This window comes from Streptomyces sp. DH12 (genome assembly GCF_020873895.1).
Taxonomy (GTDB): Bacteria; Actinomycetota; Actinomycetes; order Streptomycetales; family Streptomycetaceae; genus Streptomyces.
This window is the reverse complement of sequence record NZ_JAHWGT010000024.1, coordinates 57,672-110,447: the sequence shown is the minus strand read 5'-3', so window position 1 is coordinate 110,447 and position 52,776 is coordinate 57,672. Positions and strand designations below refer to the sequence as shown.

The window sequence follows — 52,776 nt, the reverse complement described above, 5'->3', positions numbered from 1 at the left end:
CCTCGGGGTCGGCGGCCTCGGGTGCGGGAGAAGTCACCCCGGTGGCGCCGCCGACCCCTGCGGGGGCGACCCGCCACGGCCCCTCCGACCGCCGTCGGCGGGTGCGGACCTCAGTCGGCCGGGCCGGGGCGGCCAGTCCCTCCACGACCAGCAGTCCGCGTCGGCCCCGGAATGGCGGCAGCAGCTCCAACGCCTGCTGGAAGTCGGCGCCTTGCGTTACGTCTCGCTCCAGGTCATGCGACGAGCGTGGAGGCGCATCCGGGGTTGGACGGTGGGATCGAGGTGTTGAAATTCGGAGACGGGCGGGCAGTGCGGCGGTCCGAGGGAGCATTCAACGGCCGCGCAGTGACGGCCCCGAAGCACCTCAGGATCCTGGAGCTTCGCTATGGCATGATCCGGGCCCGGGCTCTCACCCCACGGGAGCCACTGGCCTTCATGGAGCAAGTGCTGGGAGAAACATGATCCGTAAGTCTGCCGAGGGCGACTCCTCGCTGGAGTGGTTCAAGAGCAGCTACAGCAGCAGTGGGAACGATGCCGACTGCGTCGAGGTCGCCATGGCGCCCGGTGCCGTCCACGTGCGCGACTCCAAGGACGTCGACGGGCCTCGGTTGGCCGTTGCCCCGGATGTCTGGAGCGGGTTCGTGGCGTACGCGTCGGAGGGCTGACCCCCTCGCCGATTCCCTGACCGAACCGGTGGCCGACCGGCATGATGAACATGGCGTTCGAGGGCGCCGGTCGGCGCGTGGCGTGGGCGGAGGGGGAGGACGATGGGGCGAGCCGGGCCAAGTGTCGTGGGGATGGGGTTGCTGTTGTCCGTGGTGGCGGGGTGCTCCGGTGGCGGTGGCGGTGGGGACAAGGGGGCGGACGTCGAGCCCTCCACCCGCATGCACGTCATGAGCCCTGCCCCCTGCGCGCTGCTTGAGCGGAAGCCGCTGGTGGACGGCATGACGTTCCGTGCCGGTACGGACTCCGTGCGGACGGAGCCGCGGGAGGACGCCTCGCAAGACGACGGGTCGGTGACCTACCGGCAGTCCTCCTGCCACGAGACGATCGGCACGCCCGCGCGGGGAGGTGGGCTCTGGCTCCTGTCCGCGCGCGCCGACGTGTACGAACGGGTCGGTCCCGCCTGCCACAGGAAGCGGGTCAAGGAGAACCTGGCGAGCGCCCAGAAGCTCGACCCCGTCGCCGTGGACGGTGCGGCGTACTGGCGGAACGTCGAGGAGAAGGGGATGCCGGGGCGTGAGTTGATCATGTGTGACGGGAACCTCCTGCTGGAGGTCACGGCCCTCGCCCCGCGCGGGAGCGAGCGCGGGAGCGTCGACGGCACCCTCGGGAAGCTCGTCGAGACGGCGGCCCGGTTGATGGAGGAGGGGCTGCGGGATCCGGCCGCCCCGTCGTCCTCGACGATGCCGTAGGGGCGACCCGGTGCCTGGGGTCCGTGGGGGGTGTGAGGCAGAATCGGGCGCATGACGAGCCCTGAGCAGCCCGGCACGCCGGGTACACCTTCGGCGCCCACCTACGCGGAGCGTGTCTTCCGGTCGCCGCTGGCCATGGTGGGCGGTGTGCTGCTGCTCGGCATCGGGCTGTGGATGGGTGGCGACGCCCTGGTGCGGGGCGAGGGGATGACGCGCTGGGTCGCGCTCGCGGCGCTGGTGGCCGGGGTGCCGGTCGTGGTGGCGTTCACCTTCCGGCCCGCCGTGTACGCGAACGACGACCGGATGCTGGTGCGCAACCCGTTCCGTACGGTCGACGTGCCCTGGGCGGCCGTCGAGGCGCTGCGGGCGACGTACTCGACGGAGGTCGTCACGCGCGACGGCGGCAAGTACCAGCTGTGGGCCGTGCCCGTCTCGATGCGGCAGCGGAAGCTGGCCGTGCGCAGCGGCGGCAAGGTGCTGGTCGGCGCCGAGAGCACCCTCAGCGAGCTGCGGCAGCTGGCCGAGCAGAACGCGGTGCGGCCCTCCGCGAAGGGCGAGCCGCGGGTGCGGTGGGCGTACGAGGTGATCGTCCCCGCCGCCGTCGGGTTCGTCGCCCTGGCCGTGCTGCTCGGGCTGCGGTAGGAGGACGGGCGGCCACGGGACCAGGACTTTGGTGCCGGCCCGTCGGGGCCGCGGTCCGATCCGCCGCCCCGGCGGTGGCGGCTAGCGTCGCTGCCATGCGTATAGGACTACTCGGTACCGGCAATGTCGCCCGCGCACTGGCCCAGGGCTGGAGCGCCGCAGGGCACGACGTCCTCCTCGGTTCCCGCCGGCCCCGGGACCGGGCCGACCTCGGTCTGCCCGTGGCGGGCCTGGACGAGACGGCCGCCCACGCGGAGGTGCTCGTCAACGCCACCCCGGGGACCGTGTCCCTGGTACTGCTCCGCTCGCTCGGGGCCGAGGCCCTGGCCGGGACCCTGCTGATCGACGTCGGGGTCGGCCTCTCCGACGACTACTCCGAGCTCTCCCACCCGAACAGCAGCCTCGCGGAGCAGATCCAGGCGGCCTTCCCCGCGACGCCCGTCGTCAAGACGCTGTGCACCATGGACTCCACCGTGATGACCGCCCCCGACGACCTCTCCGGACCCACCACGGTCTTCCTCTCCGGCGACGACGCCGAAGCCAAGCGGACCACCGGGCGGCTGCTCACGGACCTCGGCTGGCCCCCCTCGTCCCAGCTGGACATCGGCGGCATCACCACCGCGCGGGGGCAGGAGCACTTCGCGCTGCTCTTCATGGGCATCGCCGGTGGTCTGGGGACGCACGTCTTCAACGTGCACGTGGTCGCCAGGCCCGCCGGTTAGGGGCTCCGCCGCGGCGGGGCGTACGGCGGCGGCCCCGGCGCTCCCGGGGGAGCGGCGGGGCCGCCGGGGCGCGGGCCGTCAGATGCCGGCGGCGGCCGCGAGGTCCTGCTTGACCGCGTCCAGGACGCCGGTCGCCCGGGTGCGGGCCTCCGGGAGGGCCGCGGCGTCCGCCACGGGGACGACGACCTCCAGGTAGCACTTCAGCTTCGGCTCGGTGCCGCTCGGGCGGACGATGACCCGGGCCCGGTACTCGCCTTCCAGGTAGTACCGCAGCCCGTCGGTGGGCGGCAGCGCCGCCGTGCCGTGGGTGAGGTCCTCGGCGCGCGCGACGGTCAGTCCGGCCAGCGACGTCGGCGGGGCCTGGCGCAGGCGGCGCATCGCGTCGGCGATCACGGTCAGGTCCTGGACGCGGACCGACAGCTGGTCGGTGGCGTGCAGGCCGTGCGCGACGGCCAGCTCGTCCAGCAGGTCGGTGAGGGTCCGGCCGCGGTCCTTCAGCTCCGACGCCAGCTCCGTGACGGCCAGCGCCGCGGTGATGCCGTCCTTGTCGCGGACGCCCTCGGGGTCGACGCAGTAGCCGAGCGCCTCCTCGTAGCCGTACCGCAGGCCCTCCACGCGGGCGATCCACTTGAAGCCCGTCAGGGTCTCCTCGTGGCCCACGCCCGCCGCGGCGGCGATCCGGCCCAGCAGCGACGACGACACGATCGACTCCGCGAACACGCCCTTCGCGCCCTTGCCGACCAGGTGCGCCGCGAGCAGCGCGCCCACCTCGTCGCCGCGCAGCATCCGCCAGCCGCCCGCCGCGGAGGCGTCCGGTACGGCCACGGCGCAGCGGTCGGCGTCCGGGTCGTTGGCGATGACCAGGTCCGGGGCCGCCTCGCGGGCCGTGGCGAACGCCAGGTCCATGGCGCCCGGCTCCTCCGGGTTGGGGAAGGCGACCGTCGGGAACGCCGGGTCGGGCTCCGCCTGCGCCTCGACCAGCACCGGCGCGGGGAAGCCGGCGCGGGCGAACGCCGCCAGGAGGACGTCCTTGCCCACGCCGTGCATGGCCGTGTAGACCACCCGCGCCGAGCGGGAGGTGCCCGGGGTGAGGACCTTGTCGGTGCGCTCCAGGTACGCGTCCAGCACCTCGTCGCCGAGGACGTCCCAGCCGTCCTCCGCGCGCTCCACGTCGGCCAGCGAGGCCACGGCGGCGATGCGGGCCGCGATCTCGGCGTCGGCCGGGGGCACGATCTGCGAGCCGTCGCCCAGGTACACCTTGTAGCCGTTGTCGCGCGGCGGGTTGTGGCTGGCGGTCACCTCGACGCCGGCGACGGCGCCCAGGTGCCTTATGGCGTACGCGAGGACCGGCGTCGGCAGGGGGCGCGGCAGGAGCGCGGCGCGCAGCCCCGCGCCGACCATCACGGCGGCCGTGTCGCGGGCGAAGTCGGCGGACTTGTACCGGGCGTCGTAGCCGATGACGACGAGTCCGCCGGCCTGCCCATGGTCCTTCAGGTAGGCGGCCAGGCCCGCGGCGGCGCGGATGACCACCGAGCGGTTCATCCGCATGGGGCCCGCGCCCAGCTCTCCGCGCAGCCCGGCCGTACCGAACTGCAGCGTGCCGGCGAAACGGCCGGCGAGCTCGTCCAGGTCGCGGTCGGCGAGGAGCCGCGCGAGTTCGTCGCGGGTCTCGGCGTCCGGGTCCTCGGCCAGCCACGCCTCGGCCTGCGCGATGAGGTCCGGCTGGTCGGGCCGCAGGTTCTGCTGCACGGGGTCTGCCTCTCTGCTGAAGTCGTACGCGTCGCGTCGCGTCGTCGGGGGTGTGGATCCGTTACCCGGTGCCGGCCGGGCGCAGACCCCTTCCGTCGCGGCCGGGGCCGCACCTCAGGGGGTGTGCCGGGCCCCGGCCCCCGGGGGCGGGGTCAGATGCGCTCCAGGACGCGGGTGAGCAGCTCGCCCATCCGCGCGGCCGAGTCGCGGCCGGCCTGGAGGACCTCCTCGTGGTTCAGCGGCTCACCCGAAAGGCCCGCGGCCAGGTTGGTGACGAGGGAGATGCCGAGGACCTCGGCGCCCGCCTCGCGGGCCGCGATGGCCTCCAGGACGGTGGACATGCCGACCAGGTCGCCGCCGAGCACGCGGACCATGTTGATCTCGGCCGGGGTCTCGTAGTGCGGGCCGGGGAACTGGACGTAGACGCCCTCCTCCAGGGAGGGGTCCACCTCCTTGCACAGGGCGCGCAGGCGGGGCGAGTACAGGTCGGTGAGGTCGACGAAGTTCGCGCCGACGATCGGGGAGGCCGCGGTGAGGTTCAGGTGGTCGCTGATCAGCACCGGCTGGCCGGGGCGCATGCCCTCGCGCAGGCCGCCGCAGCCGTTGGTCAGGACGACGGTCTTGCAGCCGGCCGCGACGGCGGTGCGCACGCCGTGGGCGACGGAGGCGACGCCGCGGCCCTCGTAGAAGTGCGTGCGGCCCAGGAAGACCAGGGCGCGCTTGTCACCGATGCGGTACGAGCGGATCTTGCCGCCGTGGCCCTCGACGGCCGGCGGGGGGAAGCCCGGCAACTCGGTGACCGGGTACTCGGCCTCGGGGGCGCCGAGCGCGTCGGCGGCCGGGGCCCAGCCGGAGCCCATCACGAGGGCGACGTCGTGGGTCTCGGCACCCGTCAGCTCGCGCAGGCGCGCGGCGGCGGCCTCGGCGGCGGCGTGGGGGTCGTCCTGGCGGTGGTCCGGGGTAACAGATGCGTTCACGCGGACGAGGGTAACCCGTCTGGGCCTACGCGCGTAGATGACAGGGCCTACGGTGTTCGTTTCGTTGTCTTGTCGCTTCCGACGAACCGGCCGGTCGCCCGGTCAGCAGGGGCGTTTGCGCAGTTCCATGACGTAGTCGTGGGGCGCGCCCGCGGACTCGGCGGCGTCGGCGATCTCCCCCAGGTAGCGGGCGGAGGGCAGCCCGCCCTCGTACCCGTTGAGGACGTACACCCACGCGGGCTCCTCGCCGTCGAGGGTGTGCACCCGCAGGCGCATGCGCCGGTAGATGTCCAGCCCGACGCCCTCCCAGCGGTCCATCGAGTCCTCGTCCATCGGGGCGATGTCGTAGAGGGCGACGAACACCTGCGAGCGCGGCGCCTCCACGATGGTGGCGAGCGCCCCCTCCCACCCCATCTGCTCGCCGCCGAAGGTCAGCCGCCAGCCGTTCAGCCAGCCCGTGCCGCGCAGCGGGGAGTGCGGGGCGCGGCGGGTCATCAGCCGCGCGTCGAGGTTGCCGGCGTACGCGGCGTAGAGCGACATGGGATCGAGGGTACGGGAGGGGTGGGGGTGGGCGCGGTCCCGGCGTGCGCCGAAGGTGGCCCCGGGGCTGAGCGGGGCCGCCCGGTGCGGGAGAATGAAGCCGGATCGAACAGTGCGGGACAATGACGTACGTACTCCCCTTCCCATGAGGACGACCCCGACCCCCGGCCCGACCCGAGCGCGGGGTCGACGTGACGAGAGCGCGAGGCGTGACCCCAGTGACCCGGATCGTGATCATCGGTGGCGGACCCGGCGGATACGAGGCGGCCCTGGTGGGCGCCCAGCTCGGCGCGGAGGTGACCGTCGTCGACTGCGACGGCCTCGGCGGAGCGTCCGTCCTGACGGACTGCGTCCCTTCCAAGACGCTCATCGCGACGGCCGAGGTCATGACGACCTTCGACTCGTCCTACGAGGAGCTGGGGATCATCGTCGCGGACGACACCCCGCACAAGGAGATGGCGGCCCGGGTCGTCGGCGTCGACCTCGGCAAGGTCAACCGCCGGGTGAAGCGGCTCGCCCTGGCCCAGTCGCACGACATCACCGCCTCCGTCACCCGTGCGGGTGCCCGCGTGATGCGCGGCCGCGGCCGCCTGGACGGGGCGCAGGACCTCGACGGCTCGCGCCGCGTGGTCGTCACGGCCGCCGACGGCACGGAGGAGACCCTCACCGCCGACGCCGTGCTGATCGCGACCGGCGGCCACCCGCGGGAGATCCCCGACGCCCAGCCCGACGGCGAGCGCATCCTCAACTGGACGCAGGTCTACGACCTGGACGAGCTGCCCGAGGAGCTGATCGTGGTCGGCTCCGGCGTGACCGGCGCCGAGTTCGCCGGGGCGTACCAGGCGCTCGGCTCGCGCGTCACGCTCGTGTCGTCCCGCGACCGGGTGCTGCCCGGTGAGGACCCGGACGCGGCGGCGGTCCTGGAGGACGTGTTCCGGCGCCGCGGCATGAACGTCATGGCCCGCTCGCGCGCCCAGTCCGCCAAGCGGGTCGGCGACCGGGTGGAGGTCACCCTCTCCGACGGGCGGGTCATCTCCGGCACGCACTGCCTCATGGCGGTCGGCGCCATCCCGAACACGGTCGGCATGGGCCTGGAGGAGGCGGGCGTCCGGCTCCGCGAGTCGGGGCACATCTGGACCGACAAGGTGTCCCGCACGTCGGCGCCCGGCGTGTACGCGGCCGGTGACGTCACCGGCGTGTTCGCCCTCGCGTCGGTCGCCGCCCACCAGGGCCGCATCGCGATGTACCACTTCCTCGGCGAGACGGTCGCACCGCTGGACCTGAAGACCGTCTCCTCGAACGTCTTCACCGACCCCGAGATCGCCACGGTCGGCTACACCCAGGCCGACGTCGACGCGGGCAAGATCGACGCCCGGGCGGTCAAGCTGCCGCTGCTGCGCAACCCGCGCGCCAAGATGCAGGGCATCCGGGACGGCTTCGTGAAGATCTTCTGCCGCCCGGGCACCGGCATCGTCGTCGGCGGCTGCGTCGTCGCGCCGCGGGCCAGCGAGCTGATCCACCCCATCTCGATCGCGGTGGACAACAACCTGACGGTCGAGCAGATCGCGAACGCGTTCACCGTGTACCCGTCGCTGTCGGGGTCGATCGCGGAAGTGGCACGACAGTTGCAGACCCGGAAGACGACCGCGGAGGCGTGAGCCGGGGGACAACCCCCGGCAACCCCCGGCAAGTCGGGACACCGAACGGTCAGTGAGCGCACACGGACGGGACCGCCCATAGCACTCGGCGGCCCCGTCTGTTCGCAACTTCTCGGATTCGGTGCATACGGCTGCAAACTCTCGGGCGCTGGGGTTACTGTCAGTTTCGTGTTCGCTGCAGAACGTCGCCAGTTGATCCTTGAAATGGTGCGTGCCAACGGGGCGGTCTCGCTCCGGGAGCTCGCCCGCGTCGTCCAGACCTCCGAAGTGACCGTACGGCGGGACGTGCGCGCGCTCGAGGCCGAAGGACTCCTCGACCGCCGGCACGGCGGTGCGGTGCTGCCGGGCGGTTTCACGCGTGAGTCCGGCTTCCCGCAGAAATCCCACCTCGCGACCGCGGAGAAGACGGCGATCGCCGACGTCGCCGCGGGCCTCGTCCAGGAGGGCGAGGCGATCGTCGTCGGAGCCGGTACGACGACGCAGGAGCTGGCCCGCCGCCTCGCCCGCGTCCCGGGGCTGACCGTCGTGACCAACTCGCTGCTGGTCGCCCAGGCCCTGGCGCACGCCAACCGCGTCGAGGTCGTCATGACCGGCGGCACGCTGCGCGGCTCCAACTACGCCCTGGTCGGCAGCGGCGCGGAGCAGTCCCTCCAGGGGCTGCGGGTGTCGCGGGCCTTCCTGTCGGGCTCCGGGCTCACCGCCGAGCGCGGCCTGTCCACCTCCAACATGCTCTCGGCGAGCGTCGACCGGGCGCTGGTCCAGGCGGCCGCCGAGGTCGTCGTCCTCGCCGACCACACCAAGCTCGGCACGGACACGATGTTCCAGACCGTGCCGACGGACGTCATCACCCGCCTGGTCACGGACGAGCCGCCCGGCCACGACGACCGGGCCGCGATGGAGCTCCAGGCCCTCGCCGACCAGGGCGTCCAGATCACCGTCGCCGGCTCGGGACCCGCCACCGCGGGCGCCGAGGCCGCCCCGCGGGGGCGCCAGCCCCGGCGGGACGTGCCCCTCCCGGGCCAGCGCGGCAGCCGCCCCCCCGGCCCGCAGCTGCGCAGCGCCCCGCTGTCGGGCGACAGCCCCCAGGACCGCCAGCCCCGCGTCGCGGACCTGCGCCGCCGCTGACCCCGCCCGCACCGGGGCGCGCACGGGGACGGCGCAGTGCGCCGGTCGGCGAGACGGAGCCGCGGGTCAGGGGCGTCGAGCCGGGCGCGACCGGTCAGGGCTTCAGGCCGCGCAGCGTCAGGGTCAGGAGGCGGTCCGCCAGGGCCGGGTCCGCCGGGGCCTGCTCCGCCGCCAGGGCGATGGCGTTCGTCAGCTGCATCAGGTCGCCGATCGAGACGTCCCCGCGCACCGCGCCCGCCCGCTGCGCCCGTACCAGGAGGCGCTCGCCCGCCTCCCGCAGCGGCACGCTGCACTGGGACAGGGCCGAGCCGGGGTCGGAGGACACCGCCAGCAGCGCCCGCGCCAGCCCCCGGTACTCGCCCGCGTGCGTGACGATCGCGCGCAGCCACGCCACCAGCGCCGTACACGGCTCCTCGGCCTCCGCCAGCTCGCGCGAGCGGGCCAGCAGCGCCGTCACGGCGTCCTGGAACACCGCGTTCATCAGGGCGTGGCGGTTCGGGAAGTGGCGGTACAGGGTGCCGATGCCGACGCCCGCCCGCCGCGCGATGTCCTCCAGCGCCGCGTCCGTGCCGTGCTCCGCGAACGCCGCGCGCGCCACGTCCAGCAGCCGCTCGTGGTTGCGGCGGGCGTCGGCGCGCATCGGCCTGGTCGTCGTCATCCCGGGTCCTTCCTCGTCCCTCCAGGATGCCATCGCGCCCACGCGTGAGGGCCCGCCGGTCAGACCGGCGGGCCCTCACCCGAGTGTCACCGCGGACGGCGGGAGGTCAGTCCTTGATCTCGCAGATCGGGGCGCCCGAGGTGACGGACGCGCCGACCTCCGCCGACAGGCCCTTCACCGTGCCCGCGCGGTGCGCGTTCAGCGGCTGCTCCATCTTCATGGCCTCCAGGACGACGATCAGGTCGCCCTCCTTGACCTCCTGGCCCTCCTCGACGGCCACCTTCACGATGGTGCCCTGCATCGGGGAGGCGAGGGTGTCGCCGGACGCGGCCGAAGCGGACTTCCGCTTGGCGCGGCGCTTGGGCTTCGCGCCCGCCGCCAGGCCCGTACGGGCCAGGCTCATGCCGAGCGACGACGGCAGCGACACCTCAAGGCGCTTGCCGCCCACCTCGACGACGACCGTCTCGCGACCGGTGCTCTCCTCCTCCTCCGCCTCGGCGTCGGCCGGGGCGGTGAAGGGCGGGATCTCGTTGACGAACTGGGTCTCGATCCAGCGCGTGTGCACCGTGAACGGGCCCTCTTCCGGCGCGAAGGCCGGATCGGCGACGACCGCGCGGTGGAACGGGATGGCCGTGGCCATGCCCTCCACGTGGAACTCGGCCAGCGCGCGCCGCGCCCGCTCCAGCGCCTGCCGGCGCGTCGCACCCGTCACCACGAGCTTGGCGAGGAGGGAGTCCCAGGCCGGGCCGATGACGCTGCCCGACTCCACGCCCGCGTCCAGCCGGACGCCCGGGCCGGACGGCGGCGAGAACCGCGTGACGGTGCCGGGGGCGGGCAGGAAGTTCCGGCCCGGGTCCTCGCCGTTGATGCGGAACTCGAACGAGTGGCCGCGCACCGGCGGGTCGTCGTAGCCCAGCTCCTCGCCGTCGGCGATGCGGAACATCTCGCGGACCAGGTCGATGCCGGTGACCTCCTCGGTCACCGGGTGCTCGACCTGGAGGCGGGTGTTGACCTCCAGGAAGGAGATCGTGCCGTCGTTGCCGACGAGGAACTCGACCGTGCCGGCCCCGACGTACCCGGCCTCCTTGAGGATGGCCTTCGACGCCCGGTACAGCTGCGCGTTCTGCTCGTCGGACAGGAACGGCGCGGGGGCCTCCTCGACCAGCTTCTGGTGGCGGCGCTGGAGGGAGCAGTCGCGCGTCGACACGACGACGACGTTGCCGTGCTGGTCCGCCAGGCACTGCGTCTCCACGTGCCGCGGCTGGTCCAGGTACCGCTCGACGAAGCACTCGCCCCGGCCGAACGCCGCGACGGCCTCGCGGACCGCCGAGTCGTACAGCTCGGGGACCTCCTCCAGGGTGCGGGCCACCTTCAGGCCGCGGCCGCCTCCGCCGAACGCCGCCTTGATCGCGATCGGCAGGCCGTTCTCCCGGGCGAAGGCGACGACCTCGTCCGCGCCGGACACCGGGTCGGGCGTACCGGCCACCAGGGGCGCGCCGGCGCGCTGGGCGATGTGACGGGCCGCCACCTTGTCGCCGAGGTCGCGGATGGCCTGCGGCGGCGGGCCGATCCAGATGAGACCGGCGTCGATGACGGCCTGGGCGAACTCGGCGTTCTCCGACAGGAAGCCGTAACCCGGGTGGACGGCGTCCGCCCCCGAGTCCTCGGCCGCCTGGAGCACCTTGGCGATGTCCAGATAGCTGGCCGCCGGGGTGTCACCGCCCAGGGCGAACGCCTCGTCCGCCGCACGGACGTGCAGGGCGTCCCGGTCCGGATCCGCGTAGACGGCTACGCTTGCGATCCCGGCGTCCCGGCAGGCACGGGCGACACGGACAGCGATTTCGCCACGGTTGGCGATGAGCACCTTGCGCACGATGGCTCCCTCCATTCCCAAAACACGCTGAGTTTAGGGACTGCCGACACGACGTTTCGACTGTTCCCCAGTCGTGAGGTTGCCCACACGGAGCGTGATACGGGGTTCGCTCAGACCCCGAAACCCCTTGTCCGGCCCAGCTACGCAGGGTTTCCTCTCTGCACAGTAGCCCCGCGGTGTGGCCAAGGTCTCTGTGCTGTGGGCCAGCGGGGCGTCCCGATTCTTTGTGGAGTCCCTACGAATGGGCGAATGATTCTTTGCCGGTGCGTCCCGACCCTTGCCCAAGGGTTTACTCGTGAGTAGCCTGCGCGGTGTCTTCCGTACTGCTGGTAACAGGCAGGGGGTACCCGTGTGACCCGCAGACCGATCGCCCTCGCGGCGGCCGTCGTGCTCCTCGCCGAGGCGGTCGGCGCCGTCCTGCTGCACGGCGTCCTCGCGACCGTCCTGGGGGGCCAGCGGATGTCCCTGGCCGGCCTCGACCCGGACGCGGTGATCGCCGGTACCTGGGTGATGGGCGGCGTCCTCGGGGGCTACCTCGCCCTGTGCGGCGCCGTGCTGCTGCGCGTCGCCGTCCGGGGCGTGCCGCCCGGCCGGTGGGCCCGCGTCCTCCTCGTCACCTGCGCCCTCACCCACGCCGTCCTGGGCGCCGTCGTCGTCGGCCTCGTGGGGTGGGGCGCCTTCGCCTGGATGATGGCGGTGATGGGGCTGGTGGTGCTCACGCTGGTGGCGTACGCACCCGTCGTGCCCGTGGCGGGGGGCGGCGGCCCCGCCGGGCGGGAGGAGGACGCCCAGCCCGTCTGAGGGCCGTACGCATCTCCCGCGGCGGCGCGCGCTCCGTCCCGGCGGGCCGCGCGGCTACGACCAGAGGTCGGTGACGGAGACGCCCAGCTCGGCCAGGAGGCGGCGCAGCAGGGGCAGGGAGAGGCCGATGACGTTGCCGGGGTTGCCGTCCACGCCGTCGATGAAGGGCGCCGAGCGGCCGTCCAGCGTGAACGCCCCCGCCACGTTCAGCGGTTCGCCGCTCGCCACGTAGGCGGCGATCTCCTCGTCCGTCGGCTCGCCGAAGCGCACCACCGTCGACGCCGTCGCCGACGCGTACCGCTTGGCCGCCGTGTCGTGGACGCAGTGGCCCGTCTGGAGCACCCCGACACGGCCGCGCATGGCCTTCCAGCGGGCGACGGCCTCCTCGGCGTCGGCGGGCTTGCCGAGCGCCCGGCCGTCCAGTTCGAGCACCGAGTCGCAGCCGACGACGAGCGCGCCCGACGCCTCCGGGCGGGCCGCCACCAGGGACGCCTTCGCCTCGGCGAGCGCCAGGGCCAGTTCGGCGGGGGTCGGTGCCGTCACCTTGCTCTCGTCGAAGCCGCTGACGATCACCTCCGGCGCCATACCGGCCTGACGCAGCAGTCCGAGGCGGGCGGGGGACGCGGAGGCGAGCACGAGGCGGCGGCGCTGAGCAGTCATGCCGCCATCGTAGGCACCCTCAGCGCAGTCCCGCGGCGAACATCGCCACGACCATCGCGAGGGCGAGGAGGACGCCGGCCCGGCGGAGCATGGCCTGCATGGCCCGCATCTCCTCGGGCGGTTCGTCGTCGGGGTCGGACCAGAGCATCCTTCGATCCTGCGCGCCCCGGCCCGCCCCCGCCTGAGTACGCGTACTCAAGCGGGGGCGTGCCAACGGACCAGACGCGGCTCGCCCCCGACGTCCCGTCAGGCGGCGGACGGGCGGAGCAGCGCCGCCGGCGGGGTGGCGTGGCGGCGCGCGCAGTGCGGGTCGGCGCAGAGCGCGTCGTGGGCGAGCACCGACAGCACCGCGGCCTGGAGCCGCGTCTGCTGCCCGAGCTTCTCCACGATCCGCGCCACGTGCGCCTTCACCGTGCGCTCCGCGATGCCCAGCTCCCGGGCCAGCTCGCGGTTGCCGAGGCCGGTGCCCAGCAGGAGCAGGACCTCCCTCTCCCGCTCCGTCAGCCGCTTCAGGCCCCAGATCCCGTGCACCGGGTCGGTCCCGGCGCGCCGGTAGGCGCAGGCCGTGTTCCCCGTGTCGGACCGCTTGGTCATGGCGGGTCCTTCCTGTCGCCGCTGCTCCCAGCAGAGCCCCGTGCCCTGGGTGTGCGGCGGACGGATCCCAACCTAGCCGCCCGCGCCGACACCGGGGCGGCAGGGGTGGATCCGGGCCGCGGCCCCCGCGCCCGGCCGGTGGATGCGGGGGCGTACTGCCTCACCGGGCACTGCCCGAAGAGACAATGTCGGCCAACTCCTCGGGTCCCTAGTGTCGTTGCGCACATGACACACCGACGGAAGGTGCTCCACACGATGGGACGCATGCGCACGACCAGCCGAGTCATAGCCGTGGCGATCGCTCCGGCGCTCCTGGTGGGCCACACCGCCACCGCGGCCCCCCACCCGGCGCCGGCCGGCGGGACCGCGGCGTTCTCCCTCTCCGGCATCGACCAGCAGCGGTTCGCCGACGTCTCCGGCGTCGCCGCCACGACCCCGCAGGGCCGCGCGATGAGGACCCACGGGTTCAGCGTCCTGCGGGCCGCCTCGGGTCAGACGGCCGTCGTGGACACCTCCATGGCCGACCAGGGCATCACCACCGCCGCGGCCCCCGAGTTCGTCGACGTGTCCTGGAAGCCGTACGCCGGCGACGCCCGCTACACCGTCAAGCGCGACGGCCGTGCCGTCGCCACCACCGCGCCGGGCGCCGGCGCCTTCCGCGACACGGCGCTCACCCCGGGCGCCACCTACCGCTACGACGTAGCTCCCGTGCTGGCCGACGGCGCCACCGCGCCGGGCGCCCGCATGTGGAGCATGCGGGTCACCGTCCCGGCGGTGGGCAAGGGCGAGAGCGCGGTCGGCGCGATGCGCGCCCAGGCGACCGCGCAGGCCACCGCGGCGGCGGCCGCCAAGACCACCACCGTCAGCTGGGTGGCGTTCATCCCGCAGAAGCGGATCGACGCGCCCGCCGCCGGCTGCGACTACGGCAAGGGCTACCAGTTCGCCGGCGACAACCGCTCCGGCTTCGACTGGAAGTCCTCGAAGTACCGCACGGCCGTGCACGGCACGATCGACTGGAGCAAGAAGTCGGTCACCGGTAACAAGAGCATCAGCGCCACGCACGTCTACAACAAGAAGACCGGCAAGCTCGTCGCCACCAAGACCGCCTCCGGCAAGAACACCTACGCCAAGAAGCTGGGCTCGGGCTCCAACTACGTGGACGTGCGCATGGTCACGCACGCCTCCAACCCGTTCTGCAAGTTCGGGGCCATCGACGGTGCCTTCTCCATGCACCTGACCACCAGCGGCAACTACTCCATCATCAGCGGCAAGCACCGCCTGATGCCCAACCACCACGTCTACATCTACAACGGCGGCAAGGTCACCAACGTCTACACCCGCAAGTACGCCAACGCCCTGTGCCTGGTCGGCCCCGTCCTGTGCCAGGAGGCGACCTTCTACGGCTCCGGCAAGTTCTGATCCGAGGGCCACACGCGAGGCGCCCCCGGGCCGGTTCCGCACCGGCCCGGGGGCGCCTTCCGCCGTGCTCCCGGCGCCGCTACGCCGGCCAGTAGGTGCGCGTCCAGGAGCGCGGGCCCGGCGCCGGCGTCGCCGTCCGGGCGATGCGGGCGGGCGCGGACCACGCCTCCGGCGCGCGCGGCGCGTCACCGGTCCCGGCGGCCGCCGCGGCGGCGGCGCGGGCCCGCACCACCGCGAGGGCGGCGGCCAGCTCCTCGGGGGTCGGGTTGCCCCGTACGACCTTGATCATCGAAGCTCCTCCACAGGCGTCCACGGGGGTCTACAGCGGGATGTTGCCGTGCTTCTTCGGAGGCAGGCTTTCCCGCTTCGTACGCAGCTGACGCAGCCCCTTGACGATCTGCGTGCGGGTCTCCGACGGCATGACCACCCCGTCGACGTACCCCCGCTCCGCCGCCGTGTACGGGTTGAGCAGCGTGTCCTCGTACTCCTGGATCAGCCGTGCGCGCAGCGCCTCCCGCTCGTCCTCCGGGGCCTCCGCGATGGCCCGGCGGTGCAGGATGTTCACCGCGCCCTGGGCGCCCATCACCGCGATCTGCGCGGTCGGCCAGGCCAGGTTGAGGTCCGCGCCGAGGTGCTTGGAGCCCATGACGTCGTACGCGCCGCCGAACGCCTTGCGCGTGATCACGGTGATCAGCGGGACGGTCGCCTCGGCGTACGCGTAGATCAGCTTGGCGCCGCGCCGGATGATGCCGCCGTACTCCTGGTCCACGCCCGGCAGGAAGCCGGGGACGTCGACGAAGGTCAGGACGGGGATGTTGAACGCGTCGCAGGTGCGGACGAAGCGCGCGGCCTTCTCGCTGGCGTTGATGTCCAGGCAGCCGGCGAACTGCATCGGCTGGTTGGCGACCACGCCGACCGGGAAGCCCTCGACGCGGCCGAAGCCCGTGACGATGTTCGGCGCGAACAGCCCCTGCACCTCCAGGAACTCGCCGTCGTCCACGACGTGCTCGATCACCGTGTGGATGTCGTAGGGCTGGTTCGCCGAGTCGGGGACGAGCGTGTCGAGCTCGCGGTCCTCGTCCGTCACCTCCAGGCCCGCCTCCTCCGGGAAGGCGGGCGGCTCGGAGAGGTTGTTCGACGGCAGGTACGACAGCAGCGACTTGACGTACTCGATGGCGTCCTTCTCGTCCGCCGCCATGTGGTGGGCCACGCCCGACGTCGTGTTGTGCGTCCGCGCGCCGCCCAGCTCCTCGAAGCCCACGTCCTCGCCGGTCACCGTCTTGATGACGTCGGGCCCGGTGATGAACATGTGCGACGTGCGGTCCACCATGACCGTGAAGTCGGTGATCGCGGGGGAGTACACGGCGCCGCCCGCGCACGGGCCCACCACCAGGCTGATCTGCGGGATCACCCCCGAGGCGTGGGTGTTGCGGCGGAAGATCTCGCCGTACATGCCGAGCGCGCTGACGCCCTCCTGGATGCGGGCGCCGCCGGAGTCGTTGATGCCGATGACGGGGCAGCCGGTCTTCAGCGCGAAGTCCATCACCTTGATGATCTTCTGGCCGAAGGTCTCGCCGAGCGCCCCGCCGAACACGGTGAAGTCCTGCGAGAACACCGCCACCGGACGGCCGTCGACCGTGCCGTACCCGGTCACCACGCCGTCGCCGTAGGGGCGGTTGCGCTCCAGCCCGAAGTTGGTGGAGCGGTGCCGGGCGAACTCGTCCAGCTCGACGAAGGAGTCCTCGTCCAGGAGGAGGGCGATCCGCTCGCGGGCCGTCAGCTTGCCCTTCGCGTGCTGCTTCTCGACGGCACGCTCGGAACCCGCGTGCGTCGCCTCCTCGATTCGGCGCTGCAGATCCGCGAGCTTCCCCGCGGTCGTGTGCATGTCGGTCTCTTGACGCTCGGACATCGGGATGCGGCTCCCTGCCTGGTCACGTGTGGTCACGGGTACGGTGGCTACTGGCCCGTAGCGTATCGGCGGGGATGCCCTTCGGCAGTGCGGTCTTTGCCACACCTAGGCTGGGTTGCATGACGCCTCCACTTGGTCCAGTCACCGGTTCCGCCGGCCGCTGGAGCGACCTCGAACGGCCCCCGCTGAACGCCCCCGCGCTGCGCCGGGCCCTGGTCCGCCCGGGAGCGCTGTGGACCTCCCTGGACGTGGTGCCCGCCACCGGCTCCACCAACACCGACCTGGTCGCCCGCGCCGCCGGGCTGGCGGAGGGCGCCGTCCTGGTCGCCGAGGAGCAGACCGCGGGCCGCGGCCGGCTCGACCGCGCCTGGTCGGCGCCGGCCCGCTCGGGGCTCTTCCTCTCCGTTCTCCTCGCGCCGGACGTGCCGGTCGGGCGGCTCGCCTGGCTGCCGCTCCTCACCGGCGTCGCGGTCGCCACCGGGCTCGCGCGGGCGGCCGGCATCGACACGGCCCTGAAGTGGCCCAACGACCTGCTCGTGAGGGTCGGCGGGCAGGAGCGCAAGGCCGGGGGCATCCTCGCCGAGCGCGCCGGCGACCACGGCGTCGTGGTCGGCATCGGCCTCAACGTCACCCTCCGCGCCGACGAGCTGCCCGTGCCCACCGCCGGGTCGCTGGCGCTGGCCGACGCCGTCTGCACCGACCGCGACCCCCTGCTGCGGGCCGTGCTCCGCTCCGTGGAGGAGTGGTACCGCCGGTGGACCGCGGCCGGCGGCGACCCATCGGCGAGCGGCCTCCAGGCCGCCTACGCGGCCGGCTGCGCGACGCTCGGCAGGGCCGTCCGGGCGGAGCTGCCCGGCGACCGGTCGCTGACCGGCGAGGCCGTCGCCGTCGACGGGGACGGGCGGCTCGTCGTGGCCACCGCCGACGGCGCCCGGGAGGCGGTCGGGGCGGGCGACGTCGTCCACCTGCGCCCGGCCGACTGAACGCGCGAGCCCGTGCGGACGTGAGCCAGGGCACACCTGCCGTATCGTTGAGGCGATTCGCCGACCGGGTTCGCCGAGGCGGTCGACGAGGGCGTCGACGCGGCGGGTCAGCGAGAGAACGGCAGGCAGGGCAGTGCGTACGGATCGGGCAGGAGGCGGCCGGTGACCGTCGACGACGCGAACGCGGGCGGAGCGGAACACCCCACCCCCCACCATGTCGTCGACCACACGGCGGAGCCGACCGACAACCCCCTGGCCATCCGCCTGGAGCAGTTGATCCTCGGCGCCGAGCGGCGCTACACGCCCTTCCAGGCGGCCCGCACGGCCGGGGTCTCCATGGACCTGGCCTCCCGCTTCTGGCGGGCGATGGGCTTCGCCGACATCGGGCAGGCCAAGGCGCTGACCGAGGCGGACGTCCTGGCCCTGCGGCGGCTCGCCGGCCTGGTCGAGGCCGGGCTGCTCAGCGAACCCATGGCCGTGCAGGTGGCCCGGTCGACGGGGCAGACCACGGCGCGGCTCGCGGAGTGGCAGATCGACTCCTTCCTGGAGGGGCTGACCGAGCCGCCCGAGCCGGGGATGACCCGCACCGAGGTCACGTACCCGCTGGTGGAGCTGCTGCTGCCGGAGCTCCAGGAGTTCCTGGTGTACGTGTGGCGGCGGCAGCTCGCCGCGGCGACCGGCCGGGTCGTCCAGGCGGGTGACGACGACGAGATGGTCGACCGGCGGCTCGCCGTGGGCTTCGCCGACCTCGTCGGCTTCACCCGGCTGACGCGCCGGCTGGAGGAGGAGGAGCTCGGGGAGCTGGTCGAGGCGTTCGAGACCACCTGCGCCGACCTCGTCGCCGCGCACGGCGGCCGGCTGATCAAGACCCTCGGCGACGAGGTCCTCTTCGCCGCCGACGACGCCGGGACCGCCGCGGAGATCTCCCTGCGGCTCATCGAGACGCTGCGGGGCGACGACACCATGCCCGCCCTCCGCGTCGGCATCGCCTTCGGCACGGTCACCACCCGCATGGGCGACGTCTTCGGCACCACGGTGAACCTCGCCAGCCGGCTGACGTCGATAGCGCCGAAGGACGCCGTCCTCGTCGACGGGGCCTTCGCGGAGGAGCTGGCCCGCACGGGCGAGGCGCCCGAGTCGGAGGCGCAGGCGGCGGAGGAGGCGGCCCGCGCGGAGAAGGAGGGCCGGGCCCCGGACCCGTACCGCTTCGCCCTCCAGCCGATGTGGCAGCGCCCGGTCCGCGGGCTCGGGGTCATCGAGCCCTGGCTGCTGTCCCGGCGGGAGCCTAAGATCCCCGGTGAGACGCGATAACGCTCGTTAACCGGGAGGGTGGGCGCCACATGTCCGAGCAGCAGCAGACCGAGGACCGGACCGGAGCCGGGGCGGGGCAAGCGACCGCGGGGGCCGCGGGGGAGGAGCGGTACGGCGAGTTCGTCGCCGTGCGGCGGCACGGCTTCACCGCCGAGCTGGTCCTCGACCGGCCGCAGGCCATGAACGCCGTCTCCACCGCCATGGCCCGCTCCATCGGCGCCGCCTGCGACGCGCTCGCCGCCGACCCGTCGGTACGCGTCACCGTGCTGACCTCCACCCACGACCGGGCCTTCTGCGTCGGCGCCGACCTCAAGGAGCGCAACTCCTTCACCGACGCCGAGCTGCTGCGCCAGCGGCCCACCGCGCGCGCCGCCTACACGGGCGTGCTGGAGCTGCCGATGCCGACCGTCGCCGCCGTGCGCGGCTTCGCGCTGGGCGGCGGCTTCGAGCTGGCGCTCGCCTGCGACCTGATCGTCGCCGACGCCACCGCGGTCGTCGGCCTGCCCGAGGTGTCCGTCGGCGTCATCCCGGGCGGCGGCGGTACGCAGCTGCTGCCGCGCCGCGTGGGGGCCGCCCGCGCCGCCGAGCTGGTCTTCACGGCCCGCCGCGTGGCCGCCGCCGAGGCCGCCGCCCTCGGCCTGGTCGACGAGCTGGTGGAGGACGACGCGCGCGGCGCCGCGCTGGAGCTGGGGGCCCGCATCGCGGCGAACTCGCCGGTCGGGCTGCGCGCCGCCAAGCGCGCCCTGCGCCTGGGGCAGGGGCTGGACCTGCGGGCCGGTCTGGAGGTGGAGGACGCCGCGTGGCGGACCGTGGCCTTCTCCGGTGACCGCAAGGAGGGCGTCGCCGCCTTCAACGACAAGCGCCCGCCGCGGTGGCCCGGGGAGTAGCGGGCCGCCGTCCCCGGTGGCCCCGCCGCTCCGGCGACCGCCGCCGACCGCGCCGGGGCGGCCGGGCGGGGCGGGGTGGAGCCGCGGGGAGCGGGGTCACCTGGAGTAACCAGAGGGGCCCTTGGGTGAAAAGTTCGGACACCTCCCTAAGCTTGAGGAATGGGTGAGGATGTCCGACTGCAGGCCGTGGTGGCGCTGGCGCAGGCGATGGCGGCGGCGCACACACCGCGGGAGTGCTGGCGGGCCGCGGCGCTCGGCGCGTGCGACGCGCTCGGGGGTACGTTCGCGGCGCTGTCCACCTGGCAGCGGGACCTCGGCCGGCTGAAGGTCCTCGTGAACGCCGGCCGGCGGGCACCGGACGAGGAGGAGTTCCCGGACTCCGAGACCTACCCCGTCCACCAGTTCTCCGAGATCACCGAGTTCCTGCACGAGCGGTGGGCGGGCGGGGGCGAGCCGAACGCCTGGGTGGAGACGGCCGACGGCGCCGACGCCGCGCCCGGGGCGTACGGCCCCGCCGCGACCGCCGCCACCGCCGCGACCGCCGCCACCGGCTCCGCCCGGTCCGGCGGCCCGCCCGGCCGGGCGGAGCCGCGGTCCTGGGGGCGGGTGGCGGCGCTGCGCCGGCGCGGGCGCGGCAGCTGTGTGGTCGCCCCGATCGTGCTGCACGGACGGGCGTGGGGCGAGCTGTACGTCGCCCGACCCGTCGGGGCGCCGGCGTTCGACCGGGACGACGCCGACTTCGCGACCGTGCTGGCCTCCGTGGTGGCCGCCGGGATCGCCCAGACCGAACGGCTGGAGGAGGTCCGGAAGCTGGCCTTCACCGACCCGCTGACCGGGCTCGCCAACCGCAGGGCCGTCGACACGCGCCTGGACGAGGCGGTCGACCGCTTCCTCACCGACGGCGCCGTGGTCAGTCTCGTGGTGTGCGACCTGAACGGGCTCAAGCACGTCAACGACACCCACGGGCACGCCGTCGGCGACCGCCTCCTGGAGCGCTTCGGCTCGCTGCTGTCCTGCTGCTCGGCGCGGCTGCCGGGGGCGCTGGCGGCGCGGCTCGGCGGGGACGAGTTCTGCCTGCTGGCGGTGGGGCCGGAGGCCGACGAGGTGGTCGCCGTCGCCGACGAGCTGTGCGTACGCGCGGGTGAACTGGAGTTCGGGGAGGGCGTGGCGTGCGGGGTGGCGTCGACGGGCGACCCGATCGGGCCCGTGCGGTCCGCCCGGCGGCTGTTCCGGCTCGCCGACGCCGCCCAGTACCGCGCGAAGGCCGCCCGGTCGCCGAAGCCCGTGGTCGCCGGGCGGGACGGCTCCGTCGTACGGCTCGCCGACACCCCGCCGGCCGGCCACCGCGACCGGCGCCGCTTCCGCGACGCCCGCCCGGGCGCCTGACCGGCGGGCGCCTGGCCGGCGGGCGCCTGGCCGGCGGGCGCGGGCCGCGGTCGGGGCGTGCGGGTGGCCCGTGCGGGGCCGGGTGGGGGTAAGGGGCTGTCTCGCCGCAGGGTAGTGACACGTTGGGATTCAGTCCGTAGGGTGCTGAATATGGATATGCACACTGTCGTGGTGGGGACGTCCGGTACCACCGCCGCCGACGTCATCGCCGTCGCCCGCGGCAACGCCCGCGTCGAGCTGTCCCAGGAGGCCCTCGACGCCCTCGCCCGCGCCCGGGAGGTCGTGGACGCGCTCGCCGCCAAGCCGGAGCCGGTCTACGGCGTCTCGACCGGGTTCGGGGCGCTCGCCACGCGGCACATCGGCCAGGACCTGCGGGCCCGGCTGCAGCGCAACATCGTCCGCTCGCACGCCGCCGGCATGGGCCCGCGCGTCGAGCGGGAGGTCGTCCGTGCCCTGATGTTCCTGCGCCTGAAGACCGTCGCCTCCGGACACACCGGCGTGCGCCCGCACGTCGCCCGGACCATGGCCGACGTCCTCAACGCCGGCATCACCCCGGTCGTCCACGAGTACGGCTCGCTCGGCTGCTCCGGCGACCTCGCGCCGCTGTCCCACTGCGCGCTCGCCCTCATGGGCGAGGGTGACGCCGAGGGCCCCGACGGCGAGGTGCGCCCCGCCGCCGAGCTGCTCGCCGCCCACGGCATCACCCCCGTCGAGCTGCGCGAGAAGGAGGGGCTCGCCCTCCTCAACGGCACCGACGGCATGCTCGGCATGCTCGTCATGGCCCTCGCCGACCTGGAGACGCTCTACAAGACGGCCGACGTCACCGCCGCGCTCTCCCTGGAGGCGCTGCTCGGCACCGACAGGGTCCTGCGGCCCGAGCTGCACGCCATCCGCCCGCACCCCGGACAGGGCGCGGCCGCCGCCAACATGCTCGCCGTCCTCGACGGCTCCGGCCTCGTCGGGCACTACCAGGCCGACGAGGCGCCCCGCGTGCAGGACGCCTACTCCGTGCGCTGCGCCCCCCAGGTCGCCGGCGCCGGCCGCGACACCCTGGCGCACGCCCGGACGGTCGCCGAGCGCGAACTCGCCGCCGCCGTCGACAACCCCGTGGTCCTGTCCGACGGCCGCGTCGAGTCCAACGGCAACTTCCACGGCGCCCCCGTCGCGTACGTCCTCGACTTCCTCGCCGTCGCCGCGGCCGACCTCGGCTCCATCGCCGAGCGGCGCACCGACCGGCTCCTCGACAAGAACCGCAGCCACGGCCTGCCGCCGTTCCTCGCCGACGACGCGGGCGTCGACTCCGGGCTGATGATCGCGCAGTACACGCAGGCCGCCCTGGTCAGCGAGATGAAGCGGCTCGCCGTCCCGGCCTCCGCCGACTCCATCCCGTCGTCCGCCATGCAGGAGGACCACGTCTCCATGGGCTGGTCCGCGGCCCGCAAGCTGCGCACCGCCATCGGCAACCTCAACCGCGTCCTCGCCGTCGAGCTGTACGCCGCGACCCGCGCGATCGAGCTGCGCCACGGCCTCACCCCGGCGCCCGCCTCCCGCGCCGTCATCCACGCGCTGCGCGCCGCCGGCGTCGAGGGCCCCGGCCCGGACCGGTTCCTGGCGCCCGACCTGGAGGCTGCCGACGCCTTCGTCCGGGCCGGCGGAGTCGTCGCCGCGGCCGAGCAGGTCACCGGGCCGCTCGCCTGAGGAGCCCCCGCGGGGCGGCCCGCCCGGCGGGGGACCGCCCGGCGGGGCGGGGCGGCGCCGCGGGGGCCGGGGCGCACGCGGTCAGGACGCCGCGTGCGCCCCGCGCCGTACCGCGAACGTGACGAGGCCGACGCCGACGGCGAGGAAGGCCGTGCCACCGAGCAGGTACGGCGAGGTGTCCACGCCGCTGCCGGTCTCGGCCAGCCTCAGCTGCTGAGGGGTCGCCCCGGACCGGCCCTCCGGCGTGCCGCCGGCCGCGGCGGCACGCACGTCGGTGGCGTCTCTCGCCGTCCGGCGGCTGGACTCCGGGGCGCCCGGCTCCTCGACGGTGGCGTTCGCCGAGGGCACGAACCACAGGGCGCCGAGCAGCGTCCCGGCGGCGGTGGCGGTCAGCAGAGGTCGGCGTGCGACGGACACAGGTTCAGATCCCCTTGCGGAACCGAGAATTGGGTGTTGCGCAGATGCTAGTGAACACAGCGGGTCGCGGAAAAGTCGTGCCCGCGGGCGGCTTACGCTCCGTCATATGACCTCTTCTGAGACCTCACGGTATGTACGGCTTCGCGTGGACCTGGTGCTGGAGGTGACCGAGCGGGACGAGCTGACCGACGCCGCACTGCGACGGATCGGCGACGACGAGTACATGCCCGACGAGGAGCGGGCGCACGCCCGGGCGGCCGTCCGCGAGGACGAAGCGGAAGCGCTCGCGTACCTCGTCGAGCCCTTCCAGTTGGTCGGCGAGGTGCCCGGGGTGGAGCTCGTCCAGGCGTCGTGGAGCAGCGAGCAGGCGGCGTACGACCCGGACGTGGACGCCTGGCTCGTCGACGACGACGACGACTTCGACGACGACGATCGCGACGACAGCGACGCCGACGGCAGCGGCGCCGACCGGCAGTGACGCCGACGGCCAGCGGCGCCCACCGGCAGTGCCAGCGGCGACCGTGACGGCGGCGGCAGCGGTGAGGGGGGCGGCGGTGGCCGGGGGGCGGACGGGCGGCGCGGCTGAAGCGCGGTCGTGACATCCTGCTGAGCCCCGGTACCGCGCGCCCCCGGCGCGTGCGGCCGGGGCCACACCCCGTCGGGAACCGAGCCGCCCGCTCGTGCGTCGATCAGTGGTGTTCCCCACACCTTGCCCCGGGGGGAACGGGGCAGGGTGATATGGGCGTTCTGGTGAAGAGTCGAGCAGGATATCCGCGATAATGGAGAAGCGTGTGATGACGGACGGTAAGCGGCGCAGGGGCCTGGTGGCCGCGTCCGCACTGCTGAGCGGCGTGCTGGCGCTCACCGCCTGCAACGACGGTGAGAAGACCGACGCGGCCAACGGCAGCAGCGGGAGTCCGGACGGCTCACAGGCCCAGGTCGACGAGGCCGCCGCGCAGAAGACCTCGCAGGCCCGAATAACGATCACCCCGAAGAACGGCGCGAACAACGCCTCGATCAACAACGACGCCAAGGTCACCGTCGCCGACGGCACGCTCACCTCGGTCGTCATGACCTCCCCCGACGGCGAGGCGGTCAAGGGGGAGATGGCCGCCGACGGCAAGAGCTGGACCCCCTCCGAGCAGCTCGAACGCGCGACGACGTACAAGATCGCCGCGACGGCGAAGGACTCCGAGGGCCGCGAGGCCCACGAGAACTCCTCCTTCACCACCGTCTCCAAGGACAACAGCTTCATCGGCAACTTCACGCCGGAGGACGGCTCCACCGTCGGCGTCGGCATGCCCGTCTCGATCACCTTCAACAAGCCGATCAAGGACCGCAAGGCCGTGCAGTCGGCCATCGAGGTGTCCTCCTCCAGCGGCCAGGAGGTCGTCGGCCACTGGTTCAACGACCAGCGCGTCGACTTCCGCCCCGAGCAGTACTGGGCGGAGGGCTCCACGGTCACGCTGAAGCTGAAGCTCGACGGGGTCGAGGGCTCGGACGGCGTCTTCGGCGTCCAGCAGAAGACCGTCACCTTCAAGGTCGGCCGCAACCAGATCTCCACGGTGGACGTCGCCGCGAAGAAGATGACCGTCCAGCAGGACGGCAAGACGGTCAAGACGATCCCGATCTCCGCGGGCTCCCCGGACAACCCGACCTACAACGGTCAGATGGTGATCTCCGAGAAGTTCAAGGAGACCCGGATGAACGGCGCGACCGTCGGGTTCACGGACGACGACGGCAAGGGCGAGTACGACATCAAGGACGTCCCGCACGCCATGCGGCTGTCCACGTCGGGCACCTTCATCCACGGCAACTACTGGGGCGCCGACTCGGTCTTCGGCAACGCCAACACCAGCCACGGCTGCGTGGGCCTGAACGACGTGAAGGGCGCCGGCGACCCGAAGCAGCCCGCCGCGTGGTTCTACGACAACTCGCTCATCGGCGACGTGGTGATCGTCAAGAACTCCAACGACAAGACGATCAAGCCGGACAACGGCCTCAACGGCTGGAACATGAGCTGGGCCGACTGGAAGGCCGGCTCGGCGCTCTGACCCGCGGCGCCCGCTCCGCGCTCCGGCGCCCCCGGAGCGCGGACCACGGCATGACGGAGGCGGCGGCGCACCCCGGTGAGGGGAGCGCCGCCGCCTCCGTCGCGCACGCGCCCCGGAGGTCCGGGCGGCGCCGGGGGCGGGGCGGCTCAGGGGTCCCGCGGGTCGGCCGGCGGAGCGAAGGCCGCCGAGGCGTTCGCGGTGGCGGGCTCCCCGGCGGCGGGGCCCCCGGCGGCGGAGGCGTCCACGCCCCAGTTCGCCAGCAGCCGCAGCGACTCGGCGGCGGGGGAGCCCGGCTCGGCGGTGTAGGCCAGCAGGCTCTGGTCGTGGTCGCCGGGGATCCGCAGGGTCTCGTACGACAGGGTCACCTCCCCGACCAGCGGGTGGCGCAGCCGCTTCACCCCGTGCCCCTTCTCCTGCACCGTGTGCGCGGCCCACAGCGACCGGAACTCCGTGCTCCGTACGGACAGGTCGCCCACCAGCGTCGTGAGCTGCGGGTCGTCGGCGGAGCACCCGGCGTACATCCGCAGCACGCTCACCACCTCCGTCGCCTTCGCCTCCCAGTCCACGTACAGGTCGCGCGCCGCGGGGGAGAGGAAGACGTGCCGGGCCATGTTCCGCTCCTGCGGCTCCAGCGCGGCGAAGTCACCGAACAGGGCCCGCGCGAGCCGGTTCCACGCCAGCACGTCCAGCCGCTGCCCCAGGACGAGGGCGGGCACCGAGTCCATGGAGTCCAGCAGGTGGCGCACGGCGGGCCGTACCGTCTGCTGCCGGAAACCGCGCGACCGCTTCCGCTTCCCGTGCGCGGGCTTCGCCAGGTGCAGCAGGTGGTCGCGCTCGGCGTCCGTCAGGCGCAGCGCACGGGCGATGGCGTCCAGCACCTCGGTGGAGACGTTCTGCCCGTTCCCCTGCTCCAGCCGCGTGTAGTACGCGACGGACACCCCGGCCAGCAGCGCCAGCTCCTCCCGGCGCAGCCCCGGCACCCGCCGCAGCCGCCCCAGCGCCGGCAGGCCGACGTCCTCGGGCTTCAACCGGGCACGCCGGGAACGGAGGAACTCGCTGAGCTCGGCACGCTGGTCCATGCCCCCAGTATCCCGGCCGCCCCGCCGGGCACGCCCGCCGTCCCTGTCCCTGCCAGTGGTACGCACGCCGGTGGTACGTACACCAGGGGGCTGGGTGGAACCGCAGGTGGCAGGCAGGATCGCCGGTATGACCACGAACGTACCCGCATACGCCGCCCCCGCCCCCAAGGCCCCGCTGGAGCGCACCACCGTGCCGCGCCGCGCGGTGGGCGAGCACGACGTCCTCATCGAGATCCGGTACGCGGGCATCTGCCACTCCGACATCCACCAGGCCCGCGACGGATGGGGCGAGGGCATCTACCCGATGGTGCCCGGCCACGAGATCGCCGGCGTGGTGACCGAGGCCGGCCCGTCGGTGACGCGGTTCCGCGTCGGAGACCGGGTCGGCGTGGGCTGCTTCGTCGACTCCTGCCGGGAGTGCGCGTACTGCCGCCAGGGCCTGGAGCAGTACTGCGTGCGCGGCATGACCGGCACGTACAACGCCCTCGACCGGAACGGCGGGCCCACCTACGGCGGCTACTCGACGCACATCGTCGTCGACGAGAACTACACCCTCCGCATACCCGACGCGCTCCCCCTCGACGTCGCCGCCCCCCTGCTGTGCGCCGGCATCACCCTGTACTCGCCGCTCGCGCGCTGGCAGGCCGGCCCCGGCAAGAAGGTCGCCGTCGTCGGCCTGGGCGGCCTCGGCCACATGGGCGTGAAGATCGCCCACGCCATGGGCGCCGAGGTGACCGTCCTCAGCCAGACCCTCCGCAAGGAGGCGGACGGCCGCAAGCTCGGCGCCGACCACTTCCACGCGACGAGCGACCCCGCCACCTTCGAGCGGCTGGCCGGCACCTTCGACCTGATCGTCTCCACGGTCTCGGCCCCGCTGGACTTCGGCGCCTACCTCGGCCTGCTGAAGACGGACGGCGCGCTCGTGAACGTCGGCGCGCCGGAGGAGCCCGTCTCCCTCAACCTCTTCTCCCTCATCAACGGCCGCAGGACGCTCGCCGGCTCCATGATCGGCGGCATCGCGGAGACCCAGGAGATGCTGGACTTCTGCGCCGAGCACGGCCTGGGCGCGGAGATCGAGGTCATCCGCGCCGACCAGGTCAACGAGGCGTACGAGCGGGTCCTCGCCGGCGACGTCCGCTACCGCTTCGTCATCGACACCGCGACCCTCTGACGCGTCGGGGCGGCCGCCGGCAAGGCCGCCGCCCCGCGCCGATCCTGGTGCGCCTTCACGGTCACCCGCCGCTGACACCTGCGGCCCCCGGCGCCCCGGAGCACCCCCGCGGTGCGCCGGGGCGCCGCGCCGTGCCGCCGTGCCGCCGAACCGCAGTGCCGCCGTGCCGCAGTGCCGCCGTGCCGCTGTACCGACGTGCCGACGGATGATCGACACCCCTTCCCCCCGTCCCCGCCGTCGGGCACCCTGGGAGATCGACACCGCCTGCCGGCAGGCGGGTCGAGGAGAGGGGACCCCATGCCCGCGTACGCGATAGCCCGGCTGCGCCCGACCGACACCCTCCATGACGAGGTCCTCACCTACATGGAGCGGGTCCAGGGCACCCTGGACCCGTACGACGGCCGCTTCCTCATCCACGGCGCGCCCGAGCGCGAGGTCCGCGAGGGCGACTGGCCGGACGCCGTGGTCATCGTCGCCTTCCCGTCCATGTCCCACGCCCGCGCCTGGTACGACTCGCCCGCCTACCAGGAGCTCCTGCCCCTGCGCACCCGCCACCTGGACGGCGACCTGATCCTCATCGACGGCCTCCCGCCGAACTACGACCCGGCCACGACCGCCGCGGCGCTCCGCACGGCCCGACTCCCCTGACCGCACCCGGGAGAGGCCCGGAGAACGCCGCCGGCCCCCGGGCGGACGATCACCCGGGGGCCGGCGGCCTCACCACGTCTCAGGGCGTCAGTTGTACTCGATGCCCCACAGGTTGCTGCTCTTCTTGACCGGGGCGACGATGTTGGCCTTGTAGATCGTCGTGGCCTTGCAGGCGCCGCCGGCGCCGGTGGACACGCGGTACTTGTGCGCCGTGAAGCTCTTGGCCTCGTGCTGCATCATCAGCCGGCCCCGGGACTTGCCCGTCTTCTTCTGCACCGTGGCCGAGTAGGTCCACGTGTCGGACTGCGACCAGCTCTTGCCGACCGCGACGCTGAACGAGGTGGACGCCTTGGCGAAGATCACTCCCGCGTCGGCACCCACGGTGGCGGTGCCGGTGGCGGTCCAGGTGCCGGTCTTGTTCTTCGCGTAGCTGATGGTGACGCCCGGCCTGGCCCAGTCGCTGTGGACGTTGGTGTTCTTCCACACCGTCTTCTTGTTGAGGATCGAGTAGAACGTCCCCGACTGGTCGCAGGCCGCGAACGCCGGCGCCGCCGTGCCCACGACGATTCCGCCACTGACCACGACAGTGGCGAGCGCGGCACTGAGAGCGCGTCTCATGATTGGGTCCCCCTCGTTTCGGATCAGCCGTGTTCGGCTGACCGGTCGAGCGGAAGCCTGCCAGCCAAGAAGCGGCGAAGACCAGCCAATTGAGGATCACTTGAGGCGGAGGCATCCCGTCCGCGGGGAGGAATGGGGCCGCTCCCGGCCACTTGGGACAGACGAGGGAGTCCTCATGTCCTCGGCGGGGCCGGGAGCGGCACCGTCGCCGACGTCGGGGGCGCCCCGACCTCCCACCGCTGTCCGGCGGGAGGACGGCCGGGGACGCCGCTGCCCGTCGTCGGACCGGACCGGCCGTCGACGGGGCCCGCTCAGTCCTCCGGCGAGGCGGCGAAGCTCGGCTTCGGCCAGGCCGTGACCGGGTCCCCGGACGCCGCGTAGACCTCCAGGGACGAGAGGTAGCCGTCCTCGGTGAAGACCATGACCCCGGCGCCGTCCGGTCCGGCGTACCAGGCGTCCGCGGCCGGGTTCGGGTGCGCCGGGGCCGGTGGGACCGCCGCGCGGTCCACGACCAGGTCGACCGTCACGCAGCCGCAACCGCACCGGCCCGTCACCCGCGTGTGCCGGACCTGGGCGCGCAGGGCGCCGCTCACGGGGTCGGGGCCGGCGAGCAGCGCGGCCAGCGTCAGTGCCGCCTCCGGCGGGAGGGGCTCAGCCATCCGCCGACGCGATGCCCACCGGGCAGGTCACGCCCGTGCCGCCGATGCCGCAGTAGCCCGAGGGGTTCTTGTCCAGGTACTGCTGGTGGTACGGCTCCGCCGGGTGGAAGGGGTGGGCGGACGCCGGCTGGAGCTCCGTGGTGATCGTGGAGTGGCCGGCGGACGCCAGGACCCGCTGGTACGCCTCGCGGGACGCCGCGGCGGCCTCGGCCTGGGCCGGGGTGTGGGTGAAGACGGCCGAGCGGTACTGGGTGCCCACGTCGTTGCCCTGGCGGTAGCCCTGGGTGGGGTCGTGGGCCTCCCAGAAGACCTTGAGGAGCTCCTCGTACGGCACGACGGACGGGTCGAAGACCACGCGGACGACCTCCGTGTGGCCGGTCAGGCCCGAGCAGACCTCCTCGTACGACGGGTTCGGCGTGGAGCCGCCCTGGTAGCCGACCAGCGTGGTCCACACGCCGGGCGTCCGCCAGAAGACGCGCTCCGCGCCCCAGAAGCAGCCCAGGGCGAAGTCCGCGACCTCCAGGCCCTCCGGGTAGGGGCCCTGGAGGGGGTTGCCGAGGACCGTGTGGCGGTCGGGGACGGTGAACTCCGGCTCCGGGCGGCCCTTCAGCGCCTGCTCGGGCGTGGGCATCTCGGGCGTACGGCGGTACAGGAACATCGCGTCTCCTCCAAAGGGTCCGGTCAGGGGAACGCCCGGGGCGGGCCGGGGATTCCTCAGCGCCGGCCCGCCCCCTTGGCCGCCTCCTCGCGCCAGTGGCAGTACACCCCGGCCGGGTCGGCGTGGTACGCCCACGGGAACGCCCCGATGTGGCCGTCGACCAGGCGGAACTGTTCGAGCGCGGCCTCGTGGCGGCCCTGCCGCGTCAGGAAGTACGCCAGGACGTGCCGCACGGTCGCCACCCGCGGGTGGCCGGGCGGGGCGGCCGCGACGTCCGCCAGGGCCGCGTCGACCAGCGCGACGAGCCGCGGGGACCGGAAGTCGGCGGCCTTCGCGCCGGCGTCGTGGTGCTCCCACCAGGCCACCAGCGGCAGTACCGCCAGCAGGCTGCCGGCCGGGGCCGCCGCGGCCGCCGAGCGCGCGAAGGACTCCGCCAGCTCGGCGGAGCCGTGCCACTTGGCGCACCAGTACTGGAGCGCCGAGGTGTGGGCGTCGAAGTGGTACGGGTCCCGGGCCGTGACCTCCGCCCAGATCCGGTGCACCCGCGCGTGCGGGTAGTTCAGGCCGCGGGCGGTGTGGAGCTCCGCGACGTACGGGGTGGGGTCCGCCGGGTTCAGCTCGGCGGCGCACTCGATCTCGGCCGGGGCCTGGGCGAGCGTGCGGTGGAAGCCGGCGATCTGCTCCCGGCTGGTGTCCTTCGCGTACGCCGCGCCCCGCAGGCGCCACGCCACGGAGACCGTCGCGTGGGCGCGGACCACCGCGACGTCCGGGTCGTCGGGCCCGGCGACGTGCGTCCAGGTCTCCAGCCACGCCCCGTCGCCCTCGGCGGCCGCGTCGCCGAGCGCGCGGGCGTGAGCGCAGCGCAGCGGCCAGTCGCGGTCCTCCCTGGTCGCCGCCATCAGACGGGCGGCCGGTTCCCAGCCGCCGTGCGCGGCGGCGGCCAGGGCGCGTTCCAGGGCGGGCGCGGGGGCGGACAGCAGGGTGTTCTGCCGGGAGCGGGGGAGGAGGCCCAGCTCCTCCGCCGCGCCGGTCGACGGCGGGCGCTCGGAGGGGCCGGCGACCCGCCGGTACACCACGACGCCCACCGCGACGGCGAGGACCAGGACGACCACGCGGGCGATCTCCACGCTCACGCGGCACCCCGCTCGTCGGCGGCGTTCACCGCGGACTCGTCGCGCATCCGGCAGAACTCGCCCGCCGGGTCGCCCTTGTACCGCCACGGCAGTGCGTCGACGTAGCCGTCGACCAGGCGGAACTGCTCCAGGGCCGGCTCCCACCGGTCCTGGAGGTACAGGTAGTACGCGAGCAGGTGGCGGACCTCCGCCAGGCGCGGGTGGTCGGGGTCGGCGGCGGCCGCGTCGGCGAGGGCGGCGTCCACGGCCGCGTACATCTCCGGGGTGCGGTCCACGTCGGCCGAGTCGGACTCGTCGTGCTCGAAGTGCGCGATCAGCGGGAACGCCCGCATCAGCGTGCCGGGGGGCGCCTCGGCGGCGGCGCGCACGGCGAACGCCCGCGCCAGCTCCTCCGAGCCGTGCCACTTGCCGCACCAGTACTGGAGCGCGGAGAAGTGCGCCTCGTAGTGGTGCGGGGCGCGGCTGGTGATGTCCCGCCAGATCCGGTGCATCTCCTCGTGCGGGTAGCCGAGGCCGATCGCGGTCCAGATCTCGCCCACGTACGGGGACGGGTCGTCGTGCGGGGCCAGCTCCGCCGCGCGGGCGTGCTCGCCCCTGGTGCGGGCCAGGGTGCGGTGGAAGCCCTCGAACTGCTCGGACGTCGTGTACCGGGCCCGCTTCGCGCCGCGGATCCGCCACGCCAGGAAGACCGAGCTGCGGGCCCGTACGAGCGCCGCGCCCGGGTCGTCGGGGCGGGCCGCCTCCCAGGAGAGCAGCCAGGCGTCGTCCTCGGCGCCGACGTCGGCGAACTTCTCGCAGTACGCGGTGCGGCGCTCCCAGTCGCGGGCGGCGGCCGTCCCGTCGAGGAGGGCGGCGGCGGGCTCCCAGTCGCCGGCGCGGGCGGCGGCGAGGGCGACCGTCAGGGCCTGCGGCTGCGGCGCCGCGAGCTTGGTGTGCTGCCGTTCGGGCGGCAGCAGGCCGAGCGCGGCGACCCGCTCGGCGGCCCGCGCGGTCGCCTCCTCGGCGTCGGGGTCGGAGCGCCACCCCTCGATCGCGCCCTGCACGATCGCCTTGAGGAAGTAGACGCCGACCCCCAGGACCAGGAGGACGACGGGGGTCAGGACGACCCAGAGCAGGATCTTCACGGTGGTGACCTCGGAGGGGGGTGAGAACAGCGGGGGTGGAGGTGCGCGGGCGGGAGGTGCGGGCGGGCCCCGCCCCGGGGGCGGGGCCGGGAGGCCGGGTCAGGCGGGCGTCGCGAGCAGCGCCCGCAGCGGCGCCGTGTCGGGGCGGTCGGCGACCGCCGCGTCCAGGGCGTCCGGCAGCCGCTCCTCGTACGCGTCCGGCATGACGAGCGCCGCCGCGTCCGACCAGGACAGCTCCCAGCGGGCGACCCCCCGGGCGATCAGCTCGCCCGCGACCAGCCGGGCCAGGCCGCGGCGCAGCACGGGACGGGCGAACTCGCGGGCCGCGCGCCCCTTCGCCTCCCCGGCCTGCTCCGACTTCGGCAGCCGGTCGGCGATCTCCCAGCCGGCGCCCAGGTCGAGCGCGTTCAGCAGCGCGCCGAGCGAGCCCTCGCCGCCGGTCACCTCGGCGGTCGCCCGCCGCAGCGGCTCGGCCTCCCGCGCGAAGTGCGCGGTCATCGCCTCGTGGACCAGCTCCGGCCAGTCGACGCGGCGCATCCGCAGCGCCTCCGGGGTGAGCGAGACGTCCTCCACGGCCGCGAGCGCCGCGTCCGCGTCGGCGAGCAGGCCCAGCGCCGGCGCCGCCGCCTCGGAGCCGCGCCCGTCGTCGGGGAGGGCCTCCAGCCGGGCGACCCGCTCGGCGACCGGCGGGTGCGAGTCGTAGGGGGACGCCGGCTCGGTCGGCAGGTCGCGGCGCATGGCCGCCAGCTCGTCGGCGCGGGCGGCCAGCAGGTGGCGGACGCCGCCGAAGACCTCGCCGCGCGGCGGCAGCAGGCCGGCGCCGACGCCGAGGGTCGCGTACGAGCTCATGTAGAAGCCGTGCGCGGCGTCCAGGGCGGGCAGCCCGCGCAGGGCCGCCGCGGTCGCGTCGCGGCCCGCGATCCGGGCGGCGGCCAGGTCGGCGGCCAGCTCCTGGCGGCGGGAGGCGGCGAGGGTGGCGCGGAGGTAGAAGTGGCCGTACGCGCGGTAGATCCGCGCCATGGCCCGATAGGTGAGGCCGACGCCCGTGGTGTCGACCTCCTTGGCGTCCTTGCCCCGGGCGAGCTTCCTGGCGTTCTTCTTCTCCTGCTTGGCCCGCTCCTTGGCGACCTTGTCGCCGGCCCGCTCCTCGAAGTGGGCGATGGTGCGGGCGACCTGGACGCGGCCGCGGACGGTGATGGCGGACAGACGGGTGTCGGCGTTGCCGTAGTGGCCCATCTCGTGCGCGAGCACGGCCCGCAGCTGCGGCTCGGTCAGGCCCGCCATGAGCGGCAGGCCCAGGTAGAGGCGGCGGGTGCCGCCGAGGAGGCCGAGGAGGCGGGCGTCCTCGCTGACGGCGGCGTTCATGTCGGCGGTCAGCCGGATCTCGTCGGGCGCGCGCGTGCCGACCCGGTCGGCGAGGTCGCGCACCGCCCGCCAGAGCCGCGGCTCGTGCTCCTCGGTGACGAGGACGCCGTCCGGGTCGCCGCCCTTCGGGGTGCGGAGCATGAACATGCCGCGGACGATCGGCACGGCCAGCAGCCCGCTGACGACGTACAGCTTCAGCGCGAGGCTGCTGGGCGTCCACAGGTACGCGGCCCAGTCGGCGAGGGCGAGCGCGGCGAGCAGGCCGAGGCCGAGCAGGTAGAAGCCGCCGAGCAGTACGGAGGCGCGCAGCGCGCGCAGGAAAGCGCCCATCGGGCTTGGATCCCCCCACGGGATGAGAAGAGGCGCCGGGCCGAAAACGGCATGGCGAAGCGACGTGGGGGGAAGCGGAGTATCACCCACCGGCGGGTCGCTTCGCAAGCGTGTTCCCGGCCGTGGGGCCCGGGCCCGGGCGCGGCGCCCGGGGTCTCGGCGGCGGTCGCGCCGCCCGGCCGCAGCGCCGCGCCTCAGCGGGGCAGCGTCGCCGGGTTGCCGCCGTTCGCCTCGTACCCCGCGACGGCGAGCGCCCGGTACACCGCGTACTCGCCCGCCGGGTCCTCGCCCATCGTCCACGGCAGCGCCCCGACGTGCCCGTCGACGTGCACGATCTGGTGCATGGCCTCGCTCCACCGCTGCGCGCCCACCAGGAAGTGGATCAGCAGGTGCCGCACGTGCGCGAGCATCGGGTCGTCGGGCCGGGCCGAGTGCACCGCGTACAGCGCGCCCTCCATCGCCTGCGACACCACGCGCGTGCCGTAGAAGTCGCGCACCATCGCCAGGTCGGGCAGGTGCTCCCACACGGCGAACAGCGGCAGCGCCGCCAGCAGCGAGCCCTGCGGGGCGCGCGCCGCGGCGGACGTGGCGAACCGGTCGGCGTCCTGCCGCGTGCCGTGCCACTTCTCGCACCAGTAGTGCAGCGCCGCGATGTGCGCGCCCATGTGGCCGGGGGCGCGGTCCATCACCTTCGCCCACACCTGGTCGAACCGCTCGTGCGGGTAGCCCAGGCCGCGGGCGACGGCCAGTTCGACGATGTACGGCACGGGGTCGCCCGGCGCCAGCAGCGCCGCCTCGCCGCACACCGTCCGCGCCTCCTCCAGGATGATGCGGAACTCGTCCGTCCCGACCGTCGCCGTCCGCCACGCCTGCTGCACCAGGAACTCGGCGTGCACCGCCGCACCCCCCGCGTCCTTCGGCGCCTCCGCCCGCCACGCCCGCAGCCACGCGCCCCCGACGCCCGGCCGCTGCCGCAGCTCCAGCGACGCCGCCCCGGCGAACGCCTGCACCCGCTGCCAGCGCGCCTCGCCCTCCTTGGGCGTGCCCGCCAGCAGCTGGGACGCGGCCCGCCAGTCCTGGGTGCGCTGCACGACGTCCAGCACCTCCACCAGGTCCTCGTCCGGGCCCGGCATGCGGACGTCGAGCAGTTCCTGCCGCACGAAGCCGTACGCGAGCGGGTCGGCCGCGTCGGGCGCGCCGGGCTCGACCAGGCGGATGCCGCCGGAGCGGCGGCGCAGCAGCCAGGGCGCGACGACCGCGGCGATCAGGCCGACGGCGAACAGGAACCAGAGAATCTCCACCATGCGCCCATTGTCCCGGACGGCCGCGGGAAGGCGCCGGGCGGACCGCTCGCACTACGCTCGCCCCATGAGCGACGAGCACACCCACCAGAACTTCGAGACCCGCGCCATCCACGCGGGCAACACCGCCGACCCGCTGACCGGCGCGGTCGTCCCGCCGATCTACCAGGTGTCGACGTACAAGCAGGACGGCGTGGGCGGGCTGCGCGGCGGTTACGAGTACAGCCGCAGCGCCAACCCGACCCGCACGGCGCTGGAGGAGAACCTCGCGGCGCTGGAGGGCGGACGCCGCGGCCTGGCCTTCGCGTCGGGGCTCGCCGCCGAGGACTGCCTGCTGCGCGCGCTGCTGGTCCCCGGCGACCACGTGGTGATCCCGAACGACGCCTACGGCGGCACGTTCCGCCTCTTCGCGCAGGTCGTCTCCCGCTGGGGCGTGGAGTGGTCGGTCGCCGACACCTCCGACCCGGCGGCGGTACGGGACGCGCTCACCGACCGCACGAAGCTGATCTGGGTCGAGACGCCCTCGAACCCGCTGCTCGGCATCACCGACATCGCGGCCCTCGCGGACGTGGCGCGCACGGCGGGCGTGAAGCTGGTCGTCGACAACACGTTCGCGTCGCCGTACCTCCAGCAGCCGCTGGCGCTGGGCGCGGACGTCGTCGTGCACTCGCTGACCAAGTACATGGGCGGCCACTCCGACGTCGTGGGCGGCGCGCTGGTCGCGGCGGACGAGACGCTCGGCGAGCAGCTCGCGTACCACCAGAACGCCATGGGCGCCGTCGCCGGCCCGTTCGACTCGTGGATCGTGCTGCGCGGCATCAAGACCCTCGCCGTGCGCATGGACCGGCACGGCGAGAACGCCTCGCGCGTGGCCGAGATGCTCACCTCGCACCCGAAGGTGACGCAGGTCCTGTACCCGGGGCTGCCCGAGCACCCGGGCCACGAGGTCGCCGCCAAGCAGATGCGGTCCTTCGGCGGGATGGTCTCCTTCCGGGTGGCGGGCGGCGAGGAGGCGGCGGTCGAGGTCTGCAACCGCGCGAAGCTCTTCACCCTCGGCGAGTCGCTGGGCGGCGTGGAGTCGCTGATCGAGCACCCGGGCCGGATGACGCACGCGAGCGTCGCCGGGTCGCTGCTGGAGGTCCCCGCGGACCTCGTGCGGCTCTCCGTCGGCATCGAGAACGTCGACGACCTCCTCGCCGACCTGCGCCAGGCGCTGGGCTGAACCGCGCGCCGGCCGGCCGGGTCACCACGGCTCCAGGGGTGGCGTCGTCCTCATGGGGGGCGCCACCCAGGGCTCCGCGGTCCACGCCCACACCGTGAACGCCACGGCCGCCGCGGTCAGCACCAGCCACAGCAGCCGCCGCCGCCACCGCGCGCGGCGGCGCGCGCGGTGACCGCGGGCGAGGGCCCGGGGCAGCAGGTCGGGCGGTACGCGCGGGCGGGCCGCCGCGGCCAGCAGCCGGCGCACCTCCTGCTCCTTGCGGTCGCCGCCGCCCGCCACCGCGGGCCTCTCCCCGGCCCCGCCCGCTCCGGCGACCGCCCCGTCCCCGGAGCCGTCCGCGCCGCCGGCCGCGGGGCTCACGGCGCCATGGCCCGGCGCGGTGAGCTGCGCAGCGCGCCGACGGCCTGCGCGCACAGGGCGCGCACCCGCTCCTCCGACAGCCCGAGCAGCGCGGCGACCTGCTCCTCGTAGAGCCCCTCGTACAGCCTCAGCACCACGGCGAGCCGCTCGCGCGGCGCGAGCGCCGAGAGCGGGCCGCCCCGGCCGTGCCGGAACCGCCGGGCGGCGCGCGCGAAGCGCAACGCCAGCTCGCGCCGGGCGTACACGTACGGGTCCTCGCCGCGCAGCCGGTCCCAGTGCGCGTACGTCGCCCCGAGCGCGGCCGCCACGAGGCGCTGGGCGTGCGGGTTGGCGCCGGACGGCCGGGCGGGCTCGCTCGTCAGGAGCGTGGCGACGTGCAGCAGCCGGCCCGCCGTCCCGGCCACGAACGCCCCGAACCCGAAGTCCTCTGCGACCACGTCCTCATCAGAGTCCAGCGGCCCGGCTCGGTCAAGACTCCTGCGCGGACCCGTCCGTCAGGTCCTGACGGGTCCCGTCGGGGCCCGGCAGGGTCCGTCGGCGTCCGTCAGCGTCCGTCAGGAGGGCTGGTCCTCCTCCGGGTCGGCCGGGGGCAGCCCCAGCTGGCGGGCGGAGAGCGCGGAGTTGAAGCGGGTGAGCAGGGTGCAGAACGACTCCCGCTCGTCGGGGGTCCAGCCCTCCGTGACCCGGGCCATCAGGTCGCGGCGGGAACTGCGCACCTCCTCCAGGCGGGCCTGGCCGCGCGGCGACAGCTGGAGGACGACGGCGCGGCCGTCCTCCGGGTGCGAGGTCCGCTTCACCAGCCCGGTGTCGACCAGCGGCGCGACCTGGCGGGTGACCGTGGAGGAGTCGATGCCCATCCCGGCCGCGAGCGCCTTGACGCCCATCGGGCCTTCCTGGTCGAGCCGGTTGAGCAGCAGGTAGGCGGCCCGGTCCATCGAGTTGCGGAGCTGGCCGGTCCCGCCGAGGCGGGTCTGCTCGGCCCGGCGGGCGAACACGGCCACCTGGTGCTGGAGGGCATCGAGGAGACCGGAGTCAAGATCAGTCGTCATGTCCTGTGAAGTGGGCATGGCTGGGGGCTCTCTCGTGCGGCGGTCGGTGTGGTGGGGGACAGAGTACGCGGCCCGCAGCGCCTCCGTACCGGCGCTGCGGAAACGATATGGACCACTTCCTGAGCTGCGAGACTTGCTGTCATGAGCTTCCGCACCACTCGCCCCTTGCACCCCGTCCTCCTCGACGATGTGAGGGGCGCGCAGAAGATGCTCTCCGGGGTCGCGCGGACGACCGCGCTGGAGGGCAGCCGGCACCTGTCGGCACTGGTCGGGGCCCCGGTGCACCTCAAGTGCGAGAACCTCCAGCGGACCGGCTCGTTCAAGCTCCGCGGCGCGTACGTGCGGATCTCCGGGCTGCGGCCGGAGGAGCGGGCGGCCGGAGTCGTCGCGGCGTCCGCCGGCAACCACGCCCAGGGGGTCGCGCTCGCCTCGTCGCTCCTCGGGGTGCGCTCGACGGTCTTCATGCCGGTCGGCGCCCCGCTGCCGAAGGTCGCCGCGACCCGCGAGTACGGCGCCGAGGTGCGGCTGCGCGGGCAGGTCGTGGACGAGACGCTGGCCGCGGCCCAGGCGTACGCGCGCGACACCGGCGCCGTCTTCATCCACCCCTTCGACCACCCCGACGTCATCGCCGGGCAGGGCACGGTCGGGCTGGAGATCCTGGAGCAGTGCCCGCAGGTGCGGACGATCGTCGTGGGCATGGGCGGCGGCGGGCTCGCGGCGGGGATCGGCGTCGCGGTGAAGGCCCTGCGGCCCGACGTCCGCGTGGTCGGCGTGCAGGCCCGGGCCGCCGCCGCCTACCCCGGGTCGCTCGCGGCGGGCCGGCCGGTCGCCGTGGACTGCGGGCCGACGATGGCGGACGGGATCATGGTGGGGCGGCCGGGGGACGTGCCGTTCGGGCTGGTCCAGGACGTGGTGGACGAGGTGCGCACGGTCTCCGAGGACGCCCTGTCCGCCGCCCTGCTGCTCTGCCTGGAGCGGGCCAAGCTGGTCGTCGAACCGGCGGGCGCGAGCCCGGTCGCGGCGCTCCTCGCCGACCCGGAGGCGTTCGACGGGCCGGTGGTGGCCGTGCTGTCGGGCGGCAACATCGACCCGCTGGTGCTCCAGCGGACCCTGCGCCACGGCATGGCCGCCGCGGGCCGCTACCTGAGCCTGCGGCTGCGCCTGCCGGACCGGCCGGGCGCCCTGGCGAACCTGCTGGGCGTGCTCACCAGCGTCGACGCGAACGTCCTGGACGTCGGCCACGTCCGTACCGACCCGCGGCTGGGCCTGACGGAGGTGGAGGTCGAGCTGCACCTGGAGACGAAGGGCCCCGAGCACTGCGCCGAGGTCGCCGCGGCCCTGCGGGAGGCCGGCCACACGGTGCTGCCCTGACGGCCCGGCCGGGCCCCGGGCCGCCGGAGCGCGGGCCCGGCCGGGCCCCGGGCCGCTGTGGGTGCGGTCACATAATTGCCGGGCGGACCCGGCCCGCCCTCCCTACGCTGCGGGTAGCGATTCACCCAGCAACGGGAGACCCCACATGCCAGGCGCAATCCACGCCGAAGGTCTGGTGAAGACCTTCGGTGACGTACGGGCTCTGGACGGCGTGGACCTCGACGTCCCGGAAGGGACCGTCCTCGGGCTGCTCGGCCCGAACGGCGCGGGGAAGACCACCGCCGTGCGCGTCCTCACCACGCTGCTCAGACCCGACAGCGGCACGGCGGTCGTCGCGGGCGTCGACGTCCTGCGCCACCCCGACGAGGTCCGCAGGTCGATCGGCCTGTCCGGCCAGTTCGCCGCCGTGGACGAGTACCTCACCGGCCGCGAGAACCTCCACATGGTCGGCCGGCTCTACCAGATGTCCGGCCGGGCCGCGAAGGCCCGCGCGGTGGAGCTGCTGGAGCGCTTCCACCTCACCGACGCCGCCGACCGCCCCGCCAAGACGTACTCCGGCGGCATGCGCCGCCGCCTCGACCTCGCCGCCGCGCTCGTGGTGTCGCCGCCCGTGATGTTCATGGACGAGCCGACCACCGGCCTCGACCCGCGCAACCGGCAGCAGCTGTGGGACGTCATCCAGGACCTGGTCGCGGGCGGCACGACGGTGCTGCTCACCACGCAGTACCTGGAGGAGGCCGACCACCTCGCGCACGACATCTGCGTCGTCGACCACGGCAGGGTCATCGCCCGCGGCACCGCCGACGAGCTGAAGGTCCGCACCGGCGGCGAGCGCGTCGAGGTCGTCGTGCACCGGCCCGACCAGATCGACCCCGCCCGCGCCGTCCTCTCCGGCTTCGGCAAGGGGGAGGTCGCCGTCGAGGCGCACACCCGCAGGCTCACCGTCCCGGTGACCGGCGGGGCGAGACTGCTCGCCGAGGTCATCCGCGAGCTGGACACCCGGGGCGTCGGGATCGACGACATCGGCCTGCGCCGGCCGACCCTGGACGACGTCTTCATCTCCCTCACCGGCCACAGCGCCGAGCGGGACGGCGAGGACGCCCCCGAGGACGAGGCCGCCCCGGAGGACGGGGCCCGGGGCGGGCACGCCAGGCGACCGGACCGCAGGAGCGACCGCAAGAGCGACCGCGAGGAGGGTGCCGCATGAGCGCCGTGTCCCGGACCAGCCCGCGCAGCGCCGCGCCCAGGCCGCGCGGCGGCATCGCGCAGTCGGTCGCCGACTCCCTCGTCATCGCCCGGCGCAACCTCATCCGCATGTCCCGGATCCCGGAGATGATCATCTTCGGGCTGATCCAGCCGATCATGTTCGTGGTGCTGTTCAGCTACGTCTTCGGCGGCTCGATGAACATCGGCGGCACCACCGACCCCGACGTCTACCGCAACTTCCTCATGGCCGGCATCTTCGCCCAGACCGTCACCTTCGCCACCGCGGGCGCGGGCGCGGGCATCGCCGACGACATGCACAAGGGCCTCATCGACCGGTTCCGGTCGCTGCCCATGGCCCGCGGCGCGGTCCTCACCGGCCGCACCCTCGCCGACCTGGTGCAGACCACGCTCACCGTCGTCGTCCTCGCAGTGGTCGCCCTGCTCGTCGGCTGGCGCATCCACGAGGGCCTGCCCAAGGCGCTCGCCGCCTTCGTGCTGCTGCTCCTGCTCGGCTACGCCTTCTCCTGGATCGGCGCGCTCATCGGGCTTTCCGTGCGCACGCCCGAGGCGGCCACCTCCGGCGGGCTGATCTGGCTGTTCCCCGTGACGTTCCTGTCCAACGCGTTCGTGGACTCCTCCCGGATGACGCCGTGGCTGCGGCACGTCGCCGAGTGGAACCCCTTCAGCGCCACCGTGCAGGCGTGCCGCGAGCTGTTCGGCAACCCGGGCGTCTCCGACTCCGCGGCCTGGCCCATGCAGCACCCGGTGTGGGCGTCGATCATCTGGTCCCTGTTGATCATCGCGGTCTTCCGCACCCTCGCCGTGCGCAAGTACCGGTCCGCCTCCTGACCCCGCCCGGGGCGCCGGTACGACGGAGGGCCGGGCCGCGCACCTCGCGCGACCCGGCCCTCCGGTGTCCGTACCGCTCGGGCCGTCAGCCCGAGTACGGCTTCGCGTCCAGGATGCGGACCGAGGCCTTCTTGCCGTTGGGCAGCTCGTACTCGGCGTCCTCGCCGACCTTCTTGCCGTTCACGCCCGACCCCAGCGGGGACTGCGGGGAGTACGTCTCGATGTCGGAGCTCGCGTACTCGCGGGAGGCGAGCAGGAACACCAGCGTGTCGTCCTCGTCGCCGTCGAAGGCGATCGTCACGACCATGCCGGGGGCGACCACGCCGCTCACCGCGGGGGCCTCGCCCACCTTCGCGTGCTCCAGGAGCTGGGTGAGCTGGCGGACGCGCAGCTCCTGCTTCCCCTGCTCCTCCTTGGCCGCGTGGTACCCGCCGTTCTCCCGCAGGTCGCCCTCCTCGCGCGCCGCCGCGATCTTGGCAGCGATCTCGGTTCGCGCGGGACCCGACAGGTACTCCAGCTCGGCCTTGAGCTGGTTGTACGCCTCCTGGGTGAGCCAGGTGACGTTGTCGCTGGTCTGGGTCACAGGTGCTCCTCGTCGGTGCTGGGAATACAAAGCATCGCCCTACCAGAAGCATGCAGCCTCAACCGGAGGGCGAAACCACGAGCCTAACAATTACGTGCCCGAAGGGGGAGGACGAATGTCATGGAACCGAGGACTCCGCAGGTCACCCCCGGGCGGTGGGGCCGGCCACCGGCGTGTGCGGGCGCGGGTCAGTCCGAGGTGCAGCCGACCACCTGGGCGGCGGTGGCGAGCTCCGTGGTGCGCACGGTGACCACCTCGTCGACGCGGGTCGCCGGCTGGTCGAAGCGGACCTCCTTGCGCCCCACCTCGGCGCCGCTCTCCGCGAGGGCGCGGACCGTGCAGAAGCCCTTGGCGCCGTCGTGCTTGCGCACCTCCAGGTGCACGTCCACCCGGCCGGCGTCGACGGTGTCGAACTTGATCAGCTCGGCGCTGACCTTCTCACCGGCCACGTAGTCGTAGCCGAACCAGGCGACCATGGCGACGAACAGGGCGCCCAGCACCGCGCCGACGATCTTGAGTCCGCGGTCCGCGCGCGCGTCCGCCGCGCGGCCGTACCGGCCCTCCGGGGGCCGCTCGTCGGTCCCGCCCATGATCGTTCCTCTCGTACGCCGAACGACGGAATATCCGCTGCGTCGATTCCGTCACTATAGAAGCCGAGCGACCCTGACCAATCATTGAGGATCCCGTCTTGACTGAGCAGCTGCGACTGATGGCAGTGCACGCGCACCCCGACGACGAGTCGAGCAAGGGCGCGGCGACCATGGCCAAGTACGTGTCCGAGGGGGTGGACGTGCTCGTGGTCACGTGCACGGGCGGCGAGCGCGGCTCCGTCCTCAACCCCAAGCTCCAGGGCGACCCGTACATCGAGGAGAACATCCACGAGGTGCGCCGCAAGGAGATGGACGAGGCGCGGGCGATCCTGGGCGTCGCACAGGAGTGGCTCGGCTTCGTCGACTCCGGCCTGCCCGAGGGCGACCCGCTGCCCCCGCTGCCGCAGGGGTGCTTCGCCTTGGAGGACGTGGACGAGGCGGCCGGGCGCCTGGTCCGCTCCATCCGCGCGTTCCGCCCGCAGGTGATCACCACCTACGACGAGAACGGCGGCTACCCGCACCCCGACCACATCATGACCCACAAGATCACGATGGTGGCGTTCGACGGCGCGGCCGACGCGCAGGCGTACCCGGAGGAGGAGTTCGGCCCGCTCTGGCAGCCCCTGAAGCTCTACTACAACCAGGGCTTCAACCGCCCCCGCACCGTCGCCCTGCACGAGGCGATGGAGGCGCGCGGCCTGGAGTCGCCGTACGGGGAGTGGCTCAAGCGCTGGGACGAGTTCCAGCGCTCCGAGCGCAACCTCACCACGTACGTCCCGTGCGCGGAGTTCTTCGAGACGCGCGACAAGGCGCTGATCGCCCACCGCACGCAGATCGACCCGGACGGCGGCTGGTTCCGCGTCCCGATGGACCTCCAGCAGGAGGTCTGGCCGACCGAGGAGTACGAGCTGGCGAAGTCGCTCGTCGGCACGTCCCTCCCCGAGAGCGACCTCTTCGCGGGCATCCGGGACAATGCCTGACATGAGCGCACACCAGGCACTGACCCAGCTCGTCCCGCTCGCCGCCGAGCTGGACAAGAACAAGGTGACCCCCGGCGTCCTCGGCTTCGTCGTCTTCGCCGTCATGGCCGTGGCCGTGTGGGCCCTGATGAAGTCGATGAACCGGCACATGAACCGGGTGGACTTCGAGGAGGCCCCCGAGCGGGGCGCCACCACCACCGGCAAGGCGCCCGCCGCGCAGGAGTGACCGCCGCGCGGACGTGACCGCGGCCGAAGCCGGCGCCGGGGGCCCACCCGCCCCGGCGCCGGCGCGGACGCCGACCTTGGCGTACTGGTCGGCCTTCACGATCCGGTCCGTGACCTCCGCGTCCAGGAGTACGGGCTCGGGGCGGGCGGGCGCGAGACCGATGGTCTCCGGCCGGCGGACGATGACGTCCGGGCGGCGGTTGCCGAGCGGAACGTCCTACAGCCGGACGTCGAAGTGCGTGTCGGCGTTCCAGTTCGGGCTTGCGGCCGCACCAGGGCGTTGGCCGGGATCCGGGCCAGCCGATTGCACCGCTTGGAGGCTGCTCGGGCTCACGACGACCATGCCGTCCACGACCTCGATGCCGGCACACTGCTCCTCGGGCCAGGAGTCGTACTGCTCCGCGCTGCTCTGGGCCTGCTCGCGTGGATGCCACCATCTCGGTGGTCATGGAGGTGCGGGTGACTCCAGCTCCTTGAGTAGAGCCCGACGGCGGCAGCGCGGATAGTCGGGTCGCTGATCGAGTGTTGACAGGTCTCGAAGATGTTGTTCGCTTCGGTGTCGGCCTGGAAGCCGCTGAACAGGTCGTCTAGGGTGGTAGGATCGCTGCGATTCGCGAACGCGAAGCTGGAGGGAGCGCCTCCGTCAGCCGTGGTGACGTGCCAGCAGGGCCTCGGGTATTGCTGCCGTAATGGGGGGCTCGTCCGTCCCGCGATGAGCGAAGTGCAGATCCTCGCGGGCTCTGGTGCAGAGTACGAGGAAGCGGAGGCGTGCCTCGACACCGGTCGGGTCCTCGGTGTAGCTGTCCAGGTCGGGAACGAAGACGCTGTCGAACTCCAAGCCCTTCACGCTCGCCGTGCTTACGATCCGGATGGGATGGGTCGAGAAGTCCATGGAGTTCCGGTAGCGGTCGTCGAAGACATAGGCCTGGGTCTTCTTGGCGAGCCCACGGGACGCCAGCCCGCCCTGGATCTCGCGGATCATCCGGCCCGACCTGCAGATGATTCCGATGCTTCGGTCCTGATGGGCGTTGAAGTACTGCGCAATCCCGGTGAGGAGCCCGTCGAGGGAGTGAGTTCGCATGACGACTGGCAGGTTGCCGGAGCGCTTCGGCAGCAAGAACCTGGTTCGGCTCTCCATGCGGAACTCCGACGCCAGCACGGCTATCTCGCGGCTGCTTCGGTGATCGTGCCGCAGTTCCAATGGGGCAGCCGGTGCGCCGAGTATTCGACAGACCTCGGACAGAGTGGACTCCTCAGTGCCGATGGGTTGGTTTTCATCCGCGAAGACCGTGACATCGGCTTTGAGGAGGCGGCAGAGGCGGTAGAAACCGGGCGGAAGGTTTTGGCCTTCGTCGACGACGAGAGAGGCCGTGACCGTGACGCCCTGCAGAATGCAGCTCCGCTGCATCTCGACCCAGTCGTAGCGCCGCTCGTCCTCGGCGGACCGTGGCGGGTCACTTCCGAACTTCTCCCGCCACAGGGCATTGAGCCACCGGGCAGTCGTAGTCACACGGGGACTGCCGGTCAGCTCCGGGGCGAGTTGCGCGATGTACTGGTGAAGAAGGTTGTATCGGGTGAGGAGGACGACCTCCCGGCCCACCGTGGCCAGCGCCCACGCGCGGTAGACGGCCGTGACGGTCTTTCCCCCACCGGGAGCACCGGTGACGACATGACTTCCCCGGAATGGAAGTTCGACCACCTTTCGCTGGTCGTCCCCGATTTCAAGCAGTGAAGGGAATCTCATGGCCCTTCCGCTGCCTCGGCCGACTCCATCATGGCCGCGCGCAGGACCTCTTGAAAGAAGCCGGGAACCTCACTGTCGCCGATCAGCAGAGTCCGGTCCAGGAGGGAGTTGTCGATTTCGCAGCAGGTCTCCGGTAGCAGGGTGCAAGCGTGGCAGGCCGCGCGGTTCAGGTTGGCCAGCGACCGGCCCGTCGAGTCGGCGCACAGTGGATCCTGTGAACACCACTGGGCCGATTCGAGCAAGCGGATCAGGGTTTCCGCCAGATAGGGTGGCCGCCCCTGGCGGACGAGCCCGCCGAGTGTCCCCTCGGTGTCCCCGGCGGCCGTGTAGATGAACACGCCGGTCTGCGGCGGATAGGTGCTTTCTGTGGGGTGGCTTCGGGCGTAGACGCGCTCTCGCAACGATGCCGCGTTGTAGCCGCTGTCGTAGGACAGCTGACGGATGAAGTGGTGGGCCAGCGTGTGCAGCATGACGAAACGTGGCAGCAGCACCGGGCCCGATTTGTCCCTCAGGCGGTCGACCTTGAACGAGGCGTCGAGGTCCCGCTCGATCCGTCGAGTCCAGAGGCGGACCGGCTCGAGCCGCTCCCAGGCCCGCAGGCGTTCCTCATCCAAGGAGACGAAGATCCCTTCGCCGTAAGTCTCCACGGCAGGCAGCCACTTTGCCCTTCTCGCGGTGTCGACCGAGACCAGGCGACCGCCCTCGTCGTTGTCGCCGGAGTGGGGTTCGTAGCGGGAGAAGCCTTCGAGCGCTCGAACCTCGCGGACCCTGTCCGCCACGACGACGGAGGCGACCCTCCGGTTCAACTCCAGCATCGAGGGAGGGGCGGTGCCGTCGATGTCGAGACGTGTCCGGCGCACGGAGAACGTCTTCGACGCGGGCACGGACTCCGGATTGGAGAAGGCCGCCCATTCGGCGATACTGAGGTGCTCGTCCGAGCCGAACGGCGAGGACGGGGCGCCCCGGTCGGAGGTGCGGCGCCCGATAGCCTCGACGAACTCCTCGGAGACCCCGGACTCGGCGGCGATGATGGCCCGGAAATGGTCGGCGATCGGACTGCCGTAGTGACTGAGGTAGTTGAGCCAAAAGCTGCTGTTGACGACCGCCTGGGTGGCGGGGTCGTGCTCCGACGGGCTGCTCGGCGCCGGGATGTCGATGGCGGAGTGGACGACCGGGAAGTAGACGTTGGCGGCACCGCGCTGTACAGCCTGTGGGGCCTCCTCACAAGGATCCGGCTCGTCGGTGTCGTCCTGCCAAGGATGAGTCCCGCGGCAGTTCATCCCCAACTTCCGCAGGACGTCCTTGTAGCTGATCCCCGCGAGATCCCGCCGGGCGTGGCAGGTCTCGCACACGACGTGCAGGGCTTCGAGACCGGACGAGTCGGGAGTGGCGAGGAACCGGAGCCGGCCGGACCGACACTGTCGTTGATCGTGCCCTTCGCTCGCAGAATGAGCCCAGCGGAACCAGTTGATGTCGGCCAGGTGGCCGGCCCGACAGACCTGGATGAAACGCATGGGCGCCAGTTTCGGCCTGCTTGGGCAGCGCCCACAGGTGGGAACCCGGTCCTTTTCCTCAAGTGAGGTCCTCCAGAACGCCATCGCTCGGCAGACGGGGCAGAAGAGCCATTTCGGGAAACGCACGTACGTGGGTCCGCTGCGGCTCGTGTAGGCCGCCTTCCCCGCCGGGATGACGGGAGCCGAGCGGAATCCGTCCACTCGCAGCTTCGCCGCAAGCCGGGGGGAGTCCACCGGCTCGGCGGTCCTGGCCCAGCTCCGGGTGTCCGCGGCCACGAAGGATTCGCCTCGGAGGTCGATGATCCCGCCCACTCCGAACGGGACGATCGTCTGCGTCCTGCGGACCTTGCGGCGGATGTCCCTCACAGCGTTCACGCTCCCCTGACCACGACGAGGCAGTCGCGGTCGACATTGCGCATCGATTGGGCCGTTTCCCACAGGCCCTCCTGCTTGCCGAAGTCGGTCAGGAGGGAGCTGTATGCGCGCCCCTGGGGACGGTAGTACAGTCGCCGGCCTTCGCCCCGCGCGCTCTCCGCCTCCTGCTGCCACTCGTCGATCCGTCTGTCCAAGTGCTCCGCAGTGGCTTCGGCCTCGTCCGGGTCGGCACGCCGGACATGATCGACGATGAGATCCCGGATCCGGGCGACCTCGTCCATGTGCTCCAGGACCTCCCCGGCCTTGTTCTCGGCGGCGAGCCCGATCCCGTGGCGCACGAGAATGGTGAGGACGGCATGCAAGGCGCGATCGCGGGACGGGAGCGACCAAGGGGTGACGCTGGTGGGTTCGACGTGCCGGTAGAGCGAACGGTGGTAGACGCCGAACGACTCGTAGTGGGAGCGGTCGCGAGGCTTGGTCGATCGGAACAACGTCACGATCAGTCCCGGTACGTCGCGTCGGCCCACGCGACTGGTGGCCTGGATGTACTCGGAAGTGGTCTTCGGTTGTCCGTTCATGAGCATCAGACCGAGCCGGGGAACGTCGACACCGACCGACAGCATGTTGGTGGTGGCGAGGAATGACACACTGCCCTGTTCCCCGAACCGCCTTCCCAGCCGATCGAGCAGCCGCGGTTGGTCGGCTCGCGGTACGTTGCTGGTGAGTTCGACCACCGAGTCGTCGTCCAGCCGGCGGCGGCGAGATTCGTCCTTGGTCAGGTGCTCCAACCGGGCGGGGATGTCGTCTCGCGCGATCGTGACCGTCCGGCCGAGCTCCCTCAGGCTGTTGTGGTAGGCCACCATGGTCCAGTAGGCGTCCCTCCGCACCTCGTCGTCTCCCAGGTCCATCGGCGCCTGGAGGCCGGCGGCGCCCACGTGGACGGTCGCCGTGGAAGCGGTGTGCCCCTGGGCCATCACGCCGACGTACAGGCGCCCGGGCTTCTCATCGTCGGGTGAGGCGAAATAGGAGTGACCCGCCTCGAGACCCGCGGGTGGGAACAGTTGTACGGGGCGACCATAGAGGCGTTGGATCTGGTCCTGCGAGCGCCGGATCGTCGCCGTGGACGCGATGACCTTGGGTGCCGTGCCCTGCCAGGAGCAGAGTTCGAGGATGGCGGATTCGTACAGTCCGACCGTGGTACCCAGCGGACCCGCCAGCAGGTGCAGCTCGTCTTGGATCACCAGTGAAGGCGCGCGCCTGCCGTCCCTGCCGAAGAGATTACCGGCCTCGGACTCCCAAGCCAGGCGTGCGAACTTGTCCACGGTGCCGAGCACGAAGGTCGGCGGTTCCCGATAGATCTGCTCGTCCACCACGGTGACAGGCAGCCGATCGTGGAAGACGCACGACCGCCGTGGACAGAAGAACCAGGTCTCGCCCCCGTCTGCGTGGATGCCGAAGTCCTCTCCACGACCGCTGCGTTCAGGGACTATCTCTGTGCCGCACCAGGGGCAGCGCTCGAGCAGGAAGCGGTCGTCCGGCTCGGGCGACTGCTTCAGGGTGTCGAGTTCCTGCTCAGCGGCGGAGATCCTGTTCGGTGTCGTCTCTTGGCCGACCCAAAGCCCGATACTGATGGGTTCCTGTCCGAGGTCACGGCGCACCCCACCGTCGTGCCCGGCTCTTATGTACTCCAGCGCGCAAATCGCGGTGGCCGTGCGCTGAAACTGCTGCGTGGTCAGCAGGCTGAGCGTGTACCGGCTCAGCACCGCCGTGCCTCCGCCCGCGGCACCATACTGGAGCCGACGGCGGAGGATCTCGAAGCAGGCGGTGAACAGGTAGGTCTCGGTCTTGCCGCCACCGGTCGGGAACCAGATGAGGTCGACCGTCCGCCGGTCCTCATGTTCCGGGATCATCAGGCTCTCGACCACGAGCAGGAAGTAGGCAAGCTGGAACGGGTGCCAGGCGTAGTCGGTGGGAGGCTCGGTGAGCTCGACCACTTCGCTGTTCCTGCGCCTGCGAGTGCCCGCCAGCTCGGGGCGGCTGTGGAGCATCTGAAGCGCCATGGCCCGGTTGGCCAGGCGGAAGGCTTCCCGTGCCAGCTCCCCGGTGGGCGTCGACGAGGTGAGGGCGGTCACTCCGGCGGTCATCCGGTCGAGCGCCGCGCCGATCCGCCCCAGCAGGCGCCCGGCGGGAGCGGCTGCCCACCTCGGCAACGACTCGGCTTTGGACTGCTGTGTCTCGAACCACTCGTGGTACCCGAGGACGAACGAGGTGAGCCCCTCCCGCAGATCCTCGACCGTGAGGTCGGGATTCGACAGGTGCGCGAGGTTGAGGACCGGAAGGTCCCGGGGACCGTCGGGCTTGATGTGCGCGACAACCTGTTCCGGCATGACCTCCGTACGCAGGGCGGTCACGGGGCCGGAGCTGTCGTCCCACACGACGGCACATCCGTGCCCCACGGCACGGGTGATGATGTGCCGGTATTGGACGCGCAGTTCCTGCTCCTCCTGGTCTCGACTGTTGAGGCGGGTGCTCGGGTACTCGAGCACGGTGCCGTCGCTCGTGGTAGCGCGGAGCGACACCTGGAAAAGCATCAACTCCCGGTCCTTGTGGCGGCTCTCCTCTTCCTTGTGCGCGTTGGACAGCACACAGGTGACGAGGTGCCCGGCGCCGAAGCTGCGCCAGCGGACGTGGAGCAGGCCGTGTCCATCCAAGCAAGTGACCGGAGAGTCGGATCCGAGCTCCACGGTCTCGGTCGTCGAGAGCCGCGGCTGGCGCTTCCAGCTGCGGCGACCTCCCTCACGGAGTGTCAGGTAGCGCGAGGCCTCGCAGACGATCTCGATCCGACGGGCGTCGGTGAAGAAGGAGAAGCCGAGGGAGGAGGGGAGCCAGGCATTGGCCTCGGCGACCGGATCGTCGGCGAAGCCATCCTCCTCGCCCGACCCGGCCTCGGACTCGTCAAAGCTTTCCTCTCCCTCCGCCGCCGCGTGTTCGAGCATGGAGGAGCCGCGCGGATACAGCGTGCCCATCAGATACCGGCGGTCCGGCGGATCGACGAGGTGTTCCTCCTCCTCGGGTCCAGGACCCACCAGCTGGCGGCGGAGGTAGGAAACGTAGGCATTCCGGTAGGCGGAGAGTGACGGCTCGGCGTCGGTCACTTCGGTGCTCCCCCGCGGGTGATCACGGCCACTCCCAGATCGCCGAGCCGTTTCCTGACACCTGGCCGACAGGCGATCCAGAGCTGCGCCCGAGCCCTGGTACAGGCGACGTACAACGCATCGAGCCGGCCGTCCAAGTGCTGAGGCTCGAAATCGATAAGACAGACGACGTGGTTCTCATGTCCTTTGAAGTCGGCGAGGGACGACCAGGTGAGTCTGCGCCTGGTACGAGCGGAGCCGACCACGTCGGTGAAGCGTTCGATCTTGGACGCGCGCTGGGAGAAGCGGGCGGAGCTCGACTCCCAGTTGCCCGCGACCGACAGCAGGGTGATGTCCTGCGGCGAGACCTCCTGCTGCAGCAGGTCGTTCACGTAGGCGTCAAGGAGCACGGCCTCGTCACGCACGTCCCGGACGTTTTGAAAGAAGGGACGCTCCCCTTCACCGGCCGAGGCGACACCCAGATCGGCGCCTGTGTACGCCTGAACCTCCTTGACGATCTGCACGGTGTTGCGGCAGTTGCGCTTCATCGGCCCGTACACCGTGCTTATGCCACGCAGGTAATCCCATGCCTCGGGGTCGAAGGTAGTCGGGGAGAGCACTTGGTTGTTCTGGTCCAACATGAAGATCCATCGACCCCGTTCGAGTCCGCCCGCCGACAGACTGTCCAGGACACCGAGCCTGTCGAAGGTCATCAGATCCTGGGCCTCGTCGACGACCAGCTGGTCGAAGGTCCGACCCTGGACCTCCGCCAACCGATCGAACGGCAGAACGGTGACCGGGTGGTCGGAAAGGATCCGGGCCAGATGGCTGGTCAGGGTGGGGCTAGCGGCGGTGAAGAGGACGCTGCCGGTGGCGGAGCTGCGTCGTGCGGCCTCGGCCGCCAGAAAAGTCTTGCCGGTGCCGGCGCCCCCGGTCCAGACGAGGCGCGGGTTCGACTCCAGCTCGTCGAGCCTGTCCAGCTGTTCCTCGGTGAGGCGCTCGAAGGCCACATCCAGGTCTGTCAGCCGGGCGCGCAGGTTCGGTACGAGGTCGAAGTCCGGGCGCACCGCCTTGAGTATTCTCGCGCGAAGCGGTGCCGGTACGGTGCTCTCGGCCCACGAGTTGCGTGTGCGCCAGAAGCGGGTGGCCCGGGCGATGCCCTCGGCCAACCCGCGGCCGCCAGCGTAGGCCCTGCTGCCCAAATACTGTTCCGGCTCGAACTCAGTGGTCCGGTCGAGGTCGACGTCCGGCGTGATCACCAGGTACCCACTCGGGACCTTGAGCGTGCGCAGATCGCCGACGCGCTCGCCAAGCTGTCGCTCGAACGAGTGCATGCCCCCGCTCGCCTGGGCGAAGGGGCTCTCGCCGGGTCGCTCGTTGGCACTGGACGGCCCGTAGTACCACTTGCCGTCCTGTTGGCGGACCCGGCCGCCCTTGACCTCGATGAAGAGCAACAGCTCCGGCATGATGACGACGAAGTCGATCTCGCCGACTCGCTTCCGGGCATGTCGTGGGAGGTGGACCGAGTGCAGCGCGACGCTCTGGGTGTCCGGGATCGCCTTGAGCGCCGCGAAGACGCTGCGCTCCGCCTGGCTGCGCGTGCTGTTCGAGATCCCACTCGGGACGATCCGCATCAACTCTCCCCACCCTCACCCTGCTGATCTTCAACATACCGACTTCCGGCCCCGGGGTGCGGGCTGTGGCGAAGAGTGGTGGCAGTAGCGGTCGGTTGAGTGGTGGACTACGGACGGACACGGACGAGTGGGCGAGGTGATCATGGTGAGCGGTGGTGCATCCGGTGAGCGGATTCATGACCTCGACCGGGCCTTCCTCGTTGGTCTGATCGGTCGGTTCCAAGCGGAAGGGGCGGACGCCAGATCCGCGCTGGCACAGGTGGTGATGGCTGCGCGCCTGGACGAGGAACAAGCTGTCGACCTGTGGGAGTCGGTTGCCAGGAGCCGGGTGGACTCCGCCCACGACGAGGGGAAGCGGTTCGGGTCCGGGCCCGGG

The 52,776-nt window shown here is 72.8% G+C and carries 52 protein-coding genes and 3 pseudogenes (1 of these 55 cut by a window edge); 25 read left to right on the top strand and 30 right to left on the bottom strand.

Translation table 11 applies throughout. The annotated features are described in order from the left end of the window. Positions 1–190: hypothetical protein (locus LPA54_RS22295; protein ID WP_228980552.1), on the bottom strand; the 190-nt coding region annotated here is incomplete at its 3' end. On the opposite strand from LPA54_RS22295, the pseudogene LPA54_RS22290 reads away from it, so the two are divergent. The 5 genes and pseudogenes from LPA54_RS22290 to LPA54_RS42910 all read left to right on the top strand — a co-directional run. Beyond that, positions 173–462 (top strand): annotated as a pseudogene (locus LPA54_RS22290) (Scr1 family TA system antitoxin-like transcriptional regulator); the annotation flags it as partial. The gene LPA54_RS22295 and the pseudogene LPA54_RS22290 sit on opposite strands and share 18 nt — an antisense overlap. Next, positions 459–665, top strand: coding sequence for a DUF397 domain-containing protein (locus LPA54_RS22285; RefSeq protein WP_228980531.1), 207 nt, complete (start codon positions 459–461; stop codon positions 663–665). The pseudogene LPA54_RS22290 and the gene LPA54_RS22285, both read left to right, overlap by 4 nt. Positions 666–797: 132 nt before the next feature. Continuing rightward, positions 798–1,415, top strand: a complete 618-nt coding sequence (locus LPA54_RS22280) for a hypothetical protein (RefSeq protein ID WP_228980529.1) — start codon at positions 798–800, stop codon at positions 1,413–1,415. A gap of 51 nt (positions 1,416–1,466) precedes the next feature. Further along, positions 1,467–2,057: a PH domain-containing protein gene (locus LPA54_RS42915; protein ID WP_228980527.1), complete on the top strand. Its 591-nt coding sequence runs from the start codon at positions 1,467–1,469 to the stop codon at positions 2,055–2,057. Positions 2,058–2,131: 74 nt separating this feature from the next. After that, on the top strand, positions 2,132–2,779 hold the full coding sequence (locus tag LPA54_RS42910; RefSeq protein ID WP_308112885.1) for an NAD(P)-binding domain-containing protein: 648 nt from the start codon (positions 2,132–2,134) through the stop codon (positions 2,777–2,779). A gap of 78 nt (positions 2,780–2,857) precedes the next feature. Here the strand turns inward: LPA54_RS42910 and LPA54_RS22265 are convergent, their stop codons facing one another. The 3 genes from LPA54_RS22265 to LPA54_RS22255 form a co-directional block, all read right to left on the bottom strand. Then, positions 2,858–4,516 carry a phospho-sugar mutase gene (locus LPA54_RS22265; protein WP_228980550.1) on the bottom strand — a complete coding sequence of 553 codons (1,659 nt, stop codon included), beginning with the start codon at positions 4,514–4,516 and terminating at the stop codon, positions 2,858–2,860. A gap of 164 nt (positions 4,517–4,680) precedes the next feature. Further along, positions 4,681–5,505 carry a purine-nucleoside phosphorylase gene (locus tag LPA54_RS22260; RefSeq protein ID WP_228980523.1) on the bottom strand — a complete coding sequence of 275 codons (825 nt, stop codon included), beginning with the start codon at positions 5,503–5,505 and terminating at the stop codon, positions 4,681–4,683. Positions 5,506–5,607: 102 nt separating this feature from the next. After that, a complete protein-coding gene (locus LPA54_RS22255) occupies positions 5,608–6,045 on the bottom strand; it encodes a gamma-glutamylcyclotransferase (protein ID WP_058941468.1) in 438 nt (145 codons plus the stop codon). A gap of 218 nt (positions 6,046–6,263) precedes the next feature. Between LPA54_RS22255 and LPA54_RS22250 the strand changes: the two genes are divergently transcribed. Both LPA54_RS22250 and LPA54_RS22245 read left to right on the top strand, forming a co-directional pair. After that, positions 6,264–7,703 carry an NAD(P)H-quinone dehydrogenase gene (locus LPA54_RS22250; RefSeq protein ID WP_228980548.1) on the top strand — a complete coding sequence of 480 codons (1,440 nt, stop codon included), beginning with the start codon at positions 6,264–6,266 and terminating at the stop codon, positions 7,701–7,703. A gap of 168 nt (positions 7,704–7,871) precedes the next feature. Next, a complete protein-coding gene (locus LPA54_RS22245) occupies positions 7,872–8,828 on the top strand; it encodes a DeoR/GlpR family DNA-binding transcription regulator (protein WP_308112884.1) in 957 nt (318 codons plus the stop codon). 94 nt (positions 8,829–8,922) lie between these two features. On the opposite strand, the gene LPA54_RS22240 is transcribed toward LPA54_RS22245, so the two are convergent. Together LPA54_RS22240 and LPA54_RS22235 are read right to left on the bottom strand one after the other, a co-directional pair. Continuing rightward, positions 8,923–9,486, bottom strand: a complete 564-nt coding sequence (locus LPA54_RS22240; RefSeq protein WP_228980522.1) for a TetR/AcrR family transcriptional regulator — start codon at positions 9,484–9,486, stop codon at positions 8,923–8,925. 106 nt (positions 9,487–9,592) lie between these two features. Further along, on the bottom strand, positions 9,593–11,359 hold the full coding sequence (locus tag LPA54_RS22235; RefSeq protein WP_228980520.1) for a biotin carboxylase N-terminal domain-containing protein: 1,767 nt from the start codon (positions 11,357–11,359) through the stop codon (positions 9,593–9,595). A gap of 351 nt (positions 11,360–11,710) precedes the next feature. Between LPA54_RS22235 and LPA54_RS22230 the strand changes: the two genes are divergently transcribed. Next, complete coding sequence (locus LPA54_RS22230) at positions 11,711–12,160, top strand: hypothetical protein (protein WP_228980519.1); 450 nt, start codon at positions 11,711–11,713, stop codon at positions 12,158–12,160. A 54-nt stretch (positions 12,161–12,214) separates the two neighbouring features. Here the strand turns inward: LPA54_RS22230 and LPA54_RS22225 are convergent, their stop codons facing one another. The 3 genes from LPA54_RS22225 to LPA54_RS22220 form a co-directional block, all read right to left on the bottom strand. After that, entirely contained in the window at positions 12,215–12,820 is a 606-nt protein-coding gene (locus tag LPA54_RS22225) for a nucleoside triphosphate pyrophosphatase (RefSeq protein WP_228980516.1), read from the bottom strand. A gap of 19 nt (positions 12,821–12,839) precedes the next feature. Continuing rightward, on the bottom strand, positions 12,840–12,968 hold the full coding sequence (gene mmpB, locus LPA54_RS42410) for a morphogenic membrane protein MmpB (protein ID WP_257375451.1): 129 nt from the start codon (positions 12,966–12,968) through the stop codon (positions 12,840–12,842). A gap of 98 nt (positions 12,969–13,066) precedes the next feature. Then, entirely contained in the window at positions 13,067–13,414 is a 348-nt protein-coding gene (locus tag LPA54_RS22220) for a helix-turn-helix transcriptional regulator (RefSeq protein WP_228980513.1), read from the bottom strand. 264 nt (positions 13,415–13,678) lie between these two features. Here LPA54_RS22220 and LPA54_RS22215 point away from each other — a divergent pair, with 264 nt between their 5' ends. Beyond that, positions 13,679–14,833, top strand: a complete 1,155-nt coding sequence (locus LPA54_RS22215) for a hypothetical protein (RefSeq protein WP_228980512.1) — start codon at positions 13,679–13,681, stop codon at positions 14,831–14,833. Positions 14,834–14,912: 79 nt separating this feature from the next. Here LPA54_RS22215 and LPA54_RS22210 read toward each other — a convergent pair whose 3' ends face one another. Next, positions 14,913–15,122, bottom strand: coding sequence for an acyl-CoA carboxylase epsilon subunit (locus tag LPA54_RS22210; RefSeq protein ID WP_228980510.1), 210 nt, complete (start codon positions 15,120–15,122; stop codon positions 14,913–14,915). A 30-nt stretch (positions 15,123–15,152) separates the two neighbouring features. Then, positions 15,153–16,742, bottom strand: coding sequence for an acyl-CoA carboxylase subunit beta (locus LPA54_RS22205; protein WP_228980508.1), 1,590 nt, complete (start codon positions 16,740–16,742; stop codon positions 15,153–15,155). Positions 16,743–16,861: 119 nt separating this feature from the next. On the opposite strand from LPA54_RS22205, the gene LPA54_RS22200 reads away from it, so the two are divergent. From LPA54_RS22200 to hutH, 5 genes are all read left to right on the top strand, one after another. Continuing rightward, complete coding sequence (locus tag LPA54_RS22200; protein WP_228980505.1) at positions 16,862–17,725, top strand: biotin--[acetyl-CoA-carboxylase] ligase; 864 nt, start codon at positions 16,862–16,864, stop codon at positions 17,723–17,725. Positions 17,726–17,887: 162 nt separating this feature from the next. After that, positions 17,888–19,036 carry an adenylate/guanylate cyclase domain-containing protein gene (locus LPA54_RS22195; protein WP_228980504.1) on the top strand — a complete coding sequence of 383 codons (1,149 nt, stop codon included), beginning with the start codon at positions 17,888–17,890 and terminating at the stop codon, positions 19,034–19,036. A gap of 29 nt (positions 19,037–19,065) precedes the next feature. Beyond that, on the top strand, positions 19,066–19,923 hold the full coding sequence (locus tag LPA54_RS22190; protein WP_228980502.1) for an enoyl-CoA hydratase/isomerase family protein: 858 nt from the start codon (positions 19,066–19,068) through the stop codon (positions 19,921–19,923). Between the two features lie 159 nt (positions 19,924–20,082). Continuing rightward, on the top strand, positions 20,083–21,309 hold the full coding sequence (locus LPA54_RS22185) for a sensor domain-containing diguanylate cyclase (protein ID WP_228980500.1): 1,227 nt from the start codon (positions 20,083–20,085) through the stop codon (positions 21,307–21,309). A gap of 156 nt (positions 21,310–21,465) precedes the next feature. Beyond that, a complete protein-coding gene (gene hutH / locus LPA54_RS22180) occupies positions 21,466–23,007 on the top strand; it encodes a histidine ammonia-lyase (RefSeq protein WP_228980544.1) in 1,542 nt (513 codons plus the stop codon). Between the two features lie 81 nt (positions 23,008–23,088). Here the strand turns inward: hutH and LPA54_RS22175 are convergent, their stop codons facing one another. Further along, positions 23,089–23,424, bottom strand: a complete 336-nt coding sequence (locus LPA54_RS22175) for a hypothetical protein (RefSeq protein ID WP_228980496.1) — start codon at positions 23,422–23,424, stop codon at positions 23,089–23,091. Between the two features lie 106 nt (positions 23,425–23,530). Between LPA54_RS22175 and LPA54_RS22170 the strand changes: the two genes are divergently transcribed. Further along, positions 23,531–23,902: a hypothetical protein gene (locus LPA54_RS22170; protein WP_228980494.1), complete on the top strand. Its 372-nt coding sequence runs from the start codon at positions 23,531–23,533 to the stop codon at positions 23,900–23,902. Between the two features lie 301 nt (positions 23,903–24,203). After that, positions 24,204–25,478 carry an Ig-like domain-containing protein gene (locus LPA54_RS22165; protein WP_228980492.1) on the top strand — a complete coding sequence of 425 codons (1,275 nt, stop codon included), beginning with the start codon at positions 24,204–24,206 and terminating at the stop codon, positions 25,476–25,478. Between the two features lie 146 nt (positions 25,479–25,624). On the opposite strand, the gene LPA54_RS22160 is transcribed toward LPA54_RS22165, so the two are convergent. Further along, the gene (locus tag LPA54_RS22160) at positions 25,625–26,557 is read right to left on the bottom strand and encodes a helix-turn-helix domain-containing protein (RefSeq protein WP_228980491.1); all 933 of its coding nucleotides are present in this window, start codon (positions 26,555–26,557) and stop codon (positions 25,625–25,627) included. A gap of 127 nt (positions 26,558–26,684) precedes the next feature. On the opposite strand from LPA54_RS22160, the gene LPA54_RS22155 reads away from it, so the two are divergent. Together LPA54_RS22155 and LPA54_RS22150 are read left to right on the top strand one after the other, a co-directional pair. Continuing rightward, positions 26,685–27,728: an NAD(P)-dependent alcohol dehydrogenase gene (locus tag LPA54_RS22155; protein ID WP_228980489.1), complete on the top strand. Its 1,044-nt coding sequence runs from the start codon at positions 26,685–26,687 to the stop codon at positions 27,726–27,728. A gap of 297 nt (positions 27,729–28,025) precedes the next feature. After that, the gene (locus tag LPA54_RS22150) at positions 28,026–28,376 is read left to right on the top strand and encodes a DUF1330 domain-containing protein (protein WP_228980487.1); all 351 of its coding nucleotides are present in this window, start codon (positions 28,026–28,028) and stop codon (positions 28,374–28,376) included. A gap of 87 nt (positions 28,377–28,463) precedes the next feature. On the opposite strand, the gene LPA54_RS22145 is transcribed toward LPA54_RS22150, so the two are convergent. The 7 genes from LPA54_RS22145 to LPA54_RS22115 all read right to left on the bottom strand — a co-directional run bounded on the left by LPA54_RS22145 (position 28,464) and on the right by LPA54_RS22115 (position 35,564). After that, entirely contained in the window at positions 28,464–28,994 is a 531-nt protein-coding gene (locus LPA54_RS22145) for a hypothetical protein (protein WP_228980485.1), read from the bottom strand. A gap of 311 nt (positions 28,995–29,305) precedes the next feature. Further along, a complete protein-coding gene (locus tag LPA54_RS22140) occupies positions 29,306–29,653 on the bottom strand; it encodes a hypothetical protein (protein WP_228980483.1) in 348 nt (115 codons plus the stop codon). Beyond that, complete coding sequence (gene msrA, locus LPA54_RS22135) at positions 29,646–30,311, bottom strand: peptide-methionine (S)-S-oxide reductase MsrA (protein ID WP_228980481.1); 666 nt, start codon at positions 30,309–30,311, stop codon at positions 29,646–29,648. The genes LPA54_RS22140 and msrA overlap by 8 nt, the downstream gene beginning before the upstream one ends. A gap of 56 nt (positions 30,312–30,367) precedes the next feature. Then, positions 30,368–31,444 carry a hypothetical protein gene (locus LPA54_RS22130; protein WP_228980479.1) on the bottom strand — a complete coding sequence of 359 codons (1,077 nt, stop codon included), beginning with the start codon at positions 31,442–31,444 and terminating at the stop codon, positions 30,368–30,370. Continuing rightward, the gene (locus LPA54_RS22125; RefSeq protein WP_228980478.1) at positions 31,441–32,568 is read right to left on the bottom strand and encodes a hypothetical protein; all 1,128 of its coding nucleotides are present in this window, start codon (positions 32,566–32,568) and stop codon (positions 31,441–31,443) included. Before LPA54_RS22125 ends, LPA54_RS22130 begins: the two co-directional genes overlap by 4 nt. A gap of 99 nt (positions 32,569–32,667) precedes the next feature. Further along, entirely contained in the window at positions 32,668–34,263 is a 1,596-nt protein-coding gene (locus LPA54_RS22120) for a M48 family metalloprotease (RefSeq protein ID WP_228980477.1), read from the bottom strand. A 194-nt stretch (positions 34,264–34,457) separates the two neighbouring features. After that, on the bottom strand, positions 34,458–35,564 hold the full coding sequence (locus LPA54_RS22115) for a hypothetical protein (RefSeq protein WP_228980542.1): 1,107 nt from the start codon (positions 35,562–35,564) through the stop codon (positions 34,458–34,460). Positions 35,565–35,631: 67 nt separating this feature from the next. On the opposite strand from LPA54_RS22115, the gene LPA54_RS22110 reads away from it, so the two are divergent. Then, a complete protein-coding gene (locus tag LPA54_RS22110; protein ID WP_228980476.1) occupies positions 35,632–36,786 on the top strand; it encodes a cystathionine gamma-synthase in 1,155 nt (384 codons plus the stop codon). A gap of 21 nt (positions 36,787–36,807) precedes the next feature. Here the strand turns inward: LPA54_RS22110 and LPA54_RS42690 are convergent, their stop codons facing one another. The 3 genes from LPA54_RS42690 to LPA54_RS22095 all read right to left on the bottom strand — a co-directional run bounded on the left by LPA54_RS42690 (position 36,808) and on the right by LPA54_RS22095 (position 38,213). After that, positions 36,808–37,146, bottom strand: a complete 339-nt coding sequence (locus LPA54_RS42690) for a hypothetical protein (RefSeq protein WP_306806521.1) — start codon at positions 37,144–37,146, stop codon at positions 36,808–36,810. Continuing rightward, the gene (locus tag LPA54_RS22100; RefSeq protein WP_228980475.1) at positions 37,143–37,583 is read right to left on the bottom strand and encodes a sigma factor-like helix-turn-helix DNA-binding protein; all 441 of its coding nucleotides are present in this window, start codon (positions 37,581–37,583) and stop codon (positions 37,143–37,145) included. The genes LPA54_RS42690 and LPA54_RS22100 overlap by 4 nt, the downstream gene beginning before the upstream one ends. Before the next feature lie 117 nt (positions 37,584–37,700). Beyond that, the gene (locus LPA54_RS22095) at positions 37,701–38,213 is read right to left on the bottom strand and encodes a MarR family winged helix-turn-helix transcriptional regulator (protein WP_228980473.1); all 513 of its coding nucleotides are present in this window, start codon (positions 38,211–38,213) and stop codon (positions 37,701–37,703) included. Between the two features lie 123 nt (positions 38,214–38,336). Here LPA54_RS22095 and ilvA point away from each other — a divergent pair, with 123 nt between their 5' ends. The 3 genes from ilvA (at position 38,337) to LPA54_RS22080 (ending at position 41,621) form a co-directional block, all read left to right on the top strand. Continuing rightward, positions 38,337–39,566, top strand: coding sequence for a threonine ammonia-lyase (gene ilvA / locus LPA54_RS22090; protein WP_228980472.1), 1,230 nt, complete (start codon positions 38,337–38,339; stop codon positions 39,564–39,566). Positions 39,567–39,711: 145 nt separating this feature from the next. Further along, entirely contained in the window at positions 39,712–40,773 is a 1,062-nt protein-coding gene (locus tag LPA54_RS22085; RefSeq protein WP_228980471.1) for an ATP-binding cassette domain-containing protein, read from the top strand. Continuing rightward, entirely contained in the window at positions 40,770–41,621 is an 852-nt protein-coding gene (locus tag LPA54_RS22080; RefSeq protein WP_228980470.1) for an ABC transporter permease, read from the top strand. Before LPA54_RS22085 ends, LPA54_RS22080 begins: the two co-directional genes overlap by 4 nt. A gap of 85 nt (positions 41,622–41,706) precedes the next feature. On the opposite strand, the gene greA is transcribed toward LPA54_RS22080, so the two are convergent. Both greA and LPA54_RS22070 read right to left on the bottom strand, forming a co-directional pair. Next, entirely contained in the window at positions 41,707–42,204 is a 498-nt protein-coding gene (gene greA / locus LPA54_RS22075; protein ID WP_228980467.1) for a transcription elongation factor GreA, read from the bottom strand. A 188-nt stretch (positions 42,205–42,392) separates the two neighbouring features. Continuing rightward, the gene (locus tag LPA54_RS22070; protein ID WP_228980466.1) at positions 42,393–42,794 is read right to left on the bottom strand and encodes a DUF4307 domain-containing protein; all 402 of its coding nucleotides are present in this window, start codon (positions 42,792–42,794) and stop codon (positions 42,393–42,395) included. A 98-nt stretch (positions 42,795–42,892) separates the two neighbouring features. On the opposite strand from LPA54_RS22070, the gene mca reads away from it, so the two are divergent. Both mca and LPA54_RS22060 read left to right on the top strand, forming a co-directional pair. Further along, a complete protein-coding gene (mca, locus tag LPA54_RS22065; RefSeq protein ID WP_228980465.1) occupies positions 42,893–43,774 on the top strand; it encodes a mycothiol conjugate amidase Mca in 882 nt (293 codons plus the stop codon). Further along, on the top strand, positions 43,767–44,000 hold the full coding sequence (locus LPA54_RS22060) for a hypothetical protein (RefSeq protein ID WP_228980464.1): 234 nt from the start codon (positions 43,767–43,769) through the stop codon (positions 43,998–44,000). The genes mca and LPA54_RS22060 overlap by 8 nt, the downstream gene beginning before the upstream one ends. A 66-nt stretch (positions 44,001–44,066) precedes the next feature. Here the strand turns inward: LPA54_RS22060 and LPA54_RS22055 are convergent. From LPA54_RS22055 to LPA54_RS22035, 5 genes and pseudogenes are all read right to left on the bottom strand, one after another. Continuing rightward, a pseudogene (locus tag LPA54_RS22055) lies at positions 44,067–44,411 on the bottom strand (Uma2 family endonuclease); the annotation flags it as partial. Between the two features lie 231 nt (positions 44,412–44,642). Continuing rightward, positions 44,643–45,743 carry a DNA helicase gene (locus tag LPA54_RS22050; RefSeq protein WP_228980463.1) on the bottom strand — a complete coding sequence of 367 codons (1,101 nt, stop codon included), beginning with the start codon at positions 45,741–45,743 and terminating at the stop codon, positions 44,643–44,645. Further along, entirely contained in the window at positions 45,740–47,623 is a 1,884-nt protein-coding gene (locus LPA54_RS22045) for a DUF1998 domain-containing protein (RefSeq protein ID WP_308112883.1), read from the bottom strand. The genes LPA54_RS22050 and LPA54_RS22045 overlap by 4 nt, the downstream gene beginning before the upstream one ends. A 5-nt stretch (positions 47,624–47,628) precedes the next feature. After that, complete coding sequence (locus tag LPA54_RS22040; RefSeq protein ID WP_228980462.1) at positions 47,629–50,787, bottom strand: helicase-related protein; 3,159 nt, start codon at positions 50,785–50,787, stop codon at positions 47,629–47,631. Then, positions 50,784–52,400, bottom strand: coding sequence for a nuclease-related domain-containing DEAD/DEAH box helicase (locus tag LPA54_RS22035; protein WP_228980457.1), 1,617 nt, complete (start codon positions 52,398–52,400; stop codon positions 50,784–50,786). Before LPA54_RS22035 ends, LPA54_RS22040 begins: the two co-directional genes overlap by 4 nt. Positions 52,401–52,542: 142 nt before the next feature. On the opposite strand from LPA54_RS22035, the pseudogene LPA54_RS22030 reads away from it, so the two are divergent. After that, positions 52,543–52,776 (top strand): annotated as a pseudogene (locus LPA54_RS22030) (RNA polymerase sigma factor RpoD/SigA); its annotated part runs 978 nt beyond the window's last position; the annotation flags it as partial.

Bases quoted from the DNA above. Each gene is read 5' to 3' on its own strand.
- LPA54_RS22285 (WP_228980531.1), top strand. From the start codon at position 459: ATGATCCGTAAGTCTGCCGAGGGCGACTCCTCGCTGGAGTGGTTCAAG.
- LPA54_RS22280 (WP_228980529.1), top strand. From the start codon at position 798: ATGGGGTTGCTGTTGTCCGTGGTGGCGGGGTGCTCCGGTGGCGGTGGC.
- LPA54_RS42915 (WP_228980527.1), top strand. From the start codon at position 1,467: ATGACGAGCCCTGAGCAGCCCGGCACGCCGGGTACACCTTCGGCGCCC.
- LPA54_RS22255 (WP_058941468.1), bottom strand. From the start codon at position 6,045: ATGTCGCTCTACGCCGCGTACGCCGGCAACCTCGACGCGCGGCTGATG.
- LPA54_RS22240 (WP_228980522.1), bottom strand. From the start codon at position 9,486: ATGACGACGACCAGGCCGATGCGCGCCGACGCCCGCCGCAACCACGAG.
- LPA54_RS22225 (WP_228980516.1), bottom strand. From the start codon at position 12,820: ATGACTGCTCAGCGCCGCCGCCTCGTGCTCGCCTCCGCGTCCCCCGCC.
- mmpB (WP_257375451.1), bottom strand. From the start codon at position 12,968: ATGCTCTGGTCCGACCCCGACGACGAACCGCCCGAGGAGATGCGGGCC.
- LPA54_RS22220 (WP_228980513.1), bottom strand. From the start codon at position 13,414: ATGACCAAGCGGTCCGACACGGGGAACACGGCCTGCGCCTACCGGCGC.
- LPA54_RS22215 (WP_228980512.1), top strand. From the start codon at position 13,679: ATGCGCACGACCAGCCGAGTCATAGCCGTGGCGATCGCTCCGGCGCTC.
- LPA54_RS22210 (WP_228980510.1), bottom strand. From the start codon at position 15,122: ATGATCAAGGTCGTACGGGGCAACCCGACCCCCGAGGAGCTGGCCGCC.
- LPA54_RS22205 (WP_228980508.1), bottom strand. From the start codon at position 16,742: ATGTCCGAGCGTCAAGAGACCGACATGCACACGACCGCGGGGAAGCTC.
- LPA54_RS22200 (WP_228980505.1), top strand. From the start codon at position 16,862: ATGACGCCTCCACTTGGTCCAGTCACCGGTTCCGCCGGCCGCTGGAGC.
- LPA54_RS22190 (WP_228980502.1), top strand. From the start codon at position 19,066: ATGTCCGAGCAGCAGCAGACCGAGGACCGGACCGGAGCCGGGGCGGGG.
- LPA54_RS22185 (WP_228980500.1), top strand. From the start codon at position 20,083: ATGGGTGAGGATGTCCGACTGCAGGCCGTGGTGGCGCTGGCGCAGGCG.
- hutH (WP_228980544.1), top strand. From the start codon at position 21,466: ATGCACACTGTCGTGGTGGGGACGTCCGGTACCACCGCCGCCGACGTC.
- LPA54_RS22170 (WP_228980494.1), top strand. From the start codon at position 23,531: ATGACCTCTTCTGAGACCTCACGGTATGTACGGCTTCGCGTGGACCTG.
- LPA54_RS22165 (WP_228980492.1), top strand. From the start codon at position 24,204: ATGGAGAAGCGTGTGATGACGGACGGTAAGCGGCGCAGGGGCCTGGTG.
- LPA54_RS22160 (WP_228980491.1), bottom strand. From the start codon at position 26,557: ATGGACCAGCGTGCCGAGCTCAGCGAGTTCCTCCGTTCCCGGCGTGCC.
- LPA54_RS22155 (WP_228980489.1), top strand. From the start codon at position 26,685: ATGACCACGAACGTACCCGCATACGCCGCCCCCGCCCCCAAGGCCCCG.
- LPA54_RS22150 (WP_228980487.1), top strand. From the start codon at position 28,026: ATGCCCGCGTACGCGATAGCCCGGCTGCGCCCGACCGACACCCTCCAT.
- LPA54_RS22145 (WP_228980485.1), bottom strand. From the start codon at position 28,994: ATGAGACGCGCTCTCAGTGCCGCGCTCGCCACTGTCGTGGTCAGTGGC.
- LPA54_RS22140 (WP_228980483.1), bottom strand. From the start codon at position 29,653: ATGGCTGAGCCCCTCCCGCCGGAGGCGGCACTGACGCTGGCCGCGCTG.
- msrA (WP_228980481.1), bottom strand. From the start codon at position 30,311: ATGTTCCTGTACCGCCGTACGCCCGAGATGCCCACGCCCGAGCAGGCG.
- LPA54_RS22120 (WP_228980477.1), bottom strand. From the start codon at position 34,263: ATGGGCGCTTTCCTGCGCGCGCTGCGCGCCTCCGTACTGCTCGGCGGC.
- LPA54_RS22110 (WP_228980476.1), top strand. From the start codon at position 35,632: ATGAGCGACGAGCACACCCACCAGAACTTCGAGACCCGCGCCATCCAC.
- LPA54_RS22095 (WP_228980473.1), bottom strand. From the start codon at position 38,213: ATGCCCACTTCACAGGACATGACGACTGATCTTGACTCCGGTCTCCTC.
- ilvA (WP_228980472.1), top strand. From the start codon at position 38,337: ATGAGCTTCCGCACCACTCGCCCCTTGCACCCCGTCCTCCTCGACGAT.
- LPA54_RS22085 (WP_228980471.1), top strand. From the start codon at position 39,712: ATGCCAGGCGCAATCCACGCCGAAGGTCTGGTGAAGACCTTCGGTGAC.
- LPA54_RS22080 (WP_228980470.1), top strand. From the start codon at position 40,770: ATGAGCGCCGTGTCCCGGACCAGCCCGCGCAGCGCCGCGCCCAGGCCG.
- LPA54_RS22070 (WP_228980466.1), bottom strand. From the start codon at position 42,794: ATGGGCGGGACCGACGAGCGGCCCCCGGAGGGCCGGTACGGCCGCGCG.
- LPA54_RS22060 (WP_228980464.1), top strand. From the start codon at position 43,767: ATGCCTGACATGAGCGCACACCAGGCACTGACCCAGCTCGTCCCGCTC.
- LPA54_RS22050 (WP_228980463.1), bottom strand. From the start codon at position 45,743: ATGAGATTCCCTTCACTGCTTGAAATCGGGGACGACCAGCGAAAGGTG.
- LPA54_RS22035 (WP_228980457.1), bottom strand. From the start codon at position 52,400: ATGCGGATCGTCCCGAGTGGGATCTCGAACAGCACGCGCAGCCAGGCG.